Genomic DNA, 45,948 nt, shown 5'->3' with positions numbered 1-45,948 from the left:
GCCTGAAACTCAGTATATTGCTTAAGAACCGAACAACTTTAGGCTGCCATGTCTTCCAACCGAATTAAGCAACAAAGCCTTGATAACGGTCTATACACCAATGAGGCCCCATAAAAGACCGCTGAGTTTCGGCCGTCAACATGAATAGGCAAAATGGGGGCTTTTGCTTTGGACGCCATGCGTAAAAATCCGCTATGCCATTCTTTGTCTTTCACCCCCCAAGGGCCAAATCGCGAGACTTCACCTGCTGGGAAAATAATCAGAACGCCTTCGCGCTGCAACCATTCATCAATCTTGCGTAAGTTTTCTTTTGGTGTCTTGCCCGACATGTTGTTGACCGGCAGTAAACACGTGTGCATTGGCTCAATTTGCATTAGAAGGTTGTTCGCGACCGCTTTAACATCAGGCCGGATTTCTCGAACCATCTTGAGCAGGGCTAACCCATCTAACGAACCTATGGGATGGTTTGCGATGATGACAAGGCGCCCAGTAGTCGGGATACGTTCCCGTTGCCTGTCGCTGGTGGTATAGCTAAAACGGAAGTAATCTAGCACCTGCTCAACAAATTCAAACCCTTTTAAGTAAGGGTATTTGATGGCGAAATCCTGAAATGCTTGCTCGTGGAGTAATCGACGCAACGTAGAGCTGACAGGACGTGCTAGCCAAGGCTTTCCGGCGATTGATGGATAATTTGCTGCGATGACTTCGTCAATATTGAACATGGATATCCTTTACAAAGTTAGCTGCATTCTGCCGTTTGGGTTTTCTTTGCGTTCATCGTGTCAGGCAAGGGAGCGACAAAAGCATCACTCTCGGCCAATAGTTCGCATTTTTCTGTCCAACGGATGAGCTGTAGTGAACCATCATGTCGTTCGAGTAATGCCGTGCAGTTTTCAATCCAATCACCATCATTGAGGTATAACTCGTCACCAAATGTTTTCAGATCCGGGTGATGAATGTGACCGCATACAATGGCATTTGCGCCTTTTCTACGTGCATATTGGATAGCCGCATTTTCGAACCGAGCAATAGCCACATTTGCCGATGAGACCTTGGATTTTATATACGAAGCGAGTGACCAATACGGAAACCCTAGGCGTTGACGAGCCCTTGACCACCAACGGTTCAAAAAGAGCAGCAAGTCGTAGCCTACATCGCCTGCAACCGCCGTTAAACGTTTGTGGCAAACGGCACTGTCAAACTCATCGCCATGTACGGCGATGATTTTTTTGCCCATTAAGGTTTCGTGTAAATGGCTCGCTCTTACTTCTATTCGTCCAAAATCGAACTTGAGGTATTGGCGAATCGTGGCGTCATGATTTCCGGGTATGTAGATAAGGCGAGTACCCTGATGGGCACGGTTCATTAACAATGAAATGACTTGGCTGTGGGTTTCCGGCCAGTGGTGGCTGGATTTCATCGAATAAAAATCAATAATGTCGCCAACCAAGATGATTGTTTCTGCTTCGTGTTGATTGAGGAAGTCGAGCAAAAAATGGGCTTTGCAGTCTTTGTTACCGAGATGAAGATCAGAGATCCACATTGTACGCACAGAGTTTGGGTTCATAAGCATAGGTTTGGTAATGAAACATAACGGTTTTTAATGACTGAAATCTACGCTACGTATCGACGATGAAAGTGTTCTTTCAACACGGTGACGTTGTTGTGGCAAAGTGATTGCAATCCAATGACATTGAAGGCAATGACACTGATAACGCAATGAAAAATGGGGAGTCGTTGTCGAATACATGTTCCCATTAAAATGAGAGAGCGGGCATGTTATGCTTTGGCAGTTTTTCGCATTTATACGGAATTTAATATGGCTCTGAAGTACGAAATCGTTCCTGTGACGGCATTTCAACAAAACTGTTCAATCATTTGGTGCGATAAAACCAATGAAGCGGCGTTGGTTGACCCGGGTGGCGATGTTTCTAAACTGGTAGCTAAGGTCAATGAACTGGGCGTGAAGGTGACGAAGGTCTTGTTGACTCATGGTCATTTAGACCACGTTGGCGGCACTGAAGAGATTGCCTCCGCGTACAACGTGCCAGTGATTGGCCCAGATAAGCAAGATGCGTTTTGGCTGCAAGCGTTACCAGCGCAAAGTGAGATGTTTGGTTTTGCGCGCACTGAAGCGTTTGATCCGACAGAATGGCTAAGTGAAGGTGATGAAGTCATGGTCGGGGAGAATAAACTTGCCGTTATTCATACTCCGGGTCATACGCCGGGCCATGTTGTCTTTTTCAGTGAAGAAGCGCGTATTGCTTGGGTAGGCGATGTGCTATTTAATGGCAGCATCGGCCGTACTGACTTTCCGAAAGGCGATCACGCAACCCTGATCAGTTCAATCAAGGAAAAGTTGTTCCCGCTGGGTAATGATGTCACGTTTGTTCCGGGTCATGGCCCTAATTCGACGTTTGGTAATGAGCGTAAGAACAACCCTTACGTTGCGGACGAAATGCCAATTTGGTAATGCGGTTTACAAACTGACCGGAATTCAAATGGTCACTCTGCGGGCGGCTTGTCCGCAGAGGCTAAGTATCTTCGGGTTAAGCCCACAAAATCGTTAAGAGGACGATCCAGCAAATCCTCGCTGACAAACACGTCATATCCCAGCAGTTCCCTTGTGTAAGACATCCTGTTAGCAAGCATCGCAATTAATCCCTTGTAGACCTTTCCTGATGCCGTCACATAAGGTTTGTCATCGAACATCATATCTTCTAGTTTAGAATTTATCGGCTCCTCTGCCCGCCGATAAGCACTTAGCAACAAACCGCGTTGTTCCATGATGATTTGGCTGGCAAGTCGAAAACTAATGCCATCAAGAAAAGGCTCGTAATTGTTTAATCGAATTCCTATCCAAGGCAGAGGCTGATGCCATCCGTCTTGCGACACACTGGGTACACCAATTTCTCGTATGTCCGACCATTTGACGCTCCATCCACCTTTACGGGTATGGTGCTGTATATGCATATCAGAAAGGGAGAAAGACAGCCTATGTTCATCAACGACTTTAGAAATATAGATACCAAGAGAGGCGATAAGCACTAATCCCATTAACGCGGGGAGTGTTTTGACCTGAGGAATGGTGACGATAAAAGCGAGCACGACAATGGCGAGCAGAATCACTGCAATGGTGAAATACTTACCGAGTCGTTGATGGGGTGGGTAAATTAGCTCTCTTTTTCTCACCAAGATGTCCGTTTCCTTCTTTCTGCCCGTTTTAAGCGTAGTACGATCAATTCTTATTAAAAGTGGTTGATGATATCTTGAACAAAATGTCGTTCGGTTTCTGACGGTTAGCGCAAGTTTTGCTGTCTATCTGCGTTAGAGCTACAAAAACCCTGCAAATTTTGGTATAAAGCGCGCTTTGTTTTTCACCCTGCTGTATTCAGGGGATGCTTAACACAGTGCATCGAAGTAGGACGATTTAATGAAAATCTCTCACAAACGCAAAGTTCAACTTAAGCTTCAAAAACACATTAAAACTGCAAAAGCAGCGGTTAATGTGTCAGTGAAAAAAGAAGCGGTTGTAAAGAAAGTAGCAGCGACTAAGCCTGCCGTTGAGAAAAAAGCAGAAGCACCAAAAGTGGTCGCGGATGTTTCTCTTACACCAAAGCAGCAACAAGTGCTTGATATTGTTCGTCAGAACGCAGAGGGTATCAACCCTAAAGGTATCGGCCTAGCTGCTGGCCAAGAAGACGCGAAAGCCGCTTCTTGGGCAACAGGCGCTCTGAAAAAACTGGCTGAAGAAGGCGTCGTTGAGCGCGTACAAGTCGGTTCAAAAGTGATTTACAAAGCGTTGTAAACACGAGAGTAAATTCAAAATTTTAACCAGCCTCAGGGCTGGTTTTTTTGTTGCTTATTTTGGTCTCAGTTTTCATGCTTGTTAACTTGATGTAATGCTTGCTGGTTGGATTTTTGGACATGGAAAGAAATTAAACGATCGAGGGCAAACTTCTAATTTATTCATGAGAGAAATGTAAAATATCAAATATAGTGAGTGTTAACTTGGACATTATCCTAAAAACAATAAAAGCAAACGGGACTTGCTATGACTGGATATTTGGATAGTACGGACACTAAAACCTCTTGCGTTATCAATTATGATTACACGCGATTTTTGTGTGAGTCAAACAAGCACAAACGCGCATTTTTCCACACATTCCTGATGCATCTCGTGCCTTGGAAATTTACACAAGGCAAAGAGGAAAGTAAGCGGTGCTTTCCTAGTGAAGAGTTTGCAAAAATAGCGAGTCAATCTCTCTCTTCGCTAAACAGTGATGTCTCCAACCTCATCACGCTTATCGAGCTAGCTCAAGCGCATAATATCCACCAGTTGAATATTATGTTGCCATACTCCCTCGATGAAACAGAAATCGCGAAAATCACCAAACATACTTCTGCGGATATTAAGCAGTTCAATGAAGATCGCGAGTATCTGCAAATCAGACTGTTATAACGACGTTTATAGCGTCACACCTTTGGTTACCAAGTATGTGGCGGCGATACCTGCTATCAGCAAAACGCTAAGAATGGCTTTGCTGCTGTTGCTGAATTTTTGCTCGCCTTTCTCCTTTTTTACAACCAAGTAGAACAGGATACCAGGAATGTAGAGCAAAGCGGCGAGCAGCAAATGATGGATTCCTGAAGCATAAATTAGCCAGAAACCATAAATCGTTGCCAGTGTGGAGACAAACTTCACTTTCAAAGTATGTCCTTCACCGTAGGCAACCTTCATAAGATACCCACCAACGAGCAGGTAGGGCACAAGAATCATCTCTGACGCGATGGTGAGTAGATCATCATATCCGCCGCCAATGGCATACATAACAAACAAACACAGTTGAATGACGATGCTGGTAAGCCATAGCGAGTTGTACGGCGTGCCATTCTCATTTACTTTCCCGAAGCACTTAGGGAACATCCCGTCTCTTGCTGCTGTGTACGGCGTTTCTGTGGCTAGCAGTGTCCAACTCAAATATGCACCGCTAACGGAGATGATAAGACCTACACCAATAAGAACCACGCCGGTTTGTCCTATCAACGCTTCAAGAATTTTGGCCGTTGATGGGTTTTGGTACTTTGCCAGCTCAGGTGTTGACACCACGCCCATAGAAAGCAGCGTTACGGAAACATAAAGAAATAAACAAATCAGCAGACCTAGGATGGTGGCGCGACCTACATCGGTCGCGCTTTTTGCTCGACTTGAGACCACAACCGCCCCTTCAACGCCGATAAACACCCACACGGTGATCAACATAGTCTGTTTTATTTGTTCAAACAGACTGGCTTTCCCTGGAATATTTGCGCCTGTGAAGTCAAACGTAAAGGTATGCCAGTGGAAGGCAAACAAGGCCACTATGATAAAGACGATGATAGGGATCAGCTTTGCGATAGTCGTAATGTAATTTACGATTGCGGCAGTTTGAACGCCACGTAACACCAAAGTGTGAACGAGCCAAATGAGTATTGAGGACAGCGCGACGGATAAAAGGGTGTTGCCATTACCGAATAAAGTGAACGTGCTTGTGTCGAAAAATAGCCCAAGAGTGCTGAACACGATTACCAAGTAGGACACATTCGCGACCGTTGCACTTAACCAATATCCCCAGGCCGAAAAAAAACCGATGAGGTCGCCAAAACCGGCTTGAGCATAGCCAAAAACGCCGCCTTTAATTTCTGGTTTAATTTGGATCAATTGTTGAAACGTTAGGGCCAAACAAATCATTCCAAACCCTGTGATGATCCAACCAATGGTCACTGCACCCGGACTTGCTACTGCCGCCATATTCTGAGGTAGGCTAAATACCCCTGCGCCAATCATCGAACCTATAACAAGTGCTGTCAGTGCTTTTAAATCCAGTTTATTGCTCAAAGTACAACCTAAAATAACGAACATGATAAGTGGGGGAAGTATAGTTAAAGTTGGTGCTTCAAGAATTACTCAGAAATGGGATTAATGATTGCAAGATTGTTTCTGCGTGAGAGGGTTGCTGGTGGGTGCTCAGGTTTTTGTACGTTCCAATTAAAACAGACAGTGGAACGCACTGGCGCAAAGGATAGCTTCGTACATTTGTAGGCTTTCGATTAGTGGAATTGTGCTGCAAATCCGTCAATGACAAACGCTGGCGTATCGCTGATCGCAGCCAGTTGTTCGACGGTTCTGAAGTCGTCTGTTTGGCCAAATGCAAGAACGACTGCCGACGTGTTGCTGGTCAGTGCTTTTTCCAAAAGGCTTAATGCGTTGTGTTGGTAGGTCGGTCTTGCAACACGGATTTGTTTTGCATCTATACCAGCCTGCGTCAGCAATGAAGCACTGAAGCCTGCGGGAGGGGCGATCAAAGTGATCCACTTGTTTGATTCACTAAGATTCTTTAGCAAGCGTAGTAAATACGCTAACTCACTCATGTTATCGCGATAGATTTTTACAGGAACCAAATGGTGAGATGTAACGTCACTGCTCACTATGTTCATGGGAGAGTGAATACGCTGAGAACCCGTTGCAACGCGTGCGTAGCAATCACGAACGACTGAACGAGTAAAAGGTGAGTTTTGTACTGAATGAGAGATCGCATGCGTCTGTTTCATGAAGATTCCTGTATGAATATCCAATACTGTATGCCTATACAGTAGTTTTATTTTCCGGTAAAAACAATAGCTAGAATGAAATAATCGAGATTCAGATCACGTAATTCGCCGAGTTACACGCCTGCAATTGGTTATTTGCCTGCATTGGCTCGCTTGTTATCATTGGCACTAAACGCATTCATGAGGAATAACACTGTATGGATCAGGAGTTTTGGTTCAGTCGCTGGGCTGAAAACAAGATAGGTTTTCACCTGTCAGACACCAATCCTTTGTTAATTAAATATTGGCCGATGCTTGACCCACAGCGTAGTGACGCTGTGTTTGTTCCTATGTGTGGCAAAACAGAAGATCTCAGCTGGCTAGCGACCAAGCACAATGAGGTTATAGGCGTAGAGCTAAGTGAAATAGCAGTAAGAGCGTTTTTTGCGGAGCATTTTTATACGCCGACGGTGACGTCTATTAGCCCGACATTAAAACGGTATGAGTTCGATGAGATCGCGCTATACAGTGGGGATTACTTTACTGCTCCGTTAACAAGCTATCCGCTGATTTATGATCGTGCTGCACTGATCGCGCTGCCAGAAGAGATGCGTACACGTTACGTTGAAAGATTGCTTGATTTGTTGGATCCCAAGGGGAAAATGCTGTTGGTGACATTAGACTACCCCCAAGACCAAATGGATGGGCCTCCATTCAGCGTGACAGCTGATGAAGTTAAGACATTGTTCGCTTCATGCAAGGTTACCCATTTGAATCGCGATGACGAGTGTGACAGGCCACCGAAAGGAAAAGCAGTGTCGTATTTTTCCGAAGAAGTATGGTTGATTGAAAAGCCATAAAAAATCGCCACCAGTAATGGTGGCAATTTTTCCTGTGTTCACAATGGCGGTTGTTTCTTGATTAGAATGTAACTTTTATTGCTGCCGCCGATTTAACTGCCTTCTCTATTGCCAAGTCGATGTCACCGTCTCTTGCCAGCGCGACGCCGAGACGTCGTTTACCATCGATGTCTGGTTTTCCAAACAGTCTTAACTGCGTGTCAGGTTGAGAGAGAGCTTCGGCAATACCACTAAACTGGATGTTTTCAGAACACCCTTCCGCTAATACAACGGCAGATGCAGACGGGCCAAATTGACGAATAGTACCAATAGGTAAGCCCAAGAAAGCACGCACATGCAATGCGAACTCGGAGAGATCTTGAGAAATGAGCGTGACCATTCCTGTGTCATGTGGGCGAGGTGATACTTCACTGAAGAGGACTTCGTCACCACGGACAAACAATTCGACACCAAACAAACCATACCCACCGAGTGCAGTGACGACTTTACGTGCCACGTCTTCTGCCGCCTGTCTCGCGGTATCACTCATTACCTGAGGTTGCCATGATTCACGGTAGTCACCGTCTTCTTGCCTGTGGCCAATAGGCGCACAGAAATGAATGCCATCGGCAGCACTGACTGTCAACAAGGTGATTTCATAATCAAATTGCACAAACCCTTCGACGATGACGCGACCTCGGCCCGTACGTCCGCCTTCTTGTGAGTAGTCCCACGCCGCTTTGATGTCAGCTTCTGTGCGAATAACACTTTGACCTTTACCAGAAGAGCTCATTACCGGTTTCACGACACAGGGCATGCCAACATTTGCAATGCCGCATTCAAGTTCATCCAGGGAGTCGGCAAACACATAAGGAGAGGTTGGTACACCCAGCGATTCAGCAGCCAGCCTGCGTATGCCTTCTCGGTTCATTGTTAGCTGCGTTGCGCGAGCGGTTGGTACAACGTTTAAACCGCATTGTTCAAGCTCGACCAGTTTATCTGTCGCGATGGCTTCAATTTCTGGCACCACGTAATGTGGTTTTTCCTGAGCGATGATGTCAGCCAGTGCGTCACCATCGAGCATGTCGACGACGTAGCTACGGTGTGCAACTTGCATCGCAGGCGCGTCGGCATATCGGTCGCAGGCAATGACTTCGATACCAAGACGTTGACACTCAATCGCAACCTCTTTACCCAGTTCTCCTGAACCAAGCAAAAGAACACGAGTAGCACCAGAGCGAGTAGCGGTTCCTAACATTATTTTCTTCCATCAACAACGAGAATTTGCAGATGATTTTACCCAAAGCAAACGTTTGCGCAAGCGTTTGCTTTTATTTCTTTGCTCAATTCAGTTTTGTTGTTGCGATAAGAAAAAACCACCTGTACAGGTGGTCTTGTCTAGGTTGAAAGAAGCAACAAAGCGTTTACTTGCTGGTAGCAGCTTTTCTCGTTTCCCAGTGGGTAATGAAAAATACGGCAGAGATGATGATTGCCGCACCAAGCCAAAGCCTTCCCGGTGGTGCCCAGCCAAATACGAGGAAACCAAATAGCACATTCAAAGGGAGCTTTGCATGGTCGAATGGTTGAACGAACGACGCGTCAGCGACGTCATACGCTTTTGCTATTGCCCATTGTGCTAATCCGGTAAGCAAGCCTGCGCCAAGTAACATAACCCAGACGAGTGTGCCGGAAGGCATAGACCATTCTGGAATGGCTAACACAATATTGAACGGTGTGATCAAAACGAGGAGATAGACCACCATGGTTGTTGGCGAATCGTGATGAGACAGTTTTTTCACCATCAGTGAGTATGTTGCCCAGAACACGGCAGCGCCGACGGGCAACATGGTTGCCCAGGTGAATTCATCTGACCAAGGCTCCAAAATGATCATGGCACCAACAAAACCAGCCAATGTTGCTATCCATCGTGCTGGCCCGACTTTTTCTTTAAGGAAAAGGCCAGAACCGATGGTCGCGAAAAGCGGGGATGTCATGAGAAGAGCGATACCCTGCCAAATCGGGACCGGATAGGCGAGCGCCCAAAGCCACAATTGAATTCCGATAACAGAAAAAAATACGCGCAGGCAGTGCATACCGAAATGCTCGGTCTTTAACGCATCCTTGATACCCATTGAACGAAGCCAAGGTGCCATGGCAACAAGAGCAATAAAATACTGTATAAACGCAACGGTCGTGGAAGGCAGTTGCATTTGGAAACTGACGTACTGAGCAAGGCTGTTCACCATGGCGAAGCAGAGTCCGGCGGTCAGCATCCATGTGGCCCCGAGAACGGGATTATGTCGTTGAGTCATGGGAATATGGCTTAAAGTGAGAGAAATGTGATAGTAACGAAATTTTCTATCAGTGGAAGTGATATTACAAAAAACGCCAGATTGACTGGCGTTTTTTTGATTACTGGTTGATTAATTGTCTGAGCGGAGGCGTTAAACCGCCAAATAAGCCAGTGGAATGTCGGGGTTAAGCGCTTCCAAAACCGCTTGTGTGTCTTGAAGATGGCTAATGACTGCATTGGCCTTTTCAACCAAAACCACGTCTTGGATATCTTCGTGTCGAACTTCTGCTAGATTCATCGCCACCATTGCCACTTGTAGCGGTGGCAAGCTAGGGTTGAACGCAGCATTTTCAGCATACATACCAGAGAAGATATTGCCCGCTTTATCACGAATCGCAACACCACTGATGTTTTTCGAATAAGGCGCATGACTGCGGTTTGTTGCCGCCATCGCGGCTTGGATCAGGGCATCATCTTCATGCGCTGTCATACCATGATTTACCGGCGCAAGGAGTGGCGCTTCAATGCCAAGGTCTGCTGGGCCAAAAGGCTCTGGCAGATACTGGTGAAGTAACATCGCGTCACGTTCTGGTAACTGCACTTCCAGCTTATCGGCACCGTTCAATTCGTTCATAAACTGGCGACAATGACCACAAGGGCTGTAGTTGATTGTCATGTCGGTTATTGCTGTTTCACCTTTAATCCACGCATGGCTAATGGCGGACTGCTCTGCATGCACAGATTGGCTCAATTGAACGCCTTCAAACTCCATATTTGCGCCAAAGTAAAGACGGCCCGACGTACCGCGTGCAATCGCACCGACGTAGAACTTGGAAATAGGGGCGATGGAGTAGGCTGCTGCAACTGGCAGCAATGCAACGCGTAAATCCGCATCTGAAAGGCCTGTGACGAGTGAAAGCGACGTAAAGTCTTCAGGACTGATAGTGGCATCGAAAACAGGGGAACTAACAATCTTTTCCATTTCTTCTTTCAAAGGAGAAGAAAGGCCCGAAATGGCTTCTTTAATGCTGGCTCGCATGGCAGCTCCGTTATTTGGTATATGGGCAAGTATTCTATCGGCAAAATAGCACAACTTAATGTGATGCTGATCACTCTAGTAATGCAATTATGCGTTACATTACATTACATTACATTATTTAGGTTGATCTCACATGTATTCGATTTCATGTGAGGCACATCGAGAGCTGATCACAGAGCAACCATGTTGTTAGGTGATAGACAAAAGGCGCGAGAATGGTCGTCATGATGCCACATATCACGAGAGCCAAGGAGCTAAGTGCGCCTTCTTGATAGTTAGTTTCAGCAGCTTTTGCCGTACCAATTGCGTGTGAAACAGCACCAATTGAAAGGCCCCGAGCCAATGGTGATTTAATTTTCATGATGTTTAGCAACGGGTAGCCAATAAGCGCGCCAAAAAGCCCAGCTAGGACCACCAATGCAGCCGATACTGCAGGAATCCCTCCAATTTGCTCTGCTGTACTCAGCGCAAAAGGTGTTGAAATGGATTTTGGCAGAACGGTTGCTGCGATCTTCAAATTGCCACCGGTTAAAAGTGCAAAGCCGCCCCCCAATATCATTGAAGCAAGACACGCTGCCAGACAGGCGACAAGAATGATTTTCCAATGTTGCCGAATCACATGCATTTGTTCATACAGTGGGTAGGCCAGTGCGATAACGGCCGGGCCAAGCATAAAATTGATGGCTTCATTCTGCTCAAAGTACTCGTGATATGTGCCGCCGGAATAGATAACAGCAGGCATAAGTACCAACAAGCTCAATAACAACGGATTACAGATTGGGTGCCGTACTTTAAGTGCAATCTGTCGTGCCACAAAATAGACGACGAGGGTCGCTACCAGCCACATCACTCTGCCTCCTTATGAAACCTATCAAGTATTTTTGACATCACGACTAGCACCGTGATTGAACTCACCAACGTAGCCCCAAGAAGCGGCATGGATTCAGAGATAAGCAGGTGGAAATGGTCCATCAACCCCATACTCGCGGGAATGAAAAATAGCGGCATAACGGTAATCAACAGGGTACAAGCATCTTTAACCCAACGGGCAGGAACGATGCCTGATGTTAAGCTCACGAATAGAAGTAACATACTAATTATGCTACTTGGCATAGGTAGATGAAGGGCCTTGGTTAGGAGGGTGCCTATCAGGTAGTAAATGAATATGAGGACGAGGCCTAGCAGGTACTTCACGTTGGAAACTCTCTCGAAAGTGACCCGACAATTTTAGTACGTTGATCGCAAAAAAATCTCGTCTTTTCGCTGAATATTTTTGCACATAATGTTTGATGCTAGTTAGGCCGAGTCAATATCACGAGGTTCTAATTTGAAGAGTGCCGCGAAAAACTAGGTTTAGAACAGAAGGAAGGCCGCAACAGCTGTACTGACAAGTGAAACACAAACAATTGATATACCAATGGCTTTTTTATTCTTGGGTGGCTCAGCCGGAATGTCTGGCAGGTTCAGCGTAAGGTCTAACGCATCAGGCTCTGAAGGCTCAGGCACAGGTTCCACTTCCCGCTGGTATGTTTTTTGCGGCAAAGCAACCCGATAGCCATGATCACCCACGACATCCAAAGGCAGTACCTTTTCACCCTGACGATACGATTTGGCGAGCAATGCACATAAGCTGTTTTGGTGTTGGGTAAACGTTGTGTCAGGTAGCGATGTGGATGTGTAAAGGACACGCGCAGACAAGACCTGCCCTGCGTGGTAGCAGAGCATCTCTAACAGACGACATTCTTCGTAGGTCAATGTCGTGACGGAGCAGTCTCTCCAATACAGCGTTCGCGACTCAGGTTCAAAGTCGACGTCAGAAAAACGATAACATCTGCTGTTTACTTTTGTGACCATTTTTTCATCCAAAACACCATTTACTATTTAAAAAGTGTGGACGCAATTCACAAAAATTCAAATGAAACGTCGTTGAAATTTCAACGACGTTTGTTTCTGGTCACCAAACAGATATGCGATCTAATTGTTTGTATTTATTAAGAAACGAGTGACTCAACGTACTGATAAACAGACTTTAGGACGCCGATTTTTTTTTGATCATCCTGATAGAGTTCAGCGAGTGCTTCTAAATTTGCCATGTAGGCAGGCAGATTTTCTTCAAAGAAATCGCGACGATGCAAATGCCACTGCTTTTGTTCTTGCTCAGTTAATGTCCACGCGTAATTACGTGCGCGGTAACGAAAAAGAAGTGGTTTAATGCGAGAATCTGAAACCTGGATATCCAAAGCGGGCAAATTTTCTGGCTTAGTCTGCCTGATAATATCCATAGTGGAGCGATCTGAAGGAGAGAAGAAGCCTTCGTAGAGTGCAGCATCCACATTGTTTGATTCATCGTATTCACGTTTTTCCGCAAAGAGTTCAACCAACTTTTCCCGGATTTCTGGATGAGCTTGAAGCTTTTTCAGGTTATCAAGGCACGCCGCTCTGTCGATGTTTAAGCGCTCGGCATCTTCTGGTCGCAACGTTTTCGCCTCAGCGAGAATCGGGCATTTGTTTATGTGCACCAGTTTTACAGGAACCGGAAGCTCATCTAATCCTAGATTGTCACGCTTTGTGTACAGACGTTCTCTGAGTGCACTGGCGTCTAACTCAAAAAGTGGTGATGGGTCTCGTGCCAAATCTACTGTGATCACCGCGTTTTTATTATCTGGATGCCATGCAACAGGCACAATCCAACTGGTGTTTCCACGCTCAACGCCAAACATTCCCGAGATATGCACCAATGGCTTCATAGAAACCACATCAATGAGTGGTGTCAGCTTGTTTTTATTTCTGTGTGTGTAGAGGTAATCAAACAATCTGGGTTGTGCGGCTTTCAGCTTCTTTGCCATTTCAATGGTGGCGTATACGTCCGCCATGGCATCGTGTGCATTGCTGTGTTCAATACCATTGGCAACGGACAAGTGCTCCAGTTTGAAGCTGGTCAGTCCTTCATCGTTCTCTGGCCATTCGATACCCTCGGGGCGAAGGGCATACGCGGCGCGCATGACATCAAGCAAATCCCAACGGGAATTACCGTTCTGCCAACTCCAGCCATAGGGGTCAAAGAAGTTTCGGTAGAGTGTGTAGCGAGAGACTTCATCGTCAAATCGGATGTTGTTGTAACCGACACCACAGGTATTGGGCACTGAGAGTTCTTCATGGATCTTGGCGATAAATTCAGGCTCTGTCAGGCCTTGTCTCATGGCCGTTTGCGGCGTAATCCCTGTGATCAAACATGCTTCAGGTTGTGGAAGATAATCATTTGGTGGTTGGCAATAAATAACCAATGGTTTGCCAATAACGTTCAAATCTTTATCGGTTCGTACACCTGCGAACTGACAAGGTCTATCAAGGGCAGGGCTGGTACCAAATGTTTCGTAATCGTAGAAGAAGAATGTAGGTTCGTTGGATTGTGCCACGGTGTATTCCAAAGGATTGATTGACTGTTGGATATTATCGTAGTTGTCAGGAAAAATCTTGTTAGAAGGGGGAGATGTCAGCTTGAAAGCATCGGTTGTGCAGAAAACAGGGACTGATTGAGGATAAGGGTCAGCCCCTGTGTTTTTCTCGGCATTTCCAATGTTTAGTTATTTACGTTTCACTCTTCCTTGCACGGCTTTGAAACGTGGGTTGGATTTGCAGATAACGTAAAGTCTTCCGCGTCGTTTAACCACCTGACAGTCTTTACTGCGCATCTTTGCACTTTTTAGCGAGCTGAGTACTTTCATTGATTATTTTGCCTTTAAGTTGTTTGCGCCAAAACGCTGATTGAAACGTGCAACGCGACCATCTTGTTTTGTTACTTTCTGTTTGCCGGTATAAAACGGATGGGAATACGAAGACACATCCAGTGTCACATATGGGTAAGAGGTACCTTCTATGTCCACGGTTCGGGCAGTCTGTACGGTTGAACCGACAAGTATGTACTTGTCCGCACCGGTGTCATGGAACGCGACGGTTCTGTATTCAGGGTGTATATCTGGTTTCATAATTCGCCTCCTTGATTGTTATGTTATAACATAACAATTTGTATGTGGTTGTCAAATGAGACGACAATTGGGAGGGGAAAAATTTTGTGTTCTTTAGGTTTCGCGAGGCAGGTGTGCAAGCAGAGGCTAAAGACGGCCGCATGTTAACGTGGGGCGATTTTATGACCTAACGTGAGCGCGTAAATTGCTTGCTAATTACGAAGGTTTCAAATGAGAATACAGGGACTCAATTTAGTATTTATATATTGAAACAATATATTTACAGATATTCCGTTTTTACGTAGTTACCAGCCAGTCAATAATGTTATTTACCTCGCAAATTTACTGAATTTAAAAGGGCATTTACGCCATTAAAACCACCAGTTTTGTTGGCGAAACTAACTAATGAATTTATTAAAATACTGTTTGTAATCAAATGTTACCCCATCACTTTCATATTGGGAGTATCTTATGGTGCCACAAGGTATCATGGTGATGGGGTGTTTTTATCTAACACAAAAATAATTTACGGTTAGTTGCCGCCGCCCTTACATTTCTATCTCCATAACAAGGAGATAGATAATGAAAACTGAAAAAATTATTTTGAATGGTAATACCTTTAGATTTAGCTTCCACCCAAATGAAAATACTGGTCAGACAGTTATTTTCATGTTCGGTGCATTGCAGGATATAGAGTCGGTAGAAAGGTACTCAAAACATTTTTCACAATACGTTAATTGTTATTCGCTTGAGTTACCCGGTACAGGGCAAACGAGTGTTCTTGATTCGCGATTTAGTATCCAGCATCAATCAGAGATGTTGCTTGAGTTTATCAATCATAAGCAATTAGATTCCGTTCACCTCATCGTGTTTAGCTATGCAACCGCGGTGGCGGTTGAGTTGTGTAAAATATGGCCAAATGTCCTTTCGATGTCCGTCTGTTGTGGTGTGCCAGGTGTACCTGTGTCAGGCCGTCCCGCAACGAAGGTCATTCTTGGTGCCGCTCTTCAACCAAATACGGAAGAGTTTGCCTCGTTATTCACCAAGTCACTTACCGTTGAGGACCCTGAAATTCCGCGTAACTCTGCGATTATCAAAGCGACTGAAAAGGGCGTATCCAAACTGCAGCGTGAAAGAATTGACATGTTTTTTGAAAACACGGTTCGTTTGTTTGTTTATTCACCGAGAGACTTGTCAGGCATTCGCACACCAACAACGGTACTCGTTGGCGAAGCGGATCCCTATGTGACGGTTGATGAGGCTAAACAATTTTCAAATAGTCTCCCTAGCAGTCAATTTCTGACGATAAAAAATGCGGATCATTTTATTCACCTTCAGCACCCTAAAGTCGTCGCCGAAACCATGATTGAAAGGGCGAAATCCTTCGTGATGGCAGAGAGAACCTTGATCGCGTAAGACGCCTGATCGAATAAACCTCGTGTTTTTACTCTAAGAGCGGACAGCCGTTATCCGTCAACGAAATGGCTGTCCTTCTTTTTGGAGAATGGCGTGAACCTTATCAAAGGCACAGCGTTGAAATCTCTTTTAAAATGCTGGCTACTGGGGCCTTTTGCTTTTCTGTAAGTAGTCTCATGGCTTCAACAATCAACATATCGCGGATGTGCTGAGACTGCCTCAGACGGTGGAACTCGGGGTAATGTGTCATTTCACTGGTAAATTCGACGTGGGAATTCTTCATAAAGCCAATTTTGGCTCTAACGCCTAGAGAAACGGGAAATTGCACCGTCCGACGCTCGTCTTCCAACGCGCCATATTGATAGAGTGACATACCCAGCACGTGAGCCATCGTACTGTGTGACAGTTTGTTTTCCATTCTAAAACGCTTCATTGTGATAGCGATTGAACGATAATAGTCAATGGCAAAGAGATTTATATCGAGCTTTTCTGGTGGAAGTAAGTTGTTGTATTCACCACATTCATTTTCTGCTTCGATTTTGGATCTAAACGCCCGGAACTCTCTTTCCTGTTCGCCTTTCATAAAACTGGTTATTAAGTCTAACGCGGTATCAAACTGATAACTGGGTATGCGTCCAATAGAAAGCAGAGCGTCAACGGCGTTATCATCCATACCCCGATAGTGTTCCTTTATCCTCAAACCATGGTAGAAAGACGTCATAGGTACCATCAATACCCAAAAAAGTGCTGCGAGAAAATGGAGTGGCTTTATTGATGAGTAGCTTTGCTGAAAATATCGTTTAAGCGTGGTAAATTTAATGCCTGTCATTCTTTCATAAAGCTGCTCGTAAGACATGCTGTTTGCACGACGAACAAATGACATTGAAACGGAAATTTCTGAGTTTAAGTGACGAAGCATATCGTCGATCTTCGCGATATTATCTTCATCAATAATTACGGGTTCAATTTTTCGTGGATGTAACATCTAGGGGTCCATGGAAACGTTTAAGCTCCTTACATATCACAATGTCCTTTTATTATGGCCCCAAAACGCTGGGTTTTTAGATATATATCAATAAAGATGTATTTAATATGGGTAATAAAAGGCTAAATTCACATGAGATACACCTTCTATTTCGTAACTTAATGTTTAAATGCGTTGAGTGTTATTATAAGAGCGCGAACATTGTTCAGTAACGAAATACAAGAACAGCCAAATGGCTGTTCTTGGTTTTCTTACTGTTTCTCTCTCGCAACCACGATGCCATTCTTCGTTGTAACGATAAATGCGCCATCATCAGCCAATGTGACCGATTGCATCAGATCGTCGAATTGCGGGCCGGAGCCAATATAACGTTGAAACTGGGTTTCACCGGTAAACCAATCTGTTGCCGCTAGGTAATAGGAGAACGTTGTATTGTCAATTTTGCCTGCATGGATGGGGTAGGTGTAAATCATCCCGGTTTTTGTTGATAACGCAGGGACTGCGGTGTGTTTAAACTCAAGATTTTCCCAGTCCTTGGTGCAGCTTAAACCATCATCATTAACTGTGATTTTTGCTAAACCATTATGCGTCATTAGAGGGTTGTCTGAATCGTATCCACCGGTGTTCGCGATGACGAGCGAGTTTTGATAACCAATCATTGAGTCTTCCGCTCCGCCTTTACCTGCTGGGAATACAGGCTCGGAACATACCAATCGACCATCCGCCCTATCATATACGTTGACGTGTAGCTGGTTTCTCGCATTGTCGGCGATTCCAACATAATTATCGTTTAGGCCGAACAGGGTAGGCGTTGTTCCCGATACCTTGGCTAATACGCCATCGCCGGAATTATCATAGGAAGAAGTCCAATCAATCACTAAGTTTCCATATTGGTCCGTCACGAGTTTTGATATCCAACCCGTGTCTGGGTTTACCGTCGTTCCCGATGTGACAACGTATAAACCTTCAGCATCCATCGCAGTTTGATTTTGTAACCTTTCCCCAAAATCATGGTATTTAAGTACGTACTCATTGGGACCGATGTAACCAACTTCGCCAGTCCCCAACGTAAACCAAATACGACCTTCGTGATCTGGATTAGCGTCGTTCAGGTATCCCGTGAGGCCAGCATTTTTCAATTTTGCTGATATATCTATGACCTTTTCTTCAACGAACTCGTACTCGCCATCCTCATCTTTTTCAAGAGCGATGTATCGAATGGTGTCATCGGTGTTATTGACCAAAACACGATTTTGCTCGTCCATTCTTACATATCCTCCTCCTGAGGAATCTCCTCCGCCTGGGTTTTGTTTTTTAGGAAGTAGGAACTCAGCTTTGGTTTCCAGTGTGTATTGGTCAAGCAGGAACAACCTTGTTTGATTGATTTCAATACAAACGGTGATTAAGTCGCCTTCTTCGCTGAACATCACGGTAGGGCAGGCTGAGACAATGGGAGATATTTGCCATGTCTTAATGTCTAATTCGCCTTCTCCCAAAGGCCCAAGATTGTTTGATACGTCGGAATTGTAATGGTCGAAGTGGAGACCTGATTTAATTTTTGACATGAAAGGGTGGTCGGGTACTTCGTGAGGAGTGATGGGAACGGGATTGATGGCGTGGCCGTAATATTCTTCCAAGCCAGCATCTTCTGCATTGGTGGGGGAAGAGACGAGCGCGTTAACTTCAACAGGGTCCGGTGAGATAACATCATTGTCACTGCTCGTGCTACTGTCATCATCACAGCCAATGAGTGCCAAAGTACTTAAAACGACAAATAAAAACTTTTTCATGAGTGTCCTTCTTATGCGTCCTAGAACGCATTAATAGTAAAGTAAGGCGGCTTTATTGAAGGTTGACTTTATTTTTGTATTTATCTTTGGATGTTAATTGAATAGTCCGCGAAAACATCGACGGAATTGTCTAATGACAAATGTTGTCCAGACGGATTTTTGCTGGATATATGATTGAACGACTACGTTCTACAGATATTCGCAGGATGAATATTGAGGAAAATCGCTTTCAACAGTGAGCATTTATGTGTCAGCGATTTACTTAGCGTCCTTGGACGTAATAATATTTAATGAGGCGTGGAGATCAAGACTCAGAAGTGGTTATCTGGTGTTCTAAGAAGGAATTGTTGAATAGGGTCGCACCAAACACATGATGTATTGTTTTATTTGCATCATCAAGTGTCATGCTTTTCGCAAGTTGATTGGTGATACGTTGAAGTGCTTGTCTAACGCCTTGGCCACCACCTTTGTGTACGAGGTTATCCAGTAACATAGCGACAACTTCTCTAAAGATGCGGCTCCTGTCTAGTAACTCACACCACGATTCAACAAACAGGTCTTGGGACGTGAAATTAAGTTGTTCGACAAAGAGGGGATAGGTTCTTCCCTGAAGCGCGTACGCAAAGTGTTCTTTGCTCTTGTAATAACCCTGTAAGGTGGATTTTCTAATGCCACATTCTTTGGCTACACGATCTAATGTAACCGCCCGCCAGCCTTCATTTATAAATAGGTCGAAAATAATAGCGTCATATTTCGCTTTGTTACTTTCTTTTTCCTGCGCTGTGATTCTACCCATTCATCTATCAATCGCGGCTGGATGTTAGGCCTGATTATTCAGAAAATACGGTATTTTATCTACAATATCTGGCTTTAACTCGGTTACCGATCTCACAAAACCGCTCTTTTTCACTCACCGTGTCTCCAACATTTCAGTGAATTGCCCCTTTGATTTTGTCTGCGGGTCAGTCGAAGATGTTCACTATTTCTGGCTTATGGATAAGATAACCTTGTAAATAGTCGATACCTATAGACATCAAAAATTGGCGTTCTTCTTCGGTTTCTACGCACTCTGCTACAACCTTGATATCAGTTACCTTGGTTATGGTACGTAAGTTCTCTATGATTTGTTGTTTCACAAAATCGTTATCACAGTGTCTGACCAATGCTCCGTCAATTTTTACGATGTCTATGGGCATTGAGAGAAGCTGATTAAAGGTTGAGTGCCCAGCACCAAAGTCATCCAATGCAATTTTAAATCCCGCTTTTTTTAGTCGGTTTAGGTTATCAACGAGCAGTTGTTGGTCTTCAATAACACCTGATTCGACCACCTCAATGCAAATTTGATGGGGTGGAATGTGCTGATGTTTTACGAACGCAAGCATGGCTCGGATAGCACTGGAGTTACATAAATAATCCGGTGTTAGATTGATTGATGCTGTTTCATAACTCGTCACATCAAGGCTTTTGATGTATTGAAGTTGTTTAAAGAGTATTTTTTTCTCTAGGTTTTCCATGTGACCGAGCTTTTGCGCACAGTGAAATACGAGACCCGTATTGAGAATTTCGTCATAAATTGAAAATCGTGACAAAAGTTCAAAGCGTCGTTTTTTCGGATCGACACAGTCTAAGTAGTTCTGACGCAAGATATTGATGTTATCGTCACTGAGGTCTTCAAGCATCAGGATATAGCGCTCATGGTCTGTGTTGTCACAGTTAATCAACGTCGTGGTGGCGTTCTTCTCAGCCAATCTCATGTTGGTATTCAGGCGTGTTACTGCATGCCTGATGCGTATTCCTTTCGAACACAGGCAATAGAAAATCCGATCCGTACTGAAATTGATGTACTTATCTCGCATTGCGGCATTTAGCCTGTATGGGATTTCGGCGAGCTTCGTTATTGAGTGTTCGCTGTCGTCGGTAATAATGATGAGTGACGACACATCATAGAGGATGAAACTCTGGTCAAGTAAGTGGGTCTCCTTTTGAAAAAACGCTGAGATATGGCGGAGAATGTTGTCTCGTTTATCCGCTGGGTATTTGAACGCGGGCGTTAAATCTAGGGCTGCAACAATAAAGTTGCGCTTATCTTCCGTGTCGGCTTCAAGCTTTTGATAGGAGCCAAAATTACTTTGTTTATCGATATACAGTCTCTGGGTATTCTCTTTTATTTCTTTTCTGAGAGAAGACTTGTAATCCAACATGATGTAGATGATCAGTGAAAAGTTTAAAAATAGAGCAAGTTTGTTGTTAAGATCTCTTAAATCGGTTGCATCATGGCCGTGAATCAACAAATTGAAGCCAATAATCATGAGAATAATCTGCGTCATCTCTGAAAAGTTGAGTACAGCAAGAATGACCAGTGGCGCCAGAAGTAAGTAATACAGGTAGGTGTCTACATGCTCGTGTCCCAATTGATTTAACACGATCACTATGGTGGTGACGAGAATGACCTTACATGCCAGATGTGGTGGCGGTGTCGCGTTAAGCAATTTCTTAAGATGCTGGCGATTACAAATCTTGTGTGTGCTGCAAATCGCGACTGCAATGATTGGGGCAGTGATCAGTATGCCGATAGAATCGGTCAAGTAGAGGTGAAGCGCCAATGTACGATCTAGTGCATTTGGGGCCAGTATTGCCATAAGCATTGTTGTAACGCCAGGCACAAGAAACACAAAGTACCCAAACACAAACTTTGTTGCATGCTGATGGTGTTTGATGCTGTCAATCACTCGCATTGACAACATCAACACAGCCGTCACTATCAGTGTATACAGATACCCAATACCACTCGGTTTGATGTTAATAAAGCTGTAGTAAAACACTAACCCAAGAAATGCCCCCCAAATACCGCTTCTACCATAAACATACGTTAAGGCGACAAATGTTCCTGCGGTGACAGACAGAAGCTGAAACGAGGAGGCTTCTCCCATAGAAAAGCTGGCTAATACTGTACTCAGTAACGTGAGTGCGAGTGCGAGCGACACGTAGCAAACACGATGGGTAAATGTCGGCTGTGGTATTGATAAATAGTATTTCACGCGATGGTCGCTCGGTTACGTCCACGATGTTTGGACTCGTACAGTGCTGAGTCTGCAGCTTTGTAGCATCGTCCAAATGTTGAATCAGTGCTGTATACGCCGCCGATAGAGACAGTGACACTGAGTCCCGCCGTTTTTTGATCCGCAAAAGCAGCACGGATACTCTCTGCTTTTTCTTGCAAATCTTGTTGTGCCATATTTTTGAAAAGCAGAATGAATTCTTCTCCTCCCCAGCGTATAGCGATATCGCCGCTGCGTATTAGGTGCTGAATTAAGTTTGCTGATTCTCGAATGACATCATCGCCTTTACGGTGACCGTATGAGTCATTTATCTGCTTAAAATGGTCAATATCGATGATTAGCATGGCGAAATTTTGCATGCGCTTCAGCTTTGGTTCGTAGAAATCGCGACGATAAAAGCCCGTCATTTCATCATGCTTGATGGAATGTTCGTATCTGCGAATTACCGTTCGTGTCAATTGAACTAGCATAGCGATGAGCAATGCTGGGATGATCGATTTCTTTAGCACATCGATGTAACGCACTCCGACACCAAAATACTGGCCATCCGAACATGGCATGTGCGCCAATTCGTAATAGACATTATTGATGTCATCACCGTTTAGTGTGGTTTTGTACTCGTCGTTGTATTTTTGGATCTGTAAGTCGATGAATGATTCTTTAATATCGACAGCCACAAGTGCTTCTAAAGACTGCTTATTGTGCACGGGGTAGTAAATAGAACGAATACGTTCACCCGTCTCATCTTCAATATAAGGCTCAGTGATCCTTATGTTACATCCATAAAATTCTTGATAGGTATGGTCAAGTTTTTCGCGCGTGACGATGCGGGCCATCACATCGTTGAGCGTGTACTTCTCAAAAACCTTCTGATAGCTAGGACGCAACGGACTGAAGTGTGCGTAGAAACTCGGGTTCTCAAAAACCGCTATCGTCCAGATACTTTGAGGCACGCAAGTTTTAAGGCGAGAGCCAAGTTTTGTGATGCCTTCATTTAGCGATTTGACCTCTGTATTGTTGTCTTTTACAACCACACCTACATCGCCAAACTGGTGAAGGCCTTTTGCGAGAACTTCTGTTTCCGCATTATTGTAATAGGATCCGAAGCGACGGATAGAGGAATAAATGCGTGTAAAGCTGTCCTGAATGTCGGTAGCGAGACGGCCTGCATGGAACATATTGTAGCCCTGATAACAGGTCGAAACGATCAACAGTGAGAGCATGCAGACTTTCAAAAAAGAGAAGAGGTCTAGTTTCTCTACCTTGGTGCGAAAACTCATTTTCGTCATATGTCCATTCAGGTTGTAAGGGCTGTCTAAAAAATGTGACTTAGATCTTGTTTAGGGACGGGGGAGTCTATACCTTTTCTCTTTTGTTTCAACGAATAAATTCAATGGACATGATGAGAAATATTGATTCAAATGCTCGCGTCATGTACGTGAAAAGGTGCATATTCACGCGTAGCCGCTTAATTAGTGCGCTGCGGAGGTTTTTCGAGCATTTTGAAGTGAATCGGACAAGCGTCCGTTGAAGGAAAAATCGGTCATATTTAACGTGTTTTATCACTGAATTTACTGAAACAGCTTGTGTAAGTTACTTGGTTCTAAGAATCAAGCGCAAATCCTAACGTTTAAGTGGCTAACTATCTAAATTAGCTATGATTAAAATGCGCGTTTGGTGAACAACTTGATTGTGACGGTGTCACATATTTCTAGGGGCGAGATATGGTAAATAACAGTCTTTTCCATTGGGTAAAACAGCTTGGCTGTGCACTTTTTCTGATGCCTTTCTTCTCTCCCGTGACAGCCGATACGTTGAAAATCGGGATAAGTCAGTATCCCACGGGCTTAAATCCGGTCTTGGACTCTTCTGTTGCAGGCAGTTATGTCCAGTCAGTCTATTGGCGACCTATGATGATCTATGGCAAAGAATGGCAACCCATCTGCCATTTGTGCATCAATGTCCCTACGTTTGAGAATGGTTTGGCGAAAAAAGTGCGCCTAGAAGATGGCAGGGAGGGCATTGAACTCTCTGTTGAGCTCAAGAAAGATTTGTTTTGGGCGGATGGTACACCACTGACTACAAAAGATGTGCTTCTTGGCTATCAGATATCCACCGATAAGCGGGTGAAAGGCAACCCAGGCTTCGAGGAAGATCAGACCATCGAGCGACTTGAGATTCTGGATGACCAGCGCTTTACCGTATTGCTAAACAAGCGCGTATTTAATTATCGAACGCTGGTGCCTTCTGCAATGCCCGATCACGTCGAGGGCGATATTTACCGCAGTGACCCCGAAAACTATGACAAGAAAACACGGTATGTAACTGCACCAGAAACCTTGGGGCTGTACAACGGTCCCTTCCGGATAGAAAAATATGCGACGGGCAGTTTTATTAACGTCACCAAAAATACACATTGGAACGGTAAACAACCGTATTTTGACCGTATCTCTTTCAAGACCGTTGGGAATACAGCGGCACTTGAAGCCCATCTGTTATCCGGGTCAGTTGATATGATCGCGGGAGAGTCTGGTTTAACTCTCGATCAGGTATTGAAAATGGAGGACAGACTTCAAGGTAAATACCAATTTCTTTATGAGCCAGGGTTGCTGTATGAGCATCTTGATGTGAATTTGGATAACCCGCACCTCAGCAAAAAAGCCTTCAGAAAAGGGTTGATACTTAGCATCGACAGGCAACTTTTAGTCGACAAGCTCTTTGAAGGTAAGCAGATTTTGGCGCACACCGATACCAGCCCAAGAGACATTGGTTTTTCTGATGATGTGGTGACCTATAGCTATGACCCTAAAGCGGCTAAAGCGCAATTTCAGTTGGCCGGATACCGTACTAAAAATGGAATATTGGTTGACCAAAATGGGCAAGCCGTTCAGTTAGAGTTGATGTCCACGGCGGGCAATAAAACCCGTGAATTAGTGCAGCAAGTTTTACAGTCTCAGTGGAAGCAAATGGGCATACAGGTCACGATCAATAATCAACCTGCACGCGTGTTTTTTGGTCAGACACTGAAAGAGCGTAAGCACAAAGGGCTGGCGCTGTTCGCTTGGTATTCCGCACCCGAAAGCCCACCAGAAACAACCCTTCACTCAGAAAATATCCCCACAGAATCGAACAATTGGGGTGGTCAAAATTATGCAGGTTATAAAAACCCGCAAATGGACAAACTGCTCGATGAGATAGAAGTCGCGTTAGATGAAGACAAGCGGGAAACATTGTTTGCCGATATTCAGCGTATTTATGCCGATGATCTCCCCGCTATTCCTTTGTATTTTCGCTCAGACAGTTTTGTGCTCCCGCTTTGGCTGCGCGGCGTAACACCAACCGGGCACATGTTTCCATCCACACATTGGATAGAAGAATGGTATCGCGCTGAATAATGATTAACACGGGAAGAGGAAATAGGAGAAAAGATGTCGGAAACGCTTCTGGATGTACGCAAGTTGCACGTTACGTTCCGTGGGCTACCAGCGGTTAACGATATTTCCTTTCGTATAAATAAAGGCGAAATTCTGGGTGTGGTTGGGGAATCGGGGTGCGGTAAAAGCTTAACTTCTCTTGCACTGATGGGGCTTCAACCATCAGTGATGCATGTATCCGGCGAAATCTTGTTTCAAGGGCACGATGTGTTGGCTTTTGATAATGCTATGTGGCGAGAAATACGTGGGGATGGCATCGCCATGATATTTCAAGAACCCATGACAGCCTTGAATCCGGTTATCAATATCGGCGATCAGGTCGCGGAAATGTTCGAACTTCACCGAGGTTGTCATAAATCACAAGCCAAAGAAAATGCGTTAATGATGTTAGAAAGGGTACATATTCCAGACCCTCACACTCGATATCATGCATATCCTCATGAACTGTCAGGGGGAATGCGACAAAGAGTGATGATTGCCATGGCACTCGCATGCGAGCCTGAATTGATCATTGCGGACGAACCGACGACCGCCCTCGATGTCACGGTGCAAGCGCAGGTGCTCGATTTGCTTGAGGCGCTAAGAGACAGCACGGGAACGGCAATCATGTTTATCAGCCATAACCTTGGCGTGGTTTCCCAGATCGCGGAAAGAGTTATAGTGATGTATGCGGGAAGGATTGTGGAGCACGCGCACTCTGATGTTTTGTTTACCAATCCGAAGCACCCTTATACTCAAGGGTTGATTTCAAGCCTGCCAAACATGGAACTATTGCGCGAGACCTTATATGCGATCCCCGGATCTGTGCCGCCGTTAGAACAGCGGAATAGCGGTTGTGTATTTGCGAGTCGATGCAACAAAGCGACCGAATTGTGTTTCTCTGTGCAGCCTCAGGATGTGCATGTCGAACCCGAACACACGGTTGCTTGCCACCATCTTTGAGGTCTGGGTATGACAATATTAACGCTCAATCAAGTCAGCCAGCATTATGTCGTCAGGGATACCCACGGGTGGCGTCATCAAGCTCAGGTACTAAAAGCGGTAGATAACATTTCACTTTCTATTCATCGTGGTGAAACTGTCGCGATTGTGGGGGAGTCTGGGTGCGGGAAATCAACCTTAGGAAGAATTGCTGCGCTACTCGATTTGCCGACAAAAGGGTCGGTAGAATTCGATGGCATCAATACCGCGGGTTTGAAAGGCACTTCGCTCCGCGCATTACGCCGTCGATTAGGTTTGGTGTTTCAAGACCCCTATTCAGCGCTTAACCCTCGATTACCTGTAGCGGAGTTGGTGGGAGAACCCTTGGCGGCACACAGTATTGGTGATAGTGCGTATCGTCGTGACAAAGTCATTGATGTGTTGAATTCAGTGGGGCTGGGACAAGAAGTGCTGGACTGTTACCCGCACGAGTTTTCAGGCGGCCAGCGGCAGCGTATTTGTATCGCGCGAGCGTTGATTTTGGACCCTTCTCTTATCATCGCTGATGAGCCGCTTTCTGCCCTCGATGTGTCGGTACAAAGCCAGATTTTGAATTTATTTGTTGAACTTCAACGTTGTCATCAGTTGGCGTTTTTGTTCATCAGTCATGATATGGCGGTGGTCAATTATCTCGCAGACACTGTGGTTGTTATGTATTTGGGTAAGGTGGTTGAGCAGGCCCCAAGAGCGACATTTTTCGCCCATCCCGCTCACCCATATAGCCAAGCGTTATTGGCTGCCGTACCGCAATTAGGCGCAGGGAGACGAAAGCGCGGGTTAGCACTGCAAGGTGATGTTCCGAGTCCGATTGACCCGCCGAGCGGGTGCTCTTTTCATCCTAGGTGTATAAAGGCAACGGAAAAATGCAAACGGATTGAACCCTCAATATCGGCACTCAGTGATGAAAGCCATAAGGTTGCTTGTCATTTTCCTGTTTTGCAGGGAGATGTTAGCGGGAACGAAATCGGGGAGGTTTCCTTATGATGCCGTATTTGTTCGGTCGTGCATTGCAAAGCTTGCTGGTGCTACTGCTGGTGTCGTTTGTGTCCTACGGATTGATTGGATTGATGCCTGGTGACCCCATTGACCTCATGGCGACTTCAGACCCGAAAATGACCTCAGAAGACATTGCTCGCCTTAAAGCTTTACAAGGTTTAGATAAACCATTGTTAGACAGATATTGGAATTGGTTAGTCGCGGCGGTGCAAGGCGACTTTGGCTATTCCCGGCTGTATTACAAACCCGTAGAAGATGTGCTTTTACCCGCGGTGTGGAACACGGTAAAACTGGTCGGCATTTCGACAATGATTTCTCTGGCCATTGCTATTCCTGTGGGGGTGTTTGCAGCGATCAAACACCGGACATGGGTGGATTATATTATCAGTTTTGGTGCTTTTATGGGATTTTCCACACCTGCATTTTGGCTCGCACTCATGCTTATTCTGGTTTTCTCTGTGACTTTAGGTTGGCTCCCCGCAGGAGGAACCGGTGAAGCAGAAGGTGGCGGGTTCTGGTTAGCGTTTAAACATCTTGTTTTACCTGTTACGTCCCTGACCATATTAAGTGTTGCCAGCCATTCACGGTTTGTTCGTGGGGCGATGTTGGATGTGTTACGACAGGACTATATCCGAACTGCAGAGGCGAAGGGGGCCTCTAAAGTGCGCGTCATTTTCAAACATGCGCTTAGAAATGCAATGATCCCATTGGTGACCATCATTGCTTTAGACATTGGCTTTCTGCTTTCCGGGGCGCTAATTACGGAAACTGTTTTTGCGTGGCCCGGAATGGGAAAACTGATCTTTGATGCCATTATGGGGAATGACTACAACCTTGCGTTATTGGGATTGATGGTGATTACGTTTACAGCATTGCTTGGCAACTTTCTTGCTGATGTCGCCTATGCCAAACTGGATCCCAGAATCAAGCTGACGAAAGGGGTCTCATCTTGAGTCGGCCGACGATTTCTCCCCAAAAAACGGTAGCCCAATTGATGCCAGTACCCCGTGTACGTTTATCGCCTTGGCGATTGGTATGGATTCGATTTCGTTGCCATAAAGCGGGGCTTGTCAGCGCGGTTTTTATCCTGTTACTCGTTTTGCTTTGTCTCAGCGCTCCCCTGATCGCGGCTTGGTCGGGAAATGACCCTTTCAACGTGAACTTTTTTGCGAGATTTGAACCTGCGGGCAGTCAATATTGGCTGGGAGCAGACGAATTGGGACGAGATGTCTTTCTGCGCCTTCTATACGGTGGCCAGGTATCTTTGATGGTGGGCTTAGTCTCCGCGTTCGCGACGGCCATTGTTGGCACGCTGGTGGGTGTGTGTGCGGGGTATTTTGGCGGAAAATTAGATGCAATATTGATGCGCGTGGCAGATTTTACACTGTCGTTACCGACATTGCCTTTAATGATTGTGCTCGCAGCGGTGGACATGAACAAGCTGGGATTACCGCAAAGTTGGGTGCAGAGTGAAAATGCGAGTTTTATTCGTATCATTATCATTGTTGCGTTATTTGGGTGGCCAATCACTGCGAGGTTAGTGCGGTCTGGCACGCTTTCAGTGAGAGAGCGAGATTATGTTAAAGCGGTGGTAGGCTATGGTGCATCGCCTTGGCGCATTATGCGAAGACACATATTGCCCAATGTGCTTTCTCCGGTGATTATCGCGACCACGATGGCCGTTGGTGGCGTCATTTTATTGGAAAGTGCTCTCTCGTTTTTAGGGCTTGGTATTCAACCGCCAACACCGTCTTGGGGTAATATGCTGCAAAATGCCCAGGAAGTGATTTGGCAATCACCAGGGCTCGCTATCTATCCGGGGGTTGCCATTCTATCTACGGTGATGGCATTCAACTTTCTAGGTGATGCCTTGCAAGATGCGCTAGATCCAAAATCAATCGTTTAATGTCTCAGCAAACGAATGTCTGAACAAATCACGCACAAATTGAGTGGTTTTTATATTACTTTAAACATGTAAAGTATATATATGTTTAAAGTATCCGAGACCTAACCCCATGATAAACATCGTTGACAGGCAAAAAGAAGAAAGAACTGCGCCCATTTTGCGATTAGGTTTTCGTCCATTGTTTTTACTCGCAGGCGTTTATGCAGTGCTAACGATTGTTCTTTGGAGCTGGATGTTTACGCAAGGACAAGCCAATCTGCCTTTGCAAGTTCCCGCAATCTGGTGGCATGCCCATGAAATGCTGTTTGGCGTAGCGATTGCCGTTGTTGCAGGTTTTCTTTTGACCGCCGTGCAGACATGGACAGGGATAAAAGGTACCTCGGGGTTTAGGTTGGCCCTTATTGTGGGACTGTGGATCACACCACGGGTGTTGTTCTGGACAGAGGCACCTTTAGCGTTAATTGCCGTCGTGGATGCTGCTTTCCTCCTTTTTGTTGGTGTTGAAGTTGGGTATCGCGTTATCGCGGCGAAGCGCTGGAGAAATCTTTTCTTCATTCCCATGCTGCTGATTGCGCTAGTGGCAAACCTTACCAGTTACGCCACGATAAAAGGCATGCCACCCTTTGGTGCCAATGCATTATGGCAAGCCATGATTTGGTGGTTCATGTTGCTCATTTCCATCATGGGAGGGCGCGTAATTCCGTTTTTTACGGCTAAACGTTATGGACTAGAAACGAAAAAGCCCATTGTTTGGTTGGAAGTCTGTGCAAATTTACCACTGATTTTATTGGCAATTTTGAGTTTCTTCCCACTGATACCTACGTGGTTTACAGTGACATTCATGACCATTGCAGGTACAGCGCAAGCCGTGCGTCTTTATCGTTGGAACGGCTTTAAATCGCGCTCGGAACCGTTGGTGTGGAGTTTACATGCATTTTATTTTGCGTTGCCATTGGGCTTACTTCTGAAGGCTGCGTTTGTCAGCAATGCTTGGGTTTCGCATACCCTAATGCATTTAATCGCAATGGGTGCGCTGAGCGGTGTCATTCTCGCGATGATTGCGCGAGTGACCTTAGGGCATACGGGTCGTGCAATTTACCAACAGCCAAGCTTCGCATTTGGTTTCATCGCATTGCTTCTTGCTACTGCCATTCGCGTTGCTGGGCCGATATTTTATCCTGCTTACCTTCAAGAGTGAGTGATACTCGCGATGGTAGGTTGGTGTATCGCTTTCGGTGCCTTTGTGTTTCGCTTCGGTCCGATGCTCGCACGTCCGCGAGCAGACGGCCATCCAGGTTGACGTTCATGCGCAAATCTTCCTACTCAATACGGTAAAAGTGTTTTTCTGTCTCATACTGTTAATAAGCAGACGAGGGAGGAGCCATGTGTCGATGGTTAGCGTACCAGGGTAAACCCTGTTTTTTGGAAGAAATGCTGTTGCGACCCAATCATTCTTTGGTAACGCAGAGTATGGAAGCAACAAAAGCAGTGACCTCAGTCAATGCGGATGGTTTTGGTGCGGCTTGGTACGGAGAAAAAAACTCACCAGCGTTATACCGAGAGGTGCTTCCTGCATGGTCTGATGCAAACTTAAGGTCGATCGCAGAGCATACAAAGTCGCATCGGTTTATGGCACATGTCCGCGCATCGACGGGAACCAATACATCGAGAGAGAACTGCCATCCATTCAACGTGGAAAATTGGCTGTTTATGCACAATGGACAAATTCCGGAATTCGAAACAGTGCGTTATAGTCTAGAGCGCCAATTAGAAGAGCGGTATTATTTAGAACGCACTGGCACAACAGACAGCGAGCTTATCTTTCTATTGCTTTTGCAATATGGGTTGGCGCGTGATCCTCAATCTGCGCTCAAACGGGTTTTTTCGGATATTGAAGATGAAATGTTATCAAGAGGGTTAAAAGAACCGTTTAAAGCATTTCTGTGTTTCAGTAATGGATTGCAGTTTTGGGGATTACGTTACGCGACTTTTGGCCCTCCGCCCACCATGTTCATTAAACAGGTAGATAGCGGCGTTGTACTGGCTTCGGAGCCCTATGAAATGGAGAGAGAAGGTTGGCAAGCAGTGCCTTCACAAAGCTTGGTTGAGCTGGTGGGTGAAAGCGTAGAAATCACGCAGTTTACCTTGGAAGAAAGGGCGGCATAACCGCCCAAAGAACAGTTATACAGCCATTTCTAGCGGGTGATAGTCTAACCACGCTGTATCATAAAGAGATCTTGATTCACCTCTCAGTCTTTCAATTTTAGCCTGCTCCCATTCACTCAAATCACGTTGCTCAACATTCGCAAGACGTTCAATACGTTGTATTTGCTCGTAAATGTGGTGCTCTTCACCATTTTTGATCGCAGCGATCGCTTTTAAGTGTAACTGGACTTCTGCAACAAGATTGGTTTCAGGCAAGGTGACAAGGACTTTCACGTCACGATAGCCGGATGGGCGGGGGGAGTGGAAACGATTAATGACTTCCTGTGTTTTTGTTGCCGATGCAAGTTTGTCAAAAGCGTTGTTAAGGTCCGCGATAGAATCTGTTTCGATGGTTACGCGGACAATGTCAGTAAGTTTGGATGCATCGCCTTTCAGCTCTCCAGCGACTTTCTCAGCCGCACGTTGCTCACCTTTAATACCTGGTGTCAGCATCGTACCGTTCACTTGGGATGCAATATCAGAGGCTAAGGTTTCCAGCTCTTCTTGAGCGAGGGGCGCGACGTTATAAAGTTCGGTAAGGTCTGTGTATGGTTGTTCTAAATGTTGAGCCCTAAAAGAAGAAATGCTCATGAGTTCGGACAGTGCGGCTTGTTGCGTTGCTTTAGGTTGCTGATAGTGAAAGCTCTGGCTATTTGTCGACGGTTTTACCTCGACAGATTCGGCATTCGCAGGAATGCGAATGACCAGAATTGGAACGATAATCAGCACCTTAAACATTCTTCCCATTTCGTTACCTCTGGTGTTGTCTGGGGAGTGCCCACAAGCTTATATTACTGGTGGTGCATGAATGTTAACTGAATGAAAGACTTAAGTTCTGGCTTAACCTCTCAATCGCGAATTTCAAGGTTTGGTATAGATCAAATATTCAAAATAAATCTCTAAAAGTCACTATTAAGACAGTGAAAAAGGTTGTTATTTGGTATTGGGGTAAATTTACAGACTGTTTTGATTTGAGATTTTCGCAGGAATGTCGTTAACTGAAAGTGATATCTGTAGTCGGTGCTTTTTACCCAAAAGACGCCGATCTAAGGCCAATATGGAGGACTTACCATGTACCATCCAGATTACCTTATGCAGCTTTGTCATATCAGCGACCAGGCCGTAAAGGAACTCGAACCGACGTTTGACGCTCTGCCCAACACACCCTACGCAGACGGTAAATATCGATTAAGACGCTATTCCATCGTGCGTTGCCATGATGGGAGTGTTCGCCAAATGCCCCACCACACATTTATGCAAGTAGAATCTATCAACCACCATCAAGGCGGTGTTGTTAGGGAGTTTGAGGAATTGTCTGAGTCTGTCATTCAATCTGAAGGGTTGTATGAACTTTGCCAATTGTTCAAAGATAACAATGAACTTGAAGATCAGCAGGATATAGAAATTCACCAAATGCGTGTGATAACCCTTGATGACATGACACCTGTTTCTCCTGAAGGTGTTCACCAAGATGGTTTTGATCATATTGCTATCGCAGCGATTGGGCGAGATAACGTCCAAGGCGGTGAAATCCTTGTATATAAAGACAAAACCGAAAAGCCTTTCTTTTCATTGGCAATGAATGAGGGGGAAGTGGCTTTGTTGGATGATCATGCTGTTTGGCACAATGCTAATCCTATTCGCGCTATCAACCCCAATGAAAAAGGGCATATCGATCTCTTCGTTTTGACAGCTCGCGAGCATTAATTTTAAAGTGCCAGCGATTTAGCGGTTCGCTGGCGTTCTTTACATACATGTTGTGTCTTTTCTTACGCCGCTTTCGTCTATGCTCTGATAGAACCGAATATAATTCCCAAACTAAAACGATTACAAATGGAACGTTTCATGAAAGCGAACTTGCTTGCTGCTTCGCTGGCAATGGCGTGTGTATTTTCAACGCACGCAGCAGTGGCAAACACTGACCTTACAGAGTCAGATACTGGCGATAACAATATTTCTGAGCTTAGAAAAAAGCACAGTGAAAACTGGGGTATTGCCGCGACGATGCGATCTGCCACAATTCCGTATACAGAAGGCGGTAGCCAAAATGTTCAAAGCTTTGTACCCATGATGTTTTATGAAGATGAAGCATTTTTTATTCATGGTATTGAAGGTGGATTGAGACTGTGGGAGCAGGGTGATTGGCGATTGAATACCGTTCTGCGGATGCGATTTATCGATTTACCGAGAGAAGTACAAAATGACATTGGTGGCGACACAGGGGATTTTGGTTTCCAGCTGAAAAAGAAGTGGGGAGAGGGCTGGTATACAGATCTCGATCTTCTTTCGGATAAAGATTATCGATTTCATGGGGTCGCGACCTTGGGAAGACAAATCCAAGGTAAGGATTTCGACCTTAATGCAACCGTGTCAGCAATCTATAAAGAGGCCGACTTCAATAGTTTCTATTACGGCCTTTCTGAATATCGCGATGAAGGCGTTAGATTGGGCGCTGGCGTTGATTTTAAGGCAGGTATCAGCGGTCGATATCATGTTTACTCCAACCTCTATTTACTGGGTGGTGCGTATGCAACCTATTTTGATTCTAACGTCCGGCATTCCCCTACGATTGATGAAAGCTGGGAAGGTGAAGTCTTTGCAGGTTTCGGCTTCTTTAATGATAACCGGGTCAGTGGTAGAAGAGAGATATCTACCCGCCCGTACTTGAGGGTGGCGCATGGGTGGGCAACGCCTTCTAACATCGGTGAAATTATTGCTGGCGATATAGAAAGTGATCCTTATAACAATCAATTGACATCCGTGTTTTACGGACATCCTCTGACAGATGAGCTATTTGGCATCCCGCTGGATATTTATCTTACGCCCGGTATTGTTTGGCATTGGCAGTCAGACGTTCAATCATCCAGTGCGGAAATCGTCATGGCTATTAAGGCCTACTACACCATTGATTGGCCAACCAAATGGCGAAAATGGCGAATTGGTGTGGCTGAAGGTCTTTCATACGTAAATCACATCACCTACGTTGAGCAGACGGAGTTGGATGACAAAGGTTACGAGCCAAGTCATTTACTCAATTACATTGACTTGTCTGTCGACGTGAATCTGGGTGATCTGTTTGGGAAACCTGCGTGGGATAGGGCGTGGTTAGGGTATTCGATACATCACCGTTCGGCAATTTTTGAGAAGGCCAGCCAGTTCGGTCGAATCAAAGGTGGCAGCAACTACAACACCATATACTTGCAATTCGAATTTTAGTGTATACCCCAGAAACCAGTATTTTCTGGCTGTTTGGGTAAAGAAAAGGAGCGTGATGCGCTCCTTTTCCTTTTAAGCGATACCCAAGGCTCTCGCGTAGCTTGGGTATATCAGGCCGGTAGCTTATGTATAAGGCAGGTAGCCTGTAAAGCCGACAATCTTCCAACCGTTCGGTGTCTTTTTAAGGTAGTAAAGAGTTTGCCATTTGAGTACTTCGGGTGTTTTACCAACCACCTGAATAGTGCCATCGAATTGTTTACGTGCGATGGCTTTGCCATCTTTAATCTCGATTTGTTCTAGCGTGGTGAGCTTATGAACTGCGTCTGCTAAAGGCTCTGCATATTCTGTTTCTACGTTCGCCTTTGCCGCTTCTAACCAAGAGTCGCGATAATTTTCGAAGAGAGAGAATGCCAGATTCCAATTACCTGGGTCACTGTCGAACCCCGCATTGACGGCAAAGAATTCGTCTTCAAGAAAATCATTTTCCACCATTGACCAGTCTGCTTTCGTATAGGCGAGAATGTCTTTGGCGACTAACATATCCCAAATTTCGGCGCGATCTGCATCCGAATCTTTAAAAGGGTTAGGCTTTATCACTGAATGCTCCAGATGTACGTTATATCTACTTAACCGAGATTTACCTTCCCGTGGCTCAACATAAAACGGGAAATAATGAGAAAAGTGAATGACGAAAAGGTCAGGGTGAGACAGGGATCGTACTAAATAAAAAAAGGACTTCATTCGAAGTCCTTGAAAGCAGCGAAAAATGTGGAGCGAATACAACGAGCAGGTAAATATTAAGAAACCAGTGCCACGAGCTCTTTAGAGGCTTTCGCCATGGATGCTTGTGCCGACTCGTCTCCCATTGCCAGCGCTTCACTGTAAACAAACTGCACGTCTGTGATGCCGACAAAACCCAAAACGGTGCTTAAATGGCCGACAACATGGTCAGTGGCTGAGTCTTTATGCATGCCACCACGCGTGGTGATGACAATCGCTTTCTTGTTTGTAAGTAAGCCTTGGGGACCATTCTCTGTGTAGGAAAAGGTGACACCTGCACGGGCAATCAGGTCAATCCAATTCTTCAGTTGAGTAGGAATGCTGAAGTTATACATAGGAGCAGCAATAACCAGCGTATCACTCGCCTGAATTTCGTTGATCAGTTGATCTGACAGCGCGAGAGCTTGCTGCTGACGCGGCGTGAGATTATCGCCACCACGCAAGCCCATGGCGATTTCGCCGTCTAAAACAGGAATAGGTTGTGCGGCCAAGTCACGCTCGATGATTGATGATTCGTGACCAAATGCCTGAACCATTCCATCTATCAATTTTGAAGACGATGAGTAGTCGCCAAGGATGCTTGATTTTAAAATCAGTACGTTAGCCATAAGATGCTCCAAAAAAACGTGTAATTAGATTTTTAACTTGGAACAAACTATAGGTGTTTGGAATTACACTAAAAAGCGGAAAAAACTGCATTGCTTGTTCGAAAAATTTGAACGACTGACAGGGGAGGGGTATGTGGTATACAAAAAAGGCTTCCAACCGGAAGCCTTTTAACGAGAACTTAGCGCATTAACCGCACTTAGAGTCACCGCAGTTCAGACAGGTTTGACAACCGTCTTTCACAATCACTGCTTTATTGTGGCACTTGTAGCAAAGGGTCGCACTTGGTGGGAAGCCTGTGTTTACAGGTTCTTCTTCTTTTTTCTCTTCTTTTACCGCGTTTTCAGCGCGTTTCGCTTCTAGGAACGCTTTCTGGTGCTTGTCCATTTCTGGGTTGTTCAGCATACCGATTTCCATCAGATGCTGTTCAATCACGTTGCCGATTTCAGCAATCAGAGAAGGGACGTATTTACCTTTGTTCCAGTAACCGCCTTTCGGGTCGAATACTGAACGCAGTTCTTCAACCAGGAACGTACAGTCGCCACCTTTACGGAATACTGCCGAGATGATGCGAGTTAGCGCAACGATCCACTGGTAGTGCTCAAGGCTCTTGCTGTTGATGAAGATTTCAAACGGACGACGCACTTCATGGTCTGTGCCTTCGTTCAGTACAACATCGTTGATGGTAATGAACAGAGAGTGCTCAGAAACGTGCTCTGGCGTTTTCAGCTTGTAAGTGGTGCCAAGCAGGATCTCTGGACGAGGCATCTCTTCATGCATGGTTTCCAGTTGAGGCGCTTCTTCAACCGGTGCAACAGGGGCTGCCTGAACTGCGTCTTTGCTCTTTACTTTATAAGCAACGATTTTGCTTTCAATTTTACGTGTCATAACGAGTTACTTCTTTTTCACAGAAGACCGCGGAAAGCGGCCTTCTTTTATAAACGTTATCTACAGTTAGAATTTACCGTAGTAGCCTTCTTTCAATGCGTCGTAAAGGTTCGCAGCCGAGTGGAGTTCACCATCGTACTCGATCTTCTCGTTACCTTTCGCTTCAAAAGTAGAACCATCTTCCAGCGTGAATACGTAAGTTGTATTTTCCAGATCTTCTTCTTTAACCAGAACACCCTGGAATACTTCTGGGTTAAAGCGGAAGGTAGTGCAACCTTTCAAACCCTTGTCGTACGCGTCCATGTAAATGTTTTTGAACTCTTCAAACGGGAAGTCAGTTGGAACGTTCGCTGTCTTCGAGATGGAAGAGTCGATCCAGCGTTGAGCCGCTGCTTGAACTTCAACATGCTGGCTTGGTGTAATGTCATCCGCAGTGATGAAGTACTCAGGCAACTGTTCGTCTTCTTTGGTGCTGTATGGCATCGCTTTTTGATTGATCAATTCGCGATAAGCCAGCAGTTCAAAGCTGAATACGTCTACGCTTTCTTTCGATTTCTTTCCGGGCTTAATTACGTTACGCGTGTAGTGGTGCGCAAAGCTAGGCTCGATACCGTTACTCGCGTTGTTCGCCAGTGACAGAGAAATCGTACCAGTTGGTGCAATTGAACTGTGGTGCGTGAAGCGGCCACCCGTTGCAACCAGCTTCTCAATCAGGTCTGGACGTACTTCGCCGATTTGTTGCATGTAGCGGCTGTATTTCGCGTGAAGGATTTTACCTTTCACTTTGTCGCCCAATTTGATGCCATCTTTCGCCATTTCTGGGCGTAGACGCATCATCTTCGGTGTAACGACAAAATCAGTATCCATCACAGGTGCTGCACCTTTCTCTTCTGCAAGAGCAATCGCTTGTTCCCAGCCAGTGATAGCCATTTCCTGAGAAACTTGCTCAGTGAAAGCGATAGACGCTGCGCTGCCGTATTTGTGACGAAGCATAGTTAGGGTGGAACCCAGACCGAGGAAACCCATGCCGTGACGACGTTTGGTTTCAATTTCTTCACGCTGTTTCGCCAGCGGCAATTGGTTGATCTCAACCACGTTGTCGAGCATACGTGTGAAGATAGAAACGACTTTGCGGTACATTTCCCAATCAAAACGTGCATTTTCAGTGAACGGGTCGCGAACGAATTTAGTCAGGTTTACTGAACCCAGCAAGCATGCGCCATATGGAGGCAGAGGTTGCTCACCACATGGGTTAGTTGCACGAATGTCTTCACAGAACCAGTTGTTGTTCATCTGGTTTACTTTGTCGATAAGGATGAAGCCTGGCTCTGCGTAGTCGTAAGTAGACGACATAATCACACTCCACAGGTTACGTGCTGGCATGGTGCGGTAAATCTTACACGCAACACGGCCTTTTTCGTCTTCAACCAAACCGTCTTTGCTCGGCCAGTCGCCCCAAACGATCGTTTCGTCGTTTTGTAAGTCTGTGCCGTCTTGACGAGCTTCTTTTGCAGTCACAGGGAAGATCAACTGCCATTCGCCGTCGTTCTTCACCGCTTCAATGAATTCTTCGGTGATCAGCAGCGACAGGTTGAACTGACGCAGACGACCATCTTCACGTTTCGCGCGGATGAACTCCATCACATCGGGGTGACGAATATCCATGGTACCCATTTGTGCACCACGACGACCGCCAGCTGACGACACGGTGAAGCACATTTTGTCGTAGATATCCATAAATGACAGAGGGCCAGAGGTGTAAGCACCTGCGCCAGATACGAATGCGCCACGAGGACGTAGTGTTGAGAAGTCGTAGCCGATACCACAGCCAGCTTTAAGGGTCAGGCCTGCTTCGTGAACTTTACCCAGAATGTCATCCATTGAATCTTCAATGGTGCCACTTACGGTACAGTTAATGGTAGATGTTGCAGGCTTATGCTCGAAAGCACCAGCATTGGACGTAATACGACCCGCTGGGATAGCACCATGACGAAGTGCCCACAAAAACTCTTGATACCATTTGTCTTGCGCAGACTTGTTTTCTAGGTCTGCAAGCGCACGAGCTACGCGCTTGAAAGTGTCATCGAGCGTCACATCGACTGCGTCACCGTGCTTGCTCTTCAGGCGGTATTTACTGTCCCAAATTTCCATAGACGTGTCTTGGTAAGGAATTGCGAGCACGCCTGTGGATTCGATATCAGAAGCTGACTTGGTTTTAGCCATTATAAATTGCACCTCAAATGTAATGCCGTCTGGTTGAGCGAAAGCCACTATGTTGTGGCTCTTTTTGGCAGGGCGCAGATCAAACCACTATATGGTGTGATCTTCAAGTCTTGACAAACACTCTTTTTGCGAGAAATTTCACTTATCTTTACAGGATAGTGTGTTGCTCATTTTAAAGCTCTCAAAATGCAACTCAATCCTAAGGATTAGACGCATTATTAACCAAAGCGATCAAATCAGAAACACTCAGATAAAAACGAAAAAAAAGTCGTTGCGTTGATCGTTAGCATCCCTATAATGCAGCCCCGTAGACAGAGATACCTCTGGATCACTCAAAGGCGCGTTGGCAGAGTGGCTATGCAGCGGATTGCAAATCCGTGGACCTCGGTTCGACTCCGGGACGCGCCTCCATTTTTCTTCATATTCTTACTTATCCCCATACTTTTCAATGCACGTACGTTATTACGTCGAGGTGCCCTTGATAGTTTTGCGTTTAAAACACGCGACCACGATATACGTCTTAGAATTCCATTTTTAATGCATCCGTTTTTCCGGCGAAATGTTGGAAGAAGTCGCTTTTTATTCAAATGGTTACACCTTGCTCATACCGTGATGCTTGCCCGACGCTACCTCACAATTTTAACTAAAACTCTCACCTGTCTCATTGGTAGCCATTCCCTTATCACATTTTTTCAATACACTGTGCGACGCCTTTGATGTGCGTCTACTATCACTAGATAGTCTTTGTGAAGAAGACAAAGCGGAAGACGCAAAAGGTGACTGCTAAAGGAACGCCAGCGCAGTATCAAATCAGCATTGAGAACTGTGAAATAAAAAGATTTGAGGGAAGGCGCGAATGTATTTATTTATGCTAGATGTCGATGGCACATTGATCGACAGTTACGATTTTGACTCAGAGTGCTTTCGGTCAGCGGTAGAAAAAGTCTTGGAGATCGAGTTTGCAGACTGGGAGCATTTCACCAATGTCACAGACGTTGGTATCCTTGAAGAACTCATCGGCCAGCAAGGTCTGCGCAATGAAAGAATGCGTATCTTACGAGAAGTAAAATCGCTGTTCTTACAAAAATCACGTAGCTACATTGCATCAAACAGTCATGAGTTGGCTGCAACGCCAGGTGCCATTGCGTTTGTCAACGATATGAAAACACATTCCAATGTTGTTCTGGCTATCGCGACAGGTGGTTGGGAAGAATCCGCCAAAATGAAACTCCGTGCAGCAGGATTTGATATTAGCGGTGTTAGCTTTGCTTCTTGCTCCGATGCAATGACGAGAAGTGAAATCATGGCACTCGCGGCGTTTCGTGCCAAACAAGACACAGGTGCTATGTTCAACCGTCGTGTTTACTTTGGTGACGGTGAGTGGGACAAGATGGCAACCAATACGTTGGGCTATGAATTTGTCGCGGTGGGTAACAAGGTTAAGCATCACACGCGCATCCCGAACTTCGTCCACTACGATGCTATTTTCGGCAAGCTTGGCCTGTCTGATATGATTAATGCTAAGTCTGCTTAATTAACGATCTAAACAATAAAAACAGCACCTTTAAGGTGCTGTTTTTCGTTCAGTATAGTGCAAAGGTAACGTCTTCTAAGCGTTTGCCTGCTTACTAGAATCTGGCAATACACGACGTTTTAGTGCATCAAAGTACAGCTTGGTCTCATCTGCAACGACATGACGGAGAATGATCAGACCAATTAGGTTCGGTACAGCCATCAGACCATTCACGATATCTGCAATCAGCCAAATCATATCAAGCTTAATAAAGGCACCAGAAAGAACTAGCGCAATGAAGACAATCTTATAGGCGATGACAGCGCGCTGACCAAACAGGTACACCACACATCGTTCACCATAATAGTTCCAGCCAAGAATTGTCGTGAATGCGAAGAACATTAAGCCAACCGCAACAACCATTGGACCAAAACTTGGATTCAGACCCAATGAGAAGGCTTCCGTTGTCATCTTGGCACCTTCGATTTCCATTGACCACACGCCGGTCAATACCAGTGCAAGGCCCGTCATTGAACAGATAATAATGGTGTCGAGGAACGTACCCACCATCGAAATCAAGCCTTGGCGCACACATGAATTGGTTTGTGCTGATGCTGCTGCCATTGGGGCACTGCCCAGACCGGATTCATTGGAGAACACGCCGCGAGCAACACCTGATTGGATAGCAAGCATTATGCTGGCTCCAACAAAGCCACCCGTCGCCGCGGTACTTGTGAATGCAGACTCGACGATCAAACTGATGGCTGAAGGGATTGCACTTGCGTTATTGACCAAAATTGCGATGCATGCAGTGACGTAGATAACTGTCATCGTAGGCACGATTTTGCTCGCCATACCTGAGATGGATTTGATACCACCGATTGTCACGGCTGCAACCAGAAGTGTCAGGACAATTGCCGTGATTTCTTTCGGTACGTTAAACGCAATATGGCTTGCATCGACAATCGCGTTTACCTGAGGAAAAGTGCCGATACCAAAGCATGCAACACCAATCGTGAAGAAGGCGAACAGCTTCGCTAACCACTTTTGGCCGGCCCCTTTTTCAAGATAAAGCATCGGTCCACCGAGCATGTTACCGTTGGCATCCTTTTCACGGTATTTCACGGCTAGCAAGCATTCCGCATACTTTGTTGCCATACCGAATAGTGCGGCCATCCACATCCAAAAGAGAGCGCCCGGCCCACCGAGCTTGATAGCGGTAGCAACACCAACGATGTTACCTGTGCCTATCGTCGCAGATAGCGCCGTACAAAGTGCTGCAAAACTGGATACATCGCCTTTGCCTTTCACGCCATCTTCTTTTTTGAAAATGTAGATAAGGGCCAATGGCAACTTAAATATTTGGATAGCACCGAGTCGGAAGGTGAAATAGATACCTGTCCCTACCAGCAGTAGTAGGAGGGGGGGACCCCAAACAAGGTTGTCGATAGTTTGAAGAAAGTTATAAATAGGTTGGTTCATGATTCCCCCTTTAATGCCAAACTTTCGTGAGAAAGTGATGAAAGCTTGGGCTTAAATTAAAAGGAGGAGAATAGCTGCGAAAAGCAGCACTAAAGCGTGCGCTTTACTGCAGTTATCTCCTCTGTCCTTTTGCCTGAGAGTTTCACTCATAAACAGCCAATGTTTGGGCTAATGAGCTTGCTCCTTCGGCGGGTAAGTCTGGCTTACCTCTCTCCAGAGATCCCTCCCGCAACTGTCCTTACTCAAACACTAAATACAGTGTTAATGAGTGCCTGAAAGATTTACTTCTTCGGCGGATGGCAAATGCCATCTCTCTCCAGCAGCGTTCATCGGGTCATCAAATTTTCACAAGTATCATAGATCACGTTTTTAAGAATGCAATAAAAAATAGCAATTTGGAGGTGAAAGTGAATTGAAAGGGCTGTTTGTGTGCGAAATGTATACAGGCTTGTTTTGCATATGATCGTAATTCTTTGCGTAATAACAAAAATTAGACAATTTACGCAGCGGTAACAGGGGTTTATGACTATCTTAAATATGAGATTGGGGTTTCAACGTCTGCTCTACCGTGTACGACAAGAACATTTAAGTTCTCTGTTACTTCGCCGATATATCGTTATCTGCTTTTTTAATTGATTTTACATGACCACATTTAATGAACTCTTAGGCACGAAATCCAATGATTCTGATGCCGTTATTAAGCAGCGCTACAAACTGCTGTCACTTCGAGTTCACCCTGATAAGGGCGGCTCAAAAGCATTGATGCAATTGGTTCGCCATGCCTATGAAAACGTTGCTAAGGGAAAGGGCGAAAGCTTACTGACGATACCGGCTTCAGCGTCTGTACGTGAAGGTGGTGTGCTTGAGCAGGAAGTCCACAAAGCACGACGCGAACGTGATGAGTTGAATGCACTCAATCAATTGCTCAAAACGCAATTGGCACATGCACAGGCAAAAAACAAAAAGACGCCTGCGGGTAATACGGCTGAATATGAGCGAAAAATCGCAATGTTAGAAGGTGAGCTTGTTCTCCTTAAAGATGAGCGAAACAGATTAAAAGCACAAAAAGAAGAAGCGAAGAGTGAGAGCATCAAACTCGCGGCAGATCTCAGGCGCGCACTGTCAGAAAATGAGGTTCTCGAAACGGAACTGGACAACACGCCTCGTTTGCAAATAGCGGGCTTTGGCCTATGGATTAAACGTGCAGCAATGCCATTTATAGTGACGGCGTCACTTTTTGCGATAGGTGTGTATGGTGCTAATAATGTGGATTGGGTCTCGGTGAAATCGTGGTTTGTTACCAGCCCACCGCCGCCGCCAGCTCCGGCACTCAAAGTGGTTCATGCCGTTAAAAAAGCGCAAGAAGCGGATGTTAAAGTAGAACAAGAGAATGTGCAGGTTTCTGATGTCTTTGACGCCGAGAAAATGCCATTTATACAGCTGACCAATGTGTCTGGAAGTTGGTCACTCGCAGCATATACAGAGTCTGAGCGCCCCTATATTGCCATTCGAAGTGAAAATGGCTCATACATAGTGAATGACTGCAGTGGCGCGTTTACCTTGTATCTCAACGAGCAATACAAACCATTGAGAGTCGCTGCAAATCTTATCTATATGCACCAGAACCAACATTTTTACGTATATGAAATTCCCTATGGACAAGGGTCTTCGCCAGAGAGTTGGTTGCAAAGCCGTCGTTTGAAAATTAACGAGGAATATTTCACCAGTGATGATTTTCGAACGCACTACAACTCGCTGCTCAAGCAATGTCGAAATATCAGCGAGTTTTGAGCAAAAAATCGTATTTAGTTTTAAGCTTATGAATATGCGAGGGAAATGATCCTGTATGTCTATGCTTGAAAACCACTACATGCTTCACCAATTTTCACCTGTGAGGGTGGATGTCCCATCTGGCGTGCTGAGTCGGCAATCGCTGGTAGTGAGTGACTGTGTCAGCGTGAAGGGGCTAGTGACGGGGATAGGGATCCCTGCGTGGTCTGATGGCAATGAACCCGCTAAATTCGATGCGCATGTGATTCAGATGCTGCTGATGTCAGGCTGCAAAATGATCGGTAAAGCTCAGGTCGACGATTTCGGCACGAGTGTTAGCGGACAAAACCCATTCATGGCGACATTAAGCAATCCTACAGCAAAAGGAGCGCGACTCGGTGGGTCATCATCCGGCATTGCGCTTGCTTTGGCGAAGGAGCAAGCGACACTAGGTATCGGGAATGATTGTTGCGGCGGGGTGCTTATTCCCGCTTCCTTTTGCAACTTGTTTGGTTACAGGCCTTCTCAGGGGATGATAGATCTCCGAGGTGTTGCGGCGTTATCACCCTCATTTGATGCCGTAGGGATCATGGCGAAGAAGTTATCCACACTTCAGCAGGTTGCTGAAAAGTGTTGGACTAAACCGCCAAGAGCGGTTCAATTTAAAGGCATTAAATACGCGTCTTCATTGTTTCAAGAGCTACTGCCGATTGAAGCCATGTTGGAGTGGGAAGTCGCGATGTCTACCAACGAGGTACCTAGAAAAGATATTTCTAATTTCAGTAAGCTCATTTTGACGCAAGCGCACAATATTCATACAACCATATTAGGAAGGGAGATCGACCTAGAGTATGGGCAATGGTTAGATCACTATAAGCCGAAATTTTCAGAAGAAACCGTAGCGTTTTTGAAGAAAATTCGAGGGAAGAGTTTTAAGGAATTTGTCGAGACGAAGAAAAAACGCGAACTCTTCACTGAATCATTGAGAGGCTTGTTTTCAAATGGCGAGCTTCTAATGATCCCAACCACACCGGGGCAAGCACCGCAAGCCAATGATGTCGACGACACCTTTTTACTCAATCAACGAAGACTTTACTCGATTGCTGAAGTCGCGGGTTTTGCTCAACTGACGTTGCCAGCAGTTAATGTGAACGGTTCACCAATGGGTGTTTCATTATTAGCATTACCTGGGGAAGACAGGCTACTTTTCGAAGCTGCGGCTCGATGGTTTATGTGATATCCACCTTTCATTTTTCATTTCAAATCCCTACCTACATTTTACTGATGCTTCCTCTGAATTCTGTTTACTGACTAGCTTATAACGTCGTGATGTGCAATAGGAAATCAGGCTGAAAAGGGGATTCTTTTCGTACTATTTTTCGTTTTGAAACGACTTGCGTTATCGCCATTAGGTCAAGAAAAATTTAAAATTTCGACAAATCGGACTTAACTCTTTGTTATTAAGTTATATTTTAGGTTTGGTCTTGCCTGTGACCTATTCACAGATTCTGTGGATAACTAGGTGAATTACATGAGTGAAAACAAACTTAAGTTATTGAATAATAGGATATATTTCTGGTGTTTTTTGTTTGCTCATTACCTCTGTATTCGATAAGTATTCTTGAAAGGCAACGATTCCTGTAGCCCGCTGTAGCGCGCCTCGCGATATGAACAACAAAGCCTAGCAAATTGCGCACAACTGTAAGTGCTCAAAATGCTAGGCTTAAATGGCGTTTAAAGAATGTTTAACTTTGTAGCCACCCAACTGGGTAGTTAAGAATCTCATCGAAGTCCGTTAGTGCTTCAATTTCTTTCTTCATAGTGCGCTGTCTATCGTGGATCGCAAAACCAAGTTCAGCGATAGCAATCTTCACCTGTTTCAACTCTTCAAGTGTCATACCTTCATGATCTACGTTATTAGCATCAGTCCAATATGGCGGCATCACCGCTGTCAGTAATGTTGAATCGATACGCAAACGAGCACCGAGCCCT

At 45.3% G+C, this 45,948-nt stretch carries 42 protein-coding genes, 1 tRNA gene, 1 pseudogene and 1 riboswitch; of the genes and pseudogenes, 18 read left to right on the top strand and 26 right to left on the bottom strand.

Annotated features, from left to right (window positions below; translation table 11 throughout):
* Positions 1-38 precede the first annotated feature (38 nt).
* Positions 39-722, bottom strand: a complete 684-nt coding sequence (locus B5D35_RS13385) for a GNAT family N-acetyltransferase (protein WP_244556598.1) — start codon at positions 720-722, stop codon at positions 39-41.
* Positions 723-739: 17 nt separating this feature from the next.
* Entirely contained in the window at positions 740-1,567 is an 828-nt protein-coding gene (locus B5D35_RS13380; RefSeq protein ID WP_078753068.1) for a metallophosphoesterase, read from the bottom strand.
* A gap of 252 nt (positions 1,568-1,819) precedes the next feature.
* Here B5D35_RS13380 and B5D35_RS13375 point away from each other — a divergent pair, with 252 nt between their 5' ends.
* Positions 1,820-2,473 (top strand): MBL fold metallo-hydrolase, encoded by a 654-nt coding sequence (locus tag B5D35_RS13375; RefSeq protein WP_078753062.1) that lies wholly within the window; start codon positions 1,820-1,822, stop codon positions 2,471-2,473.
* 32 nt (positions 2,474-2,505) lie between these two features.
* Here B5D35_RS13375 and B5D35_RS13370 read toward each other — a convergent pair whose 3' ends face one another.
* Positions 2,506-3,192: a DUF2982 domain-containing protein gene (locus B5D35_RS13370; protein WP_078753061.1), complete on the bottom strand. Its 687-nt coding sequence runs from the start codon at positions 3,190-3,192 to the stop codon at positions 2,506-2,508.
* A 241-nt stretch (positions 3,193-3,433) separates the two neighbouring features.
* Between B5D35_RS13370 and B5D35_RS13365 the strand changes: the two genes are divergently transcribed.
* Positions 3,434-3,808, top strand: a complete 375-nt coding sequence (locus B5D35_RS13365; protein WP_078753060.1) for a MarR family transcriptional regulator — start codon at positions 3,434-3,436, stop codon at positions 3,806-3,808.
* A 246-nt stretch (positions 3,809-4,054) separates the two neighbouring features.
* Positions 4,055-4,462, top strand: a complete 408-nt coding sequence (locus B5D35_RS24910; protein WP_244556596.1) for a hypothetical protein — start codon at positions 4,055-4,057, stop codon at positions 4,460-4,462.
* A 6-nt stretch (positions 4,463-4,468) separates the two neighbouring features.
* Here the strand turns inward: B5D35_RS24910 and B5D35_RS13355 are convergent, their stop codons facing one another.
* Both B5D35_RS13355 and B5D35_RS13350 read right to left on the bottom strand, forming a co-directional pair.
* Positions 4,469-5,878, bottom strand: coding sequence for a basic amino acid/polyamine antiporter (locus B5D35_RS13355; RefSeq protein WP_244556595.1), 1,410 nt, complete (start codon positions 5,876-5,878; stop codon positions 4,469-4,471).
* 212 nt (positions 5,879-6,090) lie between these two features.
* Complete coding sequence (locus B5D35_RS13350; protein ID WP_078753058.1) at positions 6,091-6,591, bottom strand: hypothetical protein; 501 nt, start codon at positions 6,589-6,591, stop codon at positions 6,091-6,093.
* Positions 6,592-6,788: 197 nt separating this feature from the next.
* Between B5D35_RS13350 and B5D35_RS13345 the strand changes: the two genes are divergently transcribed.
* Complete coding sequence (locus tag B5D35_RS13345; RefSeq protein ID WP_078753057.1) at positions 6,789-7,430, top strand: thiopurine S-methyltransferase; 642 nt, start codon at positions 6,789-6,791, stop codon at positions 7,428-7,430.
* 61 nt (positions 7,431-7,491) lie between these two features.
* Here B5D35_RS13345 and purT read toward each other — a convergent pair whose 3' ends face one another.
* The 9 genes from purT to B5D35_RS13300 all read right to left on the bottom strand — a co-directional run bounded on the left by purT (position 7,492) and on the right by B5D35_RS13300 (position 14,727).
* Positions 7,492-8,667: a formate-dependent phosphoribosylglycinamide formyltransferase gene (gene purT / locus B5D35_RS13340; protein ID WP_078753056.1), complete on the bottom strand. Its 1,176-nt coding sequence runs from the start codon at positions 8,665-8,667 to the stop codon at positions 7,492-7,494.
* A 166-nt stretch (positions 8,668-8,833) separates the two neighbouring features.
* The gene (locus tag B5D35_RS13335; protein WP_244556594.1) at positions 8,834-9,721 is read right to left on the bottom strand and encodes a DMT family transporter; all 888 of its coding nucleotides are present in this window, start codon (positions 9,719-9,721) and stop codon (positions 8,834-8,836) included.
* A gap of 132 nt (positions 9,722-9,853) precedes the next feature.
* Positions 9,854-10,741, bottom strand: a complete 888-nt coding sequence (gene cdd, locus B5D35_RS13330; protein WP_078753054.1) for a cytidine deaminase — start codon at positions 10,739-10,741, stop codon at positions 9,854-9,856.
* Positions 10,742-10,886: 145 nt separating this feature from the next.
* Positions 10,887-11,588: an LrgB family protein gene (locus B5D35_RS13325; protein ID WP_078753053.1), complete on the bottom strand. Its 702-nt coding sequence runs from the start codon at positions 11,586-11,588 to the stop codon at positions 10,887-10,889.
* Positions 11,588-11,935, bottom strand: coding sequence for a CidA/LrgA family protein (locus tag B5D35_RS13320; protein WP_078753052.1), 348 nt, complete (start codon positions 11,933-11,935; stop codon positions 11,588-11,590). Before B5D35_RS13320 ends, B5D35_RS13325 begins: the two co-directional genes overlap by 1 nt.
* 159 nt (positions 11,936-12,094) lie before the next feature.
* Positions 12,095-12,607 (bottom strand): response regulator transcription factor, encoded by a 513-nt coding sequence (locus tag B5D35_RS13315; RefSeq protein WP_078753051.1) that lies wholly within the window; start codon positions 12,605-12,607, stop codon positions 12,095-12,097.
* Positions 12,608-12,732: 125 nt separating this feature from the next.
* Positions 12,733-14,157, bottom strand: coding sequence for an exodeoxyribonuclease I (gene sbcB, locus B5D35_RS13310; RefSeq protein WP_078753050.1), 1,425 nt, complete (start codon positions 14,155-14,157; stop codon positions 12,733-12,735).
* A gap of 168 nt (positions 14,158-14,325) precedes the next feature.
* Positions 14,326-14,466 carry a type B 50S ribosomal protein L36 gene (gene ykgO / locus B5D35_RS13305; protein ID WP_078753049.1) on the bottom strand — a complete coding sequence of 47 codons (141 nt, stop codon included), beginning with the start codon at positions 14,464-14,466 and terminating at the stop codon, positions 14,326-14,328.
* A gap of 3 nt (positions 14,467-14,469) precedes the next feature.
* Positions 14,470-14,727 (bottom strand): type B 50S ribosomal protein L31, encoded by a 258-nt coding sequence (locus B5D35_RS13300; protein ID WP_078753048.1) that lies wholly within the window; start codon positions 14,725-14,727, stop codon positions 14,470-14,472.
* 561 nt (positions 14,728-15,288) lie between these two features.
* Here B5D35_RS13300 and B5D35_RS13295 point away from each other — a divergent pair.
* Complete coding sequence (locus B5D35_RS13295) at positions 15,289-16,122, top strand: alpha/beta fold hydrolase (RefSeq protein ID WP_078753047.1); 834 nt, start codon at positions 15,289-15,291, stop codon at positions 16,120-16,122.
* A 103-nt stretch (positions 16,123-16,225) separates the two neighbouring features.
* On the opposite strand, the gene B5D35_RS13290 is transcribed toward B5D35_RS13295, so the two are convergent.
* The 5 genes from B5D35_RS13290 to B5D35_RS13270 all read right to left on the bottom strand — a co-directional run bounded on the left by B5D35_RS13290 (position 16,226) and on the right by B5D35_RS13270 (position 23,236).
* Positions 16,226-17,107 (bottom strand): hypothetical protein, encoded by an 882-nt coding sequence (locus tag B5D35_RS13290; RefSeq protein WP_078753046.1) that lies wholly within the window; start codon positions 17,105-17,107, stop codon positions 16,226-16,228.
* A gap of 251 nt (positions 17,108-17,358) precedes the next feature.
* A complete protein-coding gene (locus tag B5D35_RS13285; RefSeq protein ID WP_078753045.1) occupies positions 17,359-18,897 on the bottom strand; it encodes a hypothetical protein in 1,539 nt (512 codons plus the stop codon).
* Between the two features lie 304 nt (positions 18,898-19,201).
* Positions 19,202-19,693 carry a TetR family transcriptional regulator gene (locus B5D35_RS13280; protein ID WP_078753044.1) on the bottom strand — a complete coding sequence of 164 codons (492 nt, stop codon included), beginning with the start codon at positions 19,691-19,693 and terminating at the stop codon, positions 19,202-19,204.
* Between the two features lie 166 nt (positions 19,694-19,859).
* The gene (locus B5D35_RS13275; RefSeq protein WP_139367766.1) at positions 19,860-21,935 is read right to left on the bottom strand and encodes an EAL domain-containing protein; all 2,076 of its coding nucleotides are present in this window, start codon (positions 21,933-21,935) and stop codon (positions 19,860-19,862) included.
* On the bottom strand, positions 21,932-23,236 hold the full coding sequence (locus B5D35_RS13270; protein ID WP_078753042.1) for a GGDEF domain-containing protein: 1,305 nt from the start codon (positions 23,234-23,236) through the stop codon (positions 21,932-21,934). The genes B5D35_RS13275 and B5D35_RS13270 overlap by 4 nt, the downstream gene beginning before the upstream one ends.
* 444 nt (positions 23,237-23,680) lie before the next feature.
* Here B5D35_RS13270 and B5D35_RS13265 point away from each other — a divergent pair, with 444 nt between their 5' ends.
* The 7 genes and pseudogenes from B5D35_RS13265 (at position 23,681) to B5D35_RS13235 (ending at position 31,439) form a co-directional block, all read left to right on the top strand.
* On the top strand, positions 23,681-25,351 hold the full coding sequence (locus tag B5D35_RS13265; RefSeq protein WP_244556591.1) for a peptide ABC transporter substrate-binding protein: 1,671 nt from the start codon (positions 23,681-23,683) through the stop codon (positions 25,349-25,351).
* 33 nt (positions 25,352-25,384) lie between these two features.
* Positions 25,385-26,332 carry an ABC transporter ATP-binding protein gene (locus B5D35_RS13260; protein ID WP_078753041.1) on the top strand — a complete coding sequence of 316 codons (948 nt, stop codon included), beginning with the start codon at positions 25,385-25,387 and terminating at the stop codon, positions 26,330-26,332.
* 9 nt (positions 26,333-26,341) lie between these two features.
* Positions 26,342-27,355, top strand: a complete 1,014-nt coding sequence (locus B5D35_RS13255; protein WP_078753040.1) for an ABC transporter ATP-binding protein — start codon at positions 26,342-26,344, stop codon at positions 27,353-27,355.
* Positions 27,352-28,320 carry an ABC transporter permease gene (locus B5D35_RS13250; RefSeq protein WP_078753039.1) on the top strand — a complete coding sequence of 323 codons (969 nt, stop codon included), beginning with the start codon at positions 27,352-27,354 and terminating at the stop codon, positions 28,318-28,320. The genes B5D35_RS13255 and B5D35_RS13250 overlap by 4 nt, the downstream gene beginning before the upstream one ends.
* Before the next feature lie 41 nt (positions 28,321-28,361).
* Positions 28,362-29,273, top strand: coding sequence for an ABC transporter permease (locus B5D35_RS13245; RefSeq protein ID WP_078753038.1), 912 nt, complete (start codon positions 28,362-28,364; stop codon positions 29,271-29,273).
* A gap of 109 nt (positions 29,274-29,382) precedes the next feature.
* Positions 29,383-30,573: pseudogene (locus tag B5D35_RS13240) on the top strand (NnrS family protein).
* An 83-nt stretch (positions 30,574-30,656) separates the two neighbouring features.
* Positions 30,657-31,439: a class II glutamine amidotransferase gene (locus B5D35_RS13235; protein WP_078753037.1), complete on the top strand. Its 783-nt coding sequence runs from the start codon at positions 30,657-30,659 to the stop codon at positions 31,437-31,439.
* Positions 31,440-31,454: 15 nt separating this feature from the next.
* On the opposite strand, the gene B5D35_RS13230 is transcribed toward B5D35_RS13235, so the two are convergent.
* Entirely contained in the window at positions 31,455-32,225 is a 771-nt protein-coding gene (locus tag B5D35_RS13230) for a nucleotidyltransferase family protein (protein ID WP_170915178.1), read from the bottom strand.
* Positions 32,226-32,549: 324 nt separating this feature from the next.
* Between B5D35_RS13230 and B5D35_RS13225 the strand changes: the two genes are divergently transcribed.
* Both B5D35_RS13225 and B5D35_RS13220 read left to right on the top strand, forming a co-directional pair.
* Entirely contained in the window at positions 32,550-33,185 is a 636-nt protein-coding gene (locus B5D35_RS13225) for a 2OG-Fe dioxygenase family protein (RefSeq protein ID WP_078753035.1), read from the top strand.
* Between the two features lie 138 nt (positions 33,186-33,323).
* Entirely contained in the window at positions 33,324-34,694 is a 1,371-nt protein-coding gene (locus B5D35_RS13220; protein ID WP_078753034.1) for a MipA/OmpV family protein, read from the top strand.
* Positions 34,695-34,817: 123 nt separating this feature from the next.
* Here the strand turns inward: B5D35_RS13220 and B5D35_RS13215 are convergent, their stop codons facing one another.
* The 4 genes from B5D35_RS13215 to B5D35_RS13200 form a co-directional block, all read right to left on the bottom strand.
* Complete coding sequence (locus B5D35_RS13215) at positions 34,818-35,291, bottom strand: hypothetical protein (RefSeq protein ID WP_078753033.1); 474 nt, start codon at positions 35,289-35,291, stop codon at positions 34,818-34,820.
* A 200-nt stretch (positions 35,292-35,491) separates the two neighbouring features.
* Complete coding sequence (locus tag B5D35_RS13210) at positions 35,492-36,082, bottom strand: FMN-dependent NADH-azoreductase (RefSeq protein WP_078753032.1); 591 nt, start codon at positions 36,080-36,082, stop codon at positions 35,492-35,494.
* Between the two features lie 187 nt (positions 36,083-36,269).
* A complete protein-coding gene (locus B5D35_RS13205) occupies positions 36,270-36,968 on the bottom strand; it encodes a TSCPD domain-containing protein (RefSeq protein ID WP_078753031.1) in 699 nt (232 codons plus the stop codon).
* Between the two features lie 66 nt (positions 36,969-37,034).
* Positions 37,035-39,191: an adenosylcobalamin-dependent ribonucleoside-diphosphate reductase gene (locus tag B5D35_RS13200; protein ID WP_078753065.1), complete on the bottom strand. Its 2,157-nt coding sequence runs from the start codon at positions 39,189-39,191 to the stop codon at positions 37,035-37,037.
* A 337-nt stretch (positions 39,192-39,528) separates the two neighbouring features.
* Between B5D35_RS13200 and B5D35_RS13195 the strand changes: the two genes are divergently transcribed.
* Together B5D35_RS13195 and B5D35_RS13190 are read left to right on the top strand one after the other, a co-directional pair.
* A tRNA-Cys gene (locus B5D35_RS13195) sits at positions 39,529-39,602 on the top strand.
* Positions 39,603-40,047: 445 nt separating this feature from the next.
* Entirely contained in the window at positions 40,048-40,725 is a 678-nt protein-coding gene (locus tag B5D35_RS13190; protein WP_078753030.1) for an HAD family hydrolase, read from the top strand.
* A gap of 75 nt (positions 40,726-40,800) precedes the next feature.
* Here B5D35_RS13190 and B5D35_RS13185 read toward each other — a convergent pair whose 3' ends face one another.
* Positions 40,801-42,186 carry an alanine/glycine:cation symporter family protein gene (locus B5D35_RS13185; protein WP_078753029.1) on the bottom strand — a complete coding sequence of 462 codons (1,386 nt, stop codon included), beginning with the start codon at positions 42,184-42,186 and terminating at the stop codon, positions 40,801-40,803.
* Between the two features lie 111 nt (positions 42,187-42,297).
* Positions 42,298-42,413, bottom strand: a riboswitch (glycine riboswitch).
* 415 nt (positions 42,414-42,828) lie between these two features.
* Between B5D35_RS13185 and B5D35_RS13180 the strand changes: the two genes are divergently transcribed.
* Positions 42,829-43,977, top strand: coding sequence for a hypothetical protein (locus B5D35_RS13180; RefSeq protein WP_078753028.1), 1,149 nt, complete (start codon positions 42,829-42,831; stop codon positions 43,975-43,977).
* Positions 43,978-44,032: 55 nt separating this feature from the next.
* Positions 44,033-45,193 carry an amidase family protein gene (locus B5D35_RS13175; protein WP_244556590.1) on the top strand — a complete coding sequence of 387 codons (1,161 nt, stop codon included), beginning with the start codon at positions 44,033-44,035 and terminating at the stop codon, positions 45,191-45,193.
* 508 nt (positions 45,194-45,701) lie between these two features.
* Here B5D35_RS13175 and B5D35_RS13170 read toward each other — a convergent pair.
* The coding region (locus B5D35_RS13170) for a DUF4376 domain-containing protein (protein WP_212567543.1) at positions 45,702-45,948 on the bottom strand (247 nt) is incomplete at its 5' end.

The organism is Enterovibrio nigricans DSM 22720, from assembly GCF_900167155.1.
In the GTDB taxonomy this organism is placed as follows: domain Bacteria; phylum Pseudomonadota; class Gammaproteobacteria; order Enterobacterales; family Vibrionaceae; genus Enterovibrio; species Enterovibrio nigricans.
The sequence above is the reverse complement of the archived record's forward strand: the minus strand, read 5'-3'. Positions and strand labels throughout refer to the sequence as shown.

Coding starts and splice junctions, on each gene's coding strand:
- B5D35_RS13385 (WP_244556598.1), bottom strand. CDS start 722: ATGTTCAATATTGACGAAGTCATCGCAGCAAATTATCCATCAATCGCC.
- B5D35_RS13380 (WP_078753068.1), bottom strand. CDS start 1,567: ATGAACCCAAACTCTGTGCGTACAATGTGGATCTCTGATCTTCATCTC.
- B5D35_RS13375 (WP_078753062.1), top strand. CDS start 1,820: ATGGCTCTGAAGTACGAAATCGTTCCTGTGACGGCATTTCAACAAAAC.
- B5D35_RS13365 (WP_078753060.1), top strand. CDS start 3,434: ATGAAAATCTCTCACAAACGCAAAGTTCAACTTAAGCTTCAAAAACAC.
- B5D35_RS24910 (WP_244556596.1), top strand. CDS start 4,055: ATGACTGGATATTTGGATAGTACGGACACTAAAACCTCTTGCGTTATC.
- B5D35_RS13350 (WP_078753058.1), bottom strand. CDS start 6,591: ATGAAACAGACGCATGCGATCTCTCATTCAGTACAAAACTCACCTTTT.
- B5D35_RS13345 (WP_078753057.1), top strand. CDS start 6,789: ATGGATCAGGAGTTTTGGTTCAGTCGCTGGGCTGAAAACAAGATAGGT.
- purT (WP_078753056.1), bottom strand. CDS start 8,667: ATGTTAGGAACCGCTACTCGCTCTGGTGCTACTCGTGTTCTTTTGCTT.
- B5D35_RS13335 (WP_244556594.1), bottom strand. CDS start 9,721: ATGACTCAACGACATAATCCCGTTCTCGGGGCCACATGGATGCTGACC.
- cdd (WP_078753054.1), bottom strand. CDS start 10,741: ATGCGAGCCAGCATTAAAGAAGCCATTTCGGGCCTTTCTTCTCCTTTG.
- B5D35_RS13325 (WP_078753053.1), bottom strand. CDS start 11,588: ATGTGGCTGGTAGCGACCCTCGTCGTCTATTTTGTGGCACGACAGATT.
- ykgO (WP_078753049.1), bottom strand. CDS start 14,466: ATGAAAGTACTCAGCTCGCTAAAAAGTGCAAAGATGCGCAGTAAAGAC.
- B5D35_RS13300 (WP_078753048.1), bottom strand. CDS start 14,727: ATGAAACCAGATATACACCCTGAATACAGAACCGTCGCGTTCCATGAC.
- B5D35_RS13295 (WP_078753047.1), top strand. CDS start 15,289: ATGAAAACTGAAAAAATTATTTTGAATGGTAATACCTTTAGATTTAGC.
- B5D35_RS13290 (WP_078753046.1), bottom strand. CDS start 17,107: ATGTTACATCCACGAAAAATTGAACCCGTAATTATTGATGAAGATAAT.
- B5D35_RS13285 (WP_078753045.1), bottom strand. CDS start 18,897: ATGAAAAAGTTTTTATTTGTCGTTTTAAGTACTTTGGCACTCATTGGC.
- B5D35_RS13280 (WP_078753044.1), bottom strand. CDS start 19,693: ATGGGTAGAATCACAGCGCAGGAAAAAGAAAGTAACAAAGCGAAATAT.
- B5D35_RS13270 (WP_078753042.1), bottom strand. CDS start 23,236: ATGAGTTTTCGCACCAAGGTAGAGAAACTAGACCTCTTCTCTTTTTTG.
- B5D35_RS13265 (WP_244556591.1), top strand. CDS start 23,681: ATGGTAAATAACAGTCTTTTCCATTGGGTAAAACAGCTTGGCTGTGCA.
- B5D35_RS13260 (WP_078753041.1), top strand. CDS start 25,385: ATGTCGGAAACGCTTCTGGATGTACGCAAGTTGCACGTTACGTTCCGT.
- B5D35_RS13255 (WP_078753040.1), top strand. CDS start 26,342: ATGACAATATTAACGCTCAATCAAGTCAGCCAGCATTATGTCGTCAGG.
- B5D35_RS13250 (WP_078753039.1), top strand. CDS start 27,352: ATGATGCCGTATTTGTTCGGTCGTGCATTGCAAAGCTTGCTGGTGCTA.
- B5D35_RS13245 (WP_078753038.1), top strand. CDS start 28,362: ATGCCAGTACCCCGTGTACGTTTATCGCCTTGGCGATTGGTATGGATT.
- B5D35_RS13235 (WP_078753037.1), top strand. CDS start 30,657: ATGTGTCGATGGTTAGCGTACCAGGGTAAACCCTGTTTTTTGGAAGAA.
- B5D35_RS13230 (WP_170915178.1), bottom strand. CDS start 32,225: ATGGGAAGAATGTTTAAGGTGCTGATTATCGTTCCAATTCTGGTCATT.
- B5D35_RS13225 (WP_078753035.1), top strand. CDS start 32,550: ATGTACCATCCAGATTACCTTATGCAGCTTTGTCATATCAGCGACCAG.
- B5D35_RS13220 (WP_078753034.1), top strand. CDS start 33,324: ATGAAAGCGAACTTGCTTGCTGCTTCGCTGGCAATGGCGTGTGTATTT.
- B5D35_RS13210 (WP_078753032.1), bottom strand. CDS start 36,082: ATGGCTAACGTACTGATTTTAAAATCAAGCATCCTTGGCGACTACTCA.
- B5D35_RS13205 (WP_078753031.1), bottom strand. CDS start 36,968: ATGACACGTAAAATTGAAAGCAAAATCGTTGCTTATAAAGTAAAGAGC.
- B5D35_RS13200 (WP_078753065.1), bottom strand. CDS start 39,191: ATGGCTAAAACCAAGTCAGCTTCTGATATCGAATCCACAGGCGTGCTC.
- B5D35_RS13190 (WP_078753030.1), top strand. CDS start 40,048: ATGTATTTATTTATGCTAGATGTCGATGGCACATTGATCGACAGTTAC.
- B5D35_RS13185 (WP_078753029.1), bottom strand. CDS start 42,186: ATGAACCAACCTATTTATAACTTTCTTCAAACTATCGACAACCTTGTT.
- B5D35_RS13180 (WP_078753028.1), top strand. CDS start 42,829: ATGACCACATTTAATGAACTCTTAGGCACGAAATCCAATGATTCTGAT.
- B5D35_RS13175 (WP_244556590.1), top strand. CDS start 44,033: ATGTCTATGCTTGAAAACCACTACATGCTTCACCAATTTTCACCTGTG.